Genomic DNA, 50,645 nt, shown 5'->3' with positions numbered 1-50,645 from the left:
GCCCGACGAGCAGGCACAGCTGCGCGTCGTGGCCGCCGCCATCTGGAACCAGCAGCTGGCCGACGGCTGGAACATGAACAGCGACGTGGCCGACGTGCTGTCCCAGGCCACCGGTGCGATCCTCAAGTGCTCCGAGGCGTTCGCGCTCGTCCCGAAGCCACCGGGGGGCGTCGTACCTGGTCAAGTACGCGCTCCAGCTCCGCAATTACTTCCAGGCGGTGCAGGGCAGCCGCACGTATCGCACGTGTGTGGTCGCCGCATCCACCGACTACCGCACCGCGATCGAGCTGGCGTCGTTGGGCGTCTGAGAGTGCCTTCGGGATCACAGCCGGGCAGGGCCGTCGGGACTCAGCCGCCACTCAACGTCAAGGGGCGGCCGTCACACCGGCTGAAGGCTCGGATGCCTACTCGCACGTAGCCGACCCGGGCTCACCACGTCCTGGTTACTGGTAGGCGGTCAGTCGGGGGCTTCAGGGCACCTACTCACGTGAGCAGGTGCCCCACCACCGTGACCAGTGCCCGCCCGGGAGATATCCGTGGGCACCGATGATCAGCACCTACTGGTCAACTAGCAGGTGCTGCCAGGATTACGTGGGTCGGTGCAACCGTGGGCATGGTTGCTCAACTGTTTTGCCGCCGCTGCATGCCAGTGGCGGAGGAAGCAAGGCAGTGAAGCCCTTGCGGCAGCTGGCGGTTGCCGCAAGGTTCCACTGGGCTGGGCGTCTACCGCTGGGCACCGGCCGCCGGACGGCGGGACCCGCCGCGACAGGCGACCCGGCCGACGGTCCGAGGCTGTTTGTCACCTGAACAAGCGGTCACCGCTGGTGGCCATGCGATGGGTGGTGCTGTGGCGGTTCACCCAGTCGCGGACGAGCTTGATGGCGTTGGCGCACTTCCAGTTGTCGTCGTACTCGCGCACTCCGGTGAAGGCGCCGTAGCCCGCGATGATGCCGTCCACGCGCGCATCGCCCAGCAGCTTGTCGACGTACCACGGGTCGTTGTAGGTGGTCGTCCAGGACAGCGTGGCCGCGAGGCGGCCGGCGGCGCGGTCCTTGGCGCCCTTCTTCAGTTCCGTGCACGTGTTGTACGTGGCTTCGGTGCAGTTGCCGAAGCCCTTGGAGATGTCGCTGTCGCCGTAGTCCATCGCCCGATGACCGGTGGGGAGTCCGGAGCCGAACCGGTTGTAGGCGCTCTGGATCTGGTCGCGGGACCCGGTCGTCGTGATGCCCTCCAGGGGGCCGAGCCTGCCCTGCAGGCTCTTCCAGCCCCTGCCGCCGACGTCCGGGGTGCTGCCGCCGTGGTACTCGTAGAAGCCGTAGAGCACCTGGATCCCGGCAGCCGTCAACCGCTGTGCCTTGTCGTGCAGTCCGGCGACGCTGCACGCGCGGTTGGGTGCCTCTCCGCAGTAGTTCGGGTCCTTGATGTCCAGCCAGACGAGCCCCAGCCGGCGTCCTGCCCTGGCGTGGGAGACGATGCGGTCGATCATGCTGTCGAAGCTGGGGCCCCGCCGGTTGTCACCGGCCGAGGAACAGTCGTGATAGGCGCGCCATTCGTTCGGGTTCCACCAGGAACAGACGTCGATCTCGATGCCGTTGGCGCCGTGCTTGAGGGCGGCGTCCACGCCGTCGAGGGTGTCGACCCGGTGCGCGATGGCGTAGATCGCCTGACGGTGATCGGCTGCTGCCGCCGGGGTCGCACCGGCCGCGGTGGCACCGGCGATGCCGCACAGTGCCGCCAGCAGCGCCAGTACCGCTCGGGGGCGGGAGCCGTGGCGAAGGTGAGTGGTCAAGAAACGTACCCCTTCATGTCGGTGTCCGGGTCGTTCGGAACGTGCGGACCACCCGAGCTTGGGGGGCGTGCTTCCCGGCCGCCATGAATGCCGGGCAGTTCGGGATGCGGGAATGCGGACGCGGGCTTCGACCAGGGGAGACGTGACGCACCTGGAACGGCGGACTGGAACGGTCCGGGGCGCGTGGGACGAGGCGCCCCGGAACGTTTCCTCAATAGTCCTTCGGGATCGCCGAGTTGAGCACCGGTCGCAGTTCGGCCAGGTTGTCCGTTCGCAGTTCCGCCGCCGCGTCCGGCGCGTAGTGCGCGGCGATGTCCCGGAATCCCTCCAGCGTTTCCTCGTCCATGATCGCGGCGCCGGGAGCGGCCACCGGCAGGGTCAGGTAGCTGCGGACCCGGCCGAGGTCGTGTGCGTGCCGGCTCATGTCGACGGCGTACCGGTTGACCAGCATGCGCATCTCCGGATCGCGGTGCGAGGTCTCGTTCGCCAGCGCTTCGAATCCCAGGTTCAGGAAATGGTCCGGGTGGTCGAGCAGCGTGCGGTGGGCCGCCGAGCCGCGCCATCCGGGGCGTTTCCAGTTGGAGTTGCCCGGTATCTCGTTCTTCGCCGGGAAGCCGCGGTACTCCGACGACGGGAAGGTCTCCAGCAGCAGACCGCAGAGCGTGCGCGTCTCGACGAGGGTCTCCTCGGTTTCCTCGGGGATGCCGAACACATAGAGGATCTCCGGGACGAGTGCGTGTTCCTCCATGTGCTGGAACGCCGTTATGAGGTCTGAGCGCAGTGTGTCCGCGTGCTTGCGCATGGCCCGCAGGACGGCGACGGACGCCGCGCCGTCGGCGCCGAATCCGAAGCGGTCGAAGCCTGCGCGCAGCACCAGGTCGCGGACCTGCTCCGAGCGCATCGCGGCGTTGTAGGAGTCGGCTCGGGTCAGGGCGTGCAGGCCGATGCGGATCCCCGGGTACCGCTCCTCCACCTCGATGACGGCTTCGAGCTGGGCGGTGAGCAGTCCGAGGTTCCCGCCCGGGAGGCCCTGCTGGAAGAAGTCCAGTGATGTGCAGTACAGATACAGCGACGTCAGGCCGAGGCGCTCCGCGATCCGGCAGGCGTTCTCCAGATGGGCCCGGACGTTGAAGAACGCCTCCCGCTGCTGGATCTGCGCCCCGCAGAAACTGCACCCGAACAGGCATCCCTGGCTGAACGGCAGGGTCAGTTCGTGTGTGAGATACGTGCGCAGGTCGTCCTCGGTCAGGCGGTCGAGCTGGTGGTGCAGGTCGATGTCCATGGCGCCGGGGACGGCGGACAGCCACCGCCGGTCCGTCTGGTGCGCCCCCGGGAAGATCCGCTCGAACTCCTCGGGGGAAAGCCGTTCCACGCCCTGGCCGCCGACATGGACCTTGTCGGCCGGGAGTTCGCGTTCCACCGTGAGGTGGCGGTGGACCTGGGCCGCCGGGCTGATGTTCTGCGCACCCATGACGGCGATGCCGAACGCGTCGTAGTCCTCCAGGTTTTCGGCGGTGCGCAGATCGTGGAGCTGGCAGTCGAACAGGTCGGGTTCGGCGAGGCCCTGCCGTTCCAGCAATTCGGCCGCGTACAGCGGTGCGACGGGCAGGAAGGGCAGCCGGTCCGGGGAGAACGGGGTGCCGGTGCCCAGGTAGTCGTCGTGCACATACGGCGGATGGATCATCAGAATGCGGCCGGTGGGGACGTGCGCGGTGTCCGGTGAAAGGGTCGGTGCAGACAGAAGCAGTGGGGTTGCCGAAGAAGTCATGTGTCTTCCCGAGGGCGGTGCCGATGCCTGAAGAGCCCGAAATGGACGGTGAGTTCTCAATTCCGGGATCGCGTGCTATGTCGCACTCATCGATGGTCCGCACCAAAGAGCAGGTGTGTACAGCAACCTTCCGGCCAAAGAGGGCAATGCGACGTGTCTAGAACTTCGGAACCACCGGCTCCGGCAGCGCATCACTCCAGGCCTTGAGCACCGACACGGCCTCCGCCCGGACCGGGCCGTCCGCGGCGACGCCCTGCAGCGTCCGGTCCGCCTTGTCCAGCCTCAGCTCGCGGTAGAGCCGCAGATCCTCGAAGCCGTGCTCCGCAACGTCGTGGCTGTCCGCCGCGTACACCACCCGCGGAATGTGCGCCCAGTAGCAGGCGGTGAGGCACATCGGGCACGGCTCGCTGCTGGTGTACATCACCCCGTCGGAGAGGATGTGCCGCTCCAGCGCAGCACCCGCCGCCCGCAAGGCCATGACTTCCGCATGCGCGGTGGGGTCGTGCAGCTTGACGACCGAGCTGCTGCCCTCGCCCACGACGGCCCCGTCGACGACGACGAGCGCCCCGAACGGGGTGATGCCGGGTGCCTCCAGCGCGCGCCGCGAGATGGCGACGGCGCGCTGCAGAAAGGCGAGTTCGGCGGTGCTGATGTCGGACAAGGCCGTTCTCCTCACAGTGGTTCTCGGTCCCCCCGGTTCCGGGCCCCCCGATCCTCGTCCCCCCGGTCCTTTTCTCCCCGGCCGTCGAGCTCCCCCCGGCCGTCGAGGCGGCGTGCGACGCAGGCGGCGATGGCGGGGATCACCCCCGTCATCCCCGGGCGCCACCCCGGAACGGCGTTGACCTCGCAGATCGTGTACGTGTCCGCCGGGCCGAACAGCAGGTCCACGCCGGCGACGGCGAGCCCCATGGTGCGGGCGGCCCGCACGGCCAGGGCCTCGGCCTGCGGATAGCGGCCCGGGCAGAGCGTGGCGGAGCCGCCGCGGGCGAGGTTCGAGGCGAGGGAGCCGTCGCAGGAGGTGCGCAACTCGGCCGCCACGGGCTCGCCGTCGACCACGACGACCCGCAGATCGCGGCCGTGCGAGGTCGCCACGTGCTCCTGGAAGAGCAGCGGCACGTCCTGCGCGAGGGCCCCGGCCATCTCGCGCAGCATGTGCGCGTCGGGCGCGAGGAAGACGCTCCGGCCCTGGTAGCCGGTGACGGGCTTGACCACGCACGGCACGTCGAAGCCGGGCGTACGCACCACACCCTCCAGCGGCGCGGTGGCATAGGAGAGGCTGTCGGGCACCGGCAGCCCGGCCAGGGCCAGTTCCTGCAGCTGCCAGAGCTTGTTGCGGCACGCGAGATGCGCCGCGAGCGGGTTGACGAGCGCGGCCCCCATGCGTTCCAGGTGCCGTAGCAGGGAGACCTCGCGGTCGTGATGCATCGACCCGGGCAACTGGCGCACGCACACCACCTTCGGGGCGGCCACCTCGGTGCCGCCCAGCGTCCGCAGCACCAGCCGGCCGCCGCGGACGCCCAGGACGAGCTCGTCGGTGCGCCAGACGGCGAACCGGTCGCCGTACACCGCCCGCAGCGCGCCGGCCAGTTCGCCGGTCGAACGTCTGAGACCGGCGGGGTGTTCTCTCGCCAGCAGCCACACGTCGGCGGATGCCGGCGTCACCGCATGCGTCATGAGTCCTCTTCTCCTGTCCCGGGACCGGGACGGCAGGCAGCCTATCGCCGGTCCTCGTCCCCTACCTGCACGGCGCCCGGTACTCCTGCCGCGGCACGTACAGCTTCCACTGATCCGGTGTCAGGACGTTCCGGGTCGCCGCGCAGATGCGTCGTACGGAGCGGTCCACGTCCAGATTCCACAGCCGTGCCGTGTCGTCCGCGCTGGCCGTCGCCAGGTGACGGCCGTCGGGGGTGAAGGAGACCGACCGCACCGACGACGAATGTCCCGTGGCGAGCTGCCGCGACGGCGCGCCGTCCGAGGGGCGGGACACGTCCCACAGCCGCACCGTGGTGTCGGCGCTGCTGCTCGCGAGCGTCCGCCCGTCGGGGCCGAAGGCCACGGACAGCACGGGTTCGCGGTGACCGGCCAGAGACGCCAGACGTGCGGGATGCTCCGGGTCCCGCAGGTTCCACAGGCGGATCACCTTGTCGTTCCCGGCAGTTGCGAGGACGCGCCCGTCGGGGCTGAAGGCCACCGTGCGGACGTCACTGGTGTGACCGGTCAGCGGGTCGCTCAGGAGCTCCGGGTGAGTGGGGTCGTCGACGTCCCACAGCCGGATGGTGCGGTCGCTGCTCGCGGTGGCCAGCGTGCTCGCATCGGGGCTGAAGGCGACGGCGTTGATGTAGCCGGTGTGACCGGTGAGCGGTGGCCCGACGCGGGTGGGGTGCGCGGGGTCGTCCACGTTCCACAGCTGCACGCTCTGGTCGTCGTTCCCCGTGACGAGCACGTGACCGTTCGGACTGAAGGCGAGCGGACCGGAGTAGCGCGTGTGCAGGGTCAGCGGCTCGCCCAGCGGGGTGGGGGAGGAGGGCCGGGAGACGTCCCACAGCCGTGTCGTGCCGTCGCCGCCCGACGTGGCGAGGACGCGTCCGCCGGGGTGCCAGGCGGCGTGCGTGAGGTAACTGGTGTGTCCGGTGAGGGGACGGCCGACCGGTTCCGGCCGGTCCGGGTTGCTCGTGTCCCAGAGCCGCGCGGTCTTGTCGTCGCTGGCGGTCACGAGCAGACGTCCGTCCGGGCTGAACACGGCACCGGCGACGTTGGCCGTGTGGCCGACGAGGGTGTCGGCGGGGAGGGACCACAGCAGGGCCGTGCCGTCGTCGCTGCCGGTGGCGAGGCTGTGGCCGTCGGGACTGAAGACGGCCGTGAACATGCCGCCTCCGCTGCCGGACAGCGGCTGCCCGAACAGGAGGATCCGCGCCGGGTCGGCCACGTTCCACAGCCGCGTGGCACCGTCGGCGCCGGCCGAGGCCAGCAGCAGGCCGTCCGGGCTGAAGTTGACCGACCAGACAGGGGCGTTGTGGGCGATGAGGGCGGTGCCGAGCGGAGCGATGTGCGCGGGGTCGGCGATGTCCCACAGCCGGATGGACTTGTCGTCGCTTCCCGTGGCGAGGACGTGCCCGTCGGGGCTGAAGGCCACCGAGTGCACGGTCCCGGTGTAGCCGGTGAGAGGCGGGCCCGTGCGCTCGGGGCGGGCCGGGTCGGAGATGTTCCACACGAGGACGGTGTCGTCGTCGCCGCCCGCGGCCAGCAGCCGGCCGTCCCGGCTGATCGCCACCGAACGCACCTGCGCCGTATGGCCGGTGAGGGGCTCGCCCAGCGGCTTCGGACGGAGCCGGTCGCTCACGTCCCACAGCCGCACCGTGTGGTCCTCGTTCGCGGTGGCGAGGACATGCCCGTCGGGGCTGAACGCCACGAGGTAGATGGTGCCGTCGCCGCCCGCGAAGGGGCTGCCGAGCGGAGTCGGGTGCACCGGATCGGCAACGTTCCACAGCCGGACCGAACGGTCGTCCCCGGCGGAGGCCAGGGTCTTGCCGTCGGGGCTGAACACGGCCGAGGTCAGCCAGCTCTCATAACCGGTCAGCGGCGGTCCGAGGGGCTTGGGGGCGGCCGGGTCGCGCAGGTCCCACAGCCGGACCGTGCGGTCGTAGCCGGCCGTGGCGAGGGTGTGCCCGTCCGGGCTGAACGACGTCAGGTACACCGCGCCGCTGTGGCCGCGCAGCGGAGTGGCGAGCGGCATGTTCGCGGTGGAGAGCAGGGTGTCGTCGACGTTCGTGTCCTCCGGACGCATCCGGTGGGCCGCCAGGGCGAGCTGGGCGGACAGCGACGGGTCGGACGTGCGCGTCCGGTCCGCCTCGGCCACCACGGAACGGAACTCCGCGTCCGCGCGCTGCTGTACGGCGTCGCTGCGCTGCCAGATCGCCACGGCGGTGGACAGCAGGGCCAGCACCAGCAGGGTGCTCAGGGCGGCGATGGCCCGGTACGCCCGGCGCACCCGCCGCCGGTCGGCGGCGATGCCGGCCTGGAGGAAGGCGGATTCCAGGTCGTTGAGCGCCCCGGGACTGGTCCGGGCCCAGGCCCGGGCGGTGGCGAGCTGGGTGCCCCGGTACAGCGCACCGGGATCGCGGCCGAGGTCCTCCCAGGTGCGGGCGGCGGTGGTCAGGCGCCGGTGGGTGCGCAGGGCGTCGCGGTCCTCGGCGAGCCAGTGGCGCAGCCGCGGCCAGGCGCGGATGACCGCCTCGTGGGCCACTTCGACGGTGGTGCCGTCCAGGACGATCAGCCGGGCGGCGGCCAGACGGTCCAGCAGGGCGTCGAGGACCTCGGGGGCGGCCAGCCCCTGCAGTTCACTTCGCTCCACCCGGCGCCGGGTGTCCTCGGTTCCCTCGCCCAGGGCGGTCAGCCGCAGGAACAGGGCCTGCAGTACGTCCTGTTGCTCCTCGGGAGCAGTGGTGTAGAGGTGCTCGGCGGTCTGCGCGACGGCCCCCTGCAGGCCGCCGCTGGCCCGGTAGTCCGCCAGCCGCAGCGTTCGCCCGCGGCGGCGCCGCCACACCTCGCGCATCGCATGGGCCACCAGCGGCAGGGCCCCGGGCTGTCCGGCGGCCTCAGCCACCACGGTCTCGGTCAGTCCGGCCTCCGTGCTCACCCCGGCCGCCGCGGCCGGACCGGTGATGATCTCCCGCAACTCGTCCCGGGACGGCGGGCCGACGGGCATCTGCACCCCCGAGCGCAGGGCCGTGACCAGGTCCGCGTGGGCGAAGCAGGGCGCGTAGAAGTCGGCGCGCACCGCCAGGACCGTACGGATCCCCGGGGTGCCGGCATGCGCCGGCGCGGCCAGGGCGCCGAGGAACGCGGCACGTTCGGCCTCGTCCTCGCAGAGGATGAAGACCTCCTCGAACTGGTCGACGACGAGCACCACACGCTCGTCCTCCGGCCGGGACGTCAGCCAGGTGCCCAGTATCAGGCCCAGCGCCGCGGGGTCCTCGGCCAGCCGGCGGCGCAGGGGTTCGGGGTCGCCGCCCACCACGGCGGCCACGGCCGAGGCCAGGGCCGCCAGCGGCCGGGCCCCGGGCACCAGCAGCACCGGATGCCGCTGCGGCCCCAGCCGCGGCAGCAGCCCGGCGCGCAGCAGCGAGGACTTCCCGCAGCCCGACGCCCCGAACACGGCCACCAACGGCGCCTGTTCGACATGCAGCTGCAGCTCCTTGACCAGCTCCGCCCGCCCGAAGAAGAGATCCGCGTCCTGCGGTGCGAAGGCCGCCAGCCCCGGGTACGGGCACCGCGCGGCCGCCTCCTGCGCGCCCTGCCCGTCGCCGCCGTCCTCGGGGAGTGCGGCCGAGGCGGCCCGCCACCGGGCCTCCCACTCCACCGCGTCGCCCCCGCACGCCTGCGCATACGCCAGGACCACCGGCAGCGACGGCAGCTTCTCCCCCTTGGCCGCCTCCGCCAGCGTGCTGACCGAGTAATGGGCCCGCCGCGCCAGCACGCGGTAGCTCGGTTTCCCGGCCCGCTCCCGCAACTGCCGCAACTCCCACGCCAGATGCTCCACCGGTCCCGCGTCCGGGTCGACGGGCCGCTCCGGACGGCCCAGCCGTGACCGGCCCGCCCTGCCCGAGTCCGTCATGTCGCCGCCTCCGCCATGGCCCCGGAGGGGGCCGATCCGTACGACCTGACACTTTGTCCGAGTTGTTTGTCCAGCGTGAACTGGGCTTTCGGACAACTCCCCACTGCCCCATGGTGGAGTGAGCCGGCACCGGAGGGCAAAGGGCATCGGAGGGATGCCGTACGGGGGTTGCCCGGGTGCATCGGAATGCCAGGCGTGCGGCGGGCGGCTGCACAGCACTGGCCGGGGCTCACCCGTGCCGTCGCGGGGGGCGGCATGGGTGAGCCCGCTCCCCAGCGCGGCGGCACGGGTGCCCCGTTTTCCGGCAGGGCCGGAAAACGGGGCGGTCCGGTTCGCGACCGGGATGCCGTACGGGGCAGGATCCTGCGGGTCGTCCGAGAGGCAGGAGCCCCCAATGATCTTCATCGCCGTCAAGTTCACCGTCCGCCCCGACCGCAGCGCCGAGTGGCTGGATCTCGTCGAGGACTTCACCCTCGCCACCCGCAACGAGCCGGGCAACCTCTTCTACGAGTGGTCCCGGAGCGTGGACGACCCCAACCAGTTCGTCCTGCTGGAGGCCTTCGAGAACGCGGAGGCGGGCGAGGTGCACGTCAACTCCGAGCACTTCAGGACCGCGATGGCCTGGATGCCGGACGTGATCGCGAGCACCCCGCAGATCATCAACGTCGAGGTGCCGGGCACGTCCTGGTCGGCGATGGCGGAGCTGTCGCCCCGCGCCTGAGGAGACGGCGCCCCGTAAGGGGCGCCCCGCTACCCGGCCGGGCGCGGCGCCCGCCCCGTCGCCCATGGGCCGCCCGCCAGCAGCAGGTCCAGGCCCAGCCCGGTGAGCGAGTGGTGAACGGAGTTGCCCGACCGCCGGCTGATCACCAGGCCCGCCTGCCGCAGCGCTGTCGCATGCTGGCTGGCCGAGGCATCGGACACCCCGATGCGCCGCGCCAGTTCGCGCGTCCCGCAGCCGTGCGTCAGCTCGTACAGCACCTGCGCACGCGTCCGCCCGAGCAGGGCGACCAGCGGATCCGGCACGGCCGTCCCACGGGCCTCCTCGCCCGTCCAGCCGCTGCGCCGGGCGATGGGATACACCAGCACCGGAGTCGTGCCGGGCTCGCGCAGCGTGATCGGCATGCCCCAGCAGAAGAAGGACGGGACGAGGATCAGCCCCCGCCCCTCCAGGTACAGGTCCTGCGACCGCGGGTACGCCAGCACCAGCACGGGCGGCTCCCACCGCGCCCCCGGATGCAGTCCGGCCAGCAGCCGCTCCGTACCGCCTTCCGCCAGCGCCGCGACGCGTACGGCCCGGTCGGCGGCGATCTGCTCCTGGACGTGGTGCCAGTAGGGGGCGAGCGCGATGCGGTGATAGGAGTGCAGCGCGTGGCCCAGGAACCCCAGCGTCCGCGGATCGCCCTCGGACAGCAGCGCGAGACGGCCGGACAGCGGCCGCCGCACGGCGGCCAGACGGCCGATGTCCCGCTGCAGATGCAGGCGCGGCGTGGACAGGACGGCATCGACGGCCGCCTCCATGTCGCCCGACCCCGCGGTGGGCGTGAGGAAGTCAGCGGAATAGCCGACGGGCGGGGCCAATTCCCCCAGAAGAGGGGCTTGTTCCTGCAACTGTGCGGTGATCCTGGGGCGCACGGCCCGGCGCCACCGCACGAAGTCCGCCGAGGCCGGACTCACTTGCCCCGTACTGCGGTCCTGGACCATGTGGATGCTGAGCAACGCCTCCCACAGCACGTCCGGCCCGCTCGCGATACGGGTCCTGGCCAAATCCTCACCGGTGAAGTGGATCCGCAGCACCGCTCGTCCGTCCTCCCACGTTCCCGCACCGGGAACTTCCTGCTGCTGAGCACTCAGACGCTTCAGCCGCTCACAGGGGTTGCGCGGCACCGGACGGATGACCCTTTCGGGTGGCCGGTACCGTGAACGCCTCTGGGACGAGAGGAAGCTCATGGGCGACAACAAGCAGCGCATGCTGGCCGGTGACTGGTACCTCCCCGACGACCCCGAACTGCGCGCCGACACCGAACGGCGCATCGCACTCTGCGCGGCCTACGACGCGGCCGCCACGGCCGGGCCGGCCGAACGCACGAAAATCCTTGAACAACTGCTCGGATCCGTCGACGCAACGGTACGGATCCGCCCGCCCTTCCACTGCGACTTCGGCTACCACATCAGCATCGGGGCCCGCACATTCGTCAACTTCGGCGCGGTCTTCCTCGACGCGGCACCGATCACCGTCGGCGAGGACGTGCAGATCGGCCCGAACGTCCAGCTGCTGACCCCCACGCACGCACTCGACGCCGCACGCCGCCGGGCCGGCTGGGAGAAGGCCGAGCCGGTGACCGTCGGGCACAACGTCTGGCTCGGCGGCGGTGTCGTCGTCTGCCCCGGCGTCACCATCGGCGCGGACACCGTGGTGGGCGCCGGTGCCGTCGTCACCAAGAACCTGCCGCCCGGCGTCCTGGCCGTCGGCAACCCGGCCCGCGTCGTCCGAGCACTGGACTGAGCAGCCGCACGACATACGTTCGGACCGTTCCCGCTGGTGACCCGCCCGGGGCCGTGATAGGCAACGAGCAGAACGGACGGAAGGCGGCCCACCGGTGGCGATCACAGTGGCATTGGCCGGCGACACCATGCTGGGCCGCAGCGTGGCGGAGCAGCTCGACCTCTCGCCGCGCCCGGAGGCCATCCTGTCCGACGAGGTCAGAGCCGTGCTCGCCGAGGCCGACCTGTGCGTCCTGAACCTGGAGTGCTGCATCTCCGGCCGCGGCGAGCCCTGGCCGGCTCCCGGCAAGCCCTTCTTCTTCCGCGCCCCGCCGGACGCCGCGGACGTCCTCGCGCAGCTCGGCGTCGACTGCGTGACGCTCGCCAACAACCACGCGCTGGACTTCGGCTACGACGCCCTGGCGGACACCACGCAGTTGCTCACCCGGGCCGGCGTCCGCACGGTGGGCGCCGGCCCGGACCTGGCGGCCGCCCGCGCGTACGCCGTACTGGAGACGGGCGGCGTCCGGCTGGCCGTGGTCGGCGTCACCGACCACCCGGACGACTACGCCGCCCAGGACGACCGTGCGGGCGTCTCCTTCGCGGACCTCCGCCGCGGTGTCCCCGGCTGGCTCACCGACCTCGTGCGGCAGGCGTCCACGGAGGCGGACGTCGTACTGGTCACCCCGCACTGGGGCCCCAACATGACCTCCAAACCGCCGCCCCGCGTACGGGACGCGGTACCGGTGCTGCAGCAGGCCGGGGCGACACTGATCGCCGGGCACTCCGCACACGTCTTCCACGGCGTCGCCGACCGCGTGATCTACGACATGGGCGACTTCGTCGACGACTACGCCGTCGACTCCCGGCTGCGCAACGACCTCGGCCTGCTGTTCCTCGTCACCCTGGACGGCCCGGACCCGGCCTCCCACCGGCCGGTGCGCCTGGAGGCGCTGCCGCTGTACCTGGACTACTGCCGCACGGTGCCTGCGAGCGGCGGCGAATGGGAATGGATCAGGGACCGGTTCACCCGCGCCTGTGCCGAGTTCGGCACGGTCGTCACCGTCGAGGGGAAGAGACTGATCGTGGACTGGAGCCGCTGACCGGCACTCCGTTCCCCTACCGCCCCGTACGAGGGACACAGCGCATGCGGGCGGACGGGCGAGGGCAGAGGCAAAGGTGAAGTGTCCAGACCGATCACCGGATAAGAGGTAGTTCATGCACCCCACTGCTGTCATGACCCTCGGTGCCGCCGCACTCCTCGGTCTCCTCCCCGGCTCGTCCCGCGCGGAGAGCGTGGACGCGCCGCGCGCCCGTCCGTTCATGATCGATGACGGGCGCGTGGCGTCACTGCTGTTGAAGGGGAAGCTCGGGCACAAGCCCGATGCCGCGAACTGAACACCCGCCGCACGTCCGTCAGTTCGGCGCCTTGATGCTCGTCGGGGTGACGTTGGTGCAGTCCAGCGCGGTGCGCAGCGCCTTGGCGATCTTCACGGCGTCGTCCACGGCCCACAAGTGGGTGAAGAACAGCCGGGGTTCGTCCGTCAGCCCGTGGTTGTGGAGCTCGACGATCTCGATGCCGCCCTTGCGCAGTGCCTTGAGGACATCGTGGACCTCCTCGGCGATCATTGCGAAGTCGCCGTTGAGCGCGGCCCGTCCGTGGGAGAGGGGCTGGAAGTTGAACGCCGAGGTCGCTCCGGAACCCGCGGGCAGCAGCAGGCCGCCGTCGCTGATCCGCTCGCGGCGGGCGAAGACGCATTTGTAGATGCCCTGGTCGTTGGAGCCCTTGGCGCGGAGCGCCCGGTCGATCCCCGCGGTGTCCAGGTCGACGGGCGGCGGTGTCTTCGACGGGGGCACCCCGGGCGGGGTGCCGGTGCAGTCCAGCGCCTCGCGCAGGCCGGCGGCGAGGGCCGTCGCGTCCTTGCTGTGCCCGTGGACGTGCGTCCACCACATGTCCGGACTGTGGGCGAGCAGGTGCTTGTGGATGGCCGTCTGCCGGATCCCGTGCGCGTGCATGGTGTCGAGCATGCGCTGGAGTTCGTCCTCGGTGGAGACGATGTCGCCCATCATCAGCGTGCTGCCGTCGGAATAACGGATGAAGGCCGCGTGCGAGCCGAGGGCGAGTCCGGCGGTGACCTCGACGTCGCGGGAGACGACATGCAGGTCGGTGCGGGCGAAGCCGGTCCGGAAGACCGTCTTGCGCATCAGGCTGCCGCCGCGGCCCAGTGCCCTGGCGACGCCCTTCCAGTCCGCCTCGGTGGTGCTGACCGGTTCGATCAGCGGCACACCTGCCCGACGCCGGTGAGGGGGCGGCACGGCGTGGGCGGTATGCGCCCCCGCCCCCGCCAGGACGGGTGCCGCCGCGGCGGCGGCCAGGATGTTTCTCCTGGCTATGGACGGTCGGGGGCCGGTCTTCTGCTCGCGCTCTGCGGTCATCAAAGTCCTCCGAGGGAGCCCCGGCGTACAGGCCGGGGAGGGATCGGACTCCTGCGAAGCGGGACAGGGAAGGCCGTTTCGCTGTCGGGGTGGAACGGCGTCCACTTCCAGCAAACCCGCACGGAGTTACAAGTTGCCCTGCTAGGTTGTGAGTTGTGGTCGATCATGTGAAGCGGGCGTTCAAGTACCGCTTCTACCCGACCGATACGCAGGCGGCGGAGCTGCTCCGTACGTTCGGGTGTGTGCGCAAGGTCTACAACATGGCGCTCGCTGCCCGGACCGAGGCGTGGGTGCTGCGCGCCGAGCGGGTGAACTACAACGCCACGTCGACGATGCTGACCGCGTGGAAGAAGACGGAGGAGCTGGCCTACCTCAACGAGGTTTCCTCCGTCCCGCTCCAGCAGGCGCTGCGGCATCTCCAGGCGGCGTTCACCGGCTTTTTCGCCAGACGGGCCGGGTACCCGCGTTTCAAGTCGCGGAAGAAATCGCGCAGGTCCGCCGAGTACACCACGAGTGCGTTCCGGTTCCGGGACGGCCGGCTCACCCTGGCGAAGATGGCCGAGCCGTTGGCGATCATGTGGTCCCGTCCTCTGCCCGGGGGAGTGAAGCCTTCGACGGTGACGGTCTCGCAGGATACGGCTGGGCGCTGGTTCGTCTCCCTGCTGTGCGAGGACCCGGCGGTGAGGCCGCTCCCGGAAACGGGCACGGTGGTCGGCATCGATGCCGGGCTGGAGCACCTGCTCACTTTGTCCACCGGGGAGAAGATCGCCAACCCCCGGCACGAACGGCGTGACCGGGCCCGGCTCGCCAGGGCCCAGCGGGCGCTTGCCCGCAAGGCCAGGGGCAACGGCGCCAACCGGGCCAAGGCCAGGCGCAGGGTGGCCCGTATCCATGCCCGGATCGCCGACCGCAGGCGGGATGTCCTGCACAAGGTCACCACTCGGCTCGTGCGTGAGAACCAAACGCTCGTGATCGAGGACCTGTCCGTCCGCAACATGCTGAAGAACAACACGCTGGCCAGGGCGATATCGGATGCGGCCTGGCGGGAGTTCCGGAGCATGCTGGAGTACAAGGCCCAGTGGTACGGCCGCGAGGTGATCGCGATCGACCGCTGGTTCCCCTCCTCCAGACTGTGCTCCGCCTGCGGCACCCTGAACGGACGGATGCCGCTGAACATCCGCACGTGGACGTGTGGCAGCTGCGCAATGACCCATGACCGGGACGTGAACGCGGCACGCAACCTCAAGGCCGCCGGGCTGGCGGTGTCGGCCTGTGGAGCCGGTGTAAGACCTCAACGGGAGACCTCCCGGACGGGGCAGTCGGCGGCGAAGCAGGAAGCCCCACGGCGCGAGCCGTAGGAATCCCCCTCGGCCACGAGGGGGAGGAAGCCAACGCATGCACCTCCAAGACCAGATCGAAGCACGGCCGGATCGCGGCCCCGGGGTCGAAGGGGGCCATCCGGGCTAGCGGGCAAGGGGCTTGGTGAGCGCGGCGGACACCTGTTTGGGCTAATTCGGGCGCCTGGGTACGTCCCGGGGCGGGGCGCTGGGTATTCATGCGACATCCGGCCTTGGTCTGCCGGAATGTCCTCGCCCCCTCGCCCGGATGCACTGGAACTGGAGTACCTGCAATGGAACCCGGCGCCACCGTTAGGACCTGTCCCTTCGACTTCGCCGACGGCCTCGAATTCGACCCGCAGCTCAAGCAGCTGATGACGGAGGAACCCGTCTCCCGCATCCGCATGCCCTACGGCGAGGGCGAGGCCTGGCTCGTCACCGGCTACGAGGACGTGCGCACGGTCACCACGGACCGCCGCTTCAGCCGCAGCGCCGTCGTCGGCCTGGACTATCCGCGCATGACGCCCGAGCCGATCATCCAGCCCGAGGCGATCAATGTGATGGACCCGCCGGCCAGCAGCCGCCTGCGCAGCCTGATCGCCAAGGGCTTCGCGCCGCAGCACGTGGACCGCATGCGGGAGCGCACCCAGCACGTCGTCGACGACCTGCTCGACGGCCTGGAGGCGAGCGGCTCCCCGGCCGATCTCGTCCAGCACATGACGTCGCCGCTGCCCATGACGACGATCTGCGAGGTCCTGGACATCCCCGAGGCGGAGCGGACGCAACTGCGCTCCCACGCCTGGACGATGATGCGCATCGGGGCCAGCGGTCGCGAGGACGCCAAGCGTTCCAAGGCCGAACTGCGCGCCTACTTCGCCGAGTTGACGGCCGAGCGGCGGGCCAATCCAGGCGACGACCTGATCAGCACCCTGGCCCAGGCGCGGGACGGGGACGATCTCCTCGACGACCAGGAACTGACCGTCATGGCCATGGTCCTGCTCATCACGGGCCAGGACACCACCTCCTACGAGCTGGGCAACATCTCCTACACCCTGCTCAGCCGCCCCGAGCTCTTCGCGCGGCTGCGCGAGCATCCGGACACGCTGCCGCAGGCGATCGAGGAACTGCTGCGCTTCATCCCGTTCCGCAAGGGCGTCGGGATTCCGCGGGTGGCCACGGAGGACGTGGAGCTGAGCGGGGTGAAGATCAAGGCGGGCGACATCGTGCACGTCTCCTACCTGACGGCCAACCGTGACGCCGAGAAGTTCGACCGGCCCCATGAGCTGGACCTCGACCGGCCGAAGCCGGCGCACATGACCTTCGGCTGGGGCTCGCACCACTGCCTCGGCGCCCCGCTCGCCGCCATGGAGCTCCAGGTGGCGTTCAGCACGCTGATCAAGCGTTTCCCCGGGCTGAAGCTGGCCGTGCCGGCCTCGGAGGTGCGGTGGAACACGAACTCGATCTGGCGCTATCCCCTGGAGCTGCCGGTCACCTGGTGACGGCGCCGCGGGCTCAGCCGGCGCCGTCGCCGAAGGCTCTGCGTGCCGCGCGCCGCCAGCGGTTGGCGGGCAGGGCGGGGCGCAGGGCCGCCAGGGCTCCGCAGTATTTGGTGAAGACCGCCGGCCGCACGCCGTAGGAGTGCAACAGCAGGTCGGCCTCGGTGAGGTGGCCGGCGGTCTTCGTCTCGACGAGGACCAGGCCCGCGTCGCAGCGCACGGTCCGCTGTGCGCGCAGGTCGTGGCAGACGAGCCCGGCGTCGCAGGTGATGCGTTCGCCGTCGGCCACCAGGGTCGCGCGCAGGTAGTCGGTGCTGAGCGAAGGGGCCAGTGCCGTGGGGGAGTCGATGCCGTAGGCGTGGTGCAGGGTGTCGGCGAGGAAGGAGCGGTGGCCGGCGTCGAGCGGGGTGGAGGTGCCGGTGAGGGGGCGGCGGTGTTTGACGGTGTCGCCGCGGCGTCCCTTGAGCTTGATCTCGAACTGCCGCTCCCCGGAGTCCTCGTACACCCGCTCGCGGATCTTGAACCGCAGGCGGCGGCCCTGTCGGTGGTCGTGGAAGGAGCGGAGTCCGGGGGTGTCGTAGTAGACGGAGTGGTAGCGGAAGGCGCGTCGGCCGTCGATCGTCAGGGCGCGGAAGGGGCCGCCGGGGCGCCGGGGGTCCGTCAGCCGCTGGGCCAGCCGCAGGAAGATCTCCGTGGGGACGAGGTAGCTGTTGTCGAAGCGGGCCAGGAGTTCGGCCCGTTCGTTGAGTTCGGCGAGGGTGATGGGGTCGGCGGCGTGTGCGGCGGTCCGGATGCCGTGGACGGCGGCCGGTTCGGGACGGGTCTGCGCGACGGTGGTCACACGGTCTCCCAGGCGGGCGTCGAACGGCGCGCGGGCTCGGCGGTGCTGCGGGTGCCGGGGGTGTCCTGCTGCGGGAGGGGTTCGCGGTAGCGGACGTCGACGACGGTCAGGTCGCGGACGAAGTCGACTTCCATGACCGTCCAGTGCAGCGGCTCGCCCAGCCGCCGGGCGAGGTCGGCGCGCAGCGCGGCGGGGTCGTCGTGGACGGTGTCCAGGGTGACCAGGCTGCGGCGGGAGCGGGCCAGGAGGCGGGGGTGGTCGGCTGTGTAGACCACCAGCAGCAGGACGGCGGTGAGTCCGGCGGTCAGGCCGAACTCCAGGTGCGGCAGCCCGCAGAGGAGGCCGAGTACGAGCGTGGTGAAGTAGTACGCGACCTCCTCGTGCTGTACGGCGTCGGAGCGGAGCCGGACGATCGAGAGCACGCCGAACAGGCCGAGGCCCAGCGCCGTGCCGCCGCGGCCGCCGACGGCGGCGAACGCGGAGACGACGGTGAACAGGCCGATGTTCAGGGCGAGATAGGCCGGGACGAGGTCGCGGCGGCGGTGGCGCGGATAGTAGATGCCGAAGGTCAGCAGGCAGACGGCCGCGAGATCGAGTCCCAGGTGGGCGGCGAGGTGCCGCAGAGCGTCCATGGAAGTGAGCCCCCTCTTGTGCGTTCGCTGAGTGACGGAACGAGCACAGACGATAGGGAAACTTCTGATGAACATGTGTTTGCTTGTGGAGAAACGATGCGCCTCCTTGATGCAATCGGAGGCCGAGTGTCCGGAACGCTGCACCACCTGTCGCGCGAGGCACTCTTGCTGCCGTGCGTCACATGACGGTATCGGCCTCCGCTCCTGATGGGACGGGCCGGGAACGCCCGTCCGCGTAGAGGACGGCCGCTGCGACGGTCGCCGCGACGAGGAGCCCGGCCGCGAGCAGGAAGGCGTGCCGGGCCCCCACGAGCGAAGCGGCCCCCGGTGCGCCGGTGGACAGCGCGCGGAAGAAGACCGAGCCGAGAAGGGCGATGCCGAGGGTGCCGCCGAACTGCTGGACGGCGTTGAGCAGTCCGGCCGCCGAGCCCGTCTCGTGCGGGCGGACCCGCGACAGGGCGGCCGTGAAGAACGGGACGGTGAAGAGCCCGTTCCCTGCCCCGCCCACGGCCAGCGCGACGAGCAGCGGCCACGGGTAACCGCCCGGCCGGGCGGCGTGATAGGCGGCGAGCGCGCCCAACAGCCCGGCCAGCAGCACCGCGAGACCGGCGAACATCACCCGGGCGCCGTGCCGCGGCACCAGGTGCGCCCCCGCCGCCCAGGAGGCGGCGGCCAGCGCGCAGGACCACGGCAGCAGGCTCAGCCCGGCGGCCAGCACGCCGCTGCCCAGGCCCAGTTGCAGCTGCAGGACCACGACCGACGTCAGGCCGTTGACCACGGCGAAGAACAGCGCCGAGAGCACCAGCGCGGCGGGAAAGCCCCGGCCGCGGAACAACGACGGCTCGACCAGCGGACTGCGGCCCCTCCGGGCACCGCGCCGCTGCTGCAGTGCGAACACCACGAGCACCAGCGCGCCGGAGAACAGCTCGGCCGCACCCCGGGCCGGCAGGCCGGCCGCACCGCAGGCGATGAGCGGATGCACGACGAGCGCCGTGCCCAGGACCGCAAGTCCCGTGCCCGGCAGGTCCGGACGCGGCCGCTGCGCCGCCCGGTCCTCGCGCAGCAGCGGCGCCGCGGCCAGCACGGCCGCGGCCAATGGCACGTTGACGAGGAACGCCGCCCGCCACGAGGAGCCGCACAGGTCGGCGTGCGTGAGCACGGAGCCGAGGACGGGGCCGCACACCGCGGCCAGGCCCATGACCGGCCCGATCGAGCCCAGCGCACGGGCCAGTTCGGGCCCCGCGAACATCGCCTTGATCAGCCCGAAGGTCTGCGGGATCACCAGCGCGGCCGCCGTGCCCTGGACGGCCCGTGCGGCGAGCAGCACCCCTGTCGACGGCGCGAGGGCGCAGGCCACCGATGCGAGGGCGAAGACGGCCGTCCCCGCCACGAACACCCGCCTGCGGCCGAGCGCGTCACCGAGCCGGCCGCCCGTGATCAGCAGCGCGGCGAACGGCAGGGTGTAGGCGGCACTGACCCACTGGACGACGGAGTCGGCCCCGCCGAGGTCGGCGCGGATCACGGGCGCCGCGACCTGGACGACCGTGGCGTCCAGCAGATTCATCGCCTCGGCGGTCAACAGCGCGGCCAGCGCGGCCCATCGCCACCGCCAGACCGCCACCGTGGGTGCTGCATGGTCCTTCACCTGCATTGCTCACGTGCCCTTCCCGGTCGTCCGTGCGCCCTGCGGCGCGCGAAACCCAGCCTGCGCGGCCGGTATTTCGGTTTCCAGCCGGACCGGGATCCTGGATGATTTCTTCCACCCATGACGATGTGACGAGGAAAAGTGCTCATGCTCGACGACCTGGACCGCGCTCTGGTCCACGCCCTGCACATCGACGGCCGGGCGCCCTTCAGCCGCATCGCGGAGGTGCTCGGCGTCTCCACGCAGACCGTGGCGCGCCGCTACCGGAGGCTGCGCACCGAGGCGGGGCTGCGCGTGGTCGGGCTGCCCGATCCGCACCGGGCCGGGCAGGCCCAGTGGACTCTCCGGCTCACCACGGCTCCGGCGGCCACCGAGCACCTGGCCCATGCGCTGGCCCGGCGGCCCGACACCTCGTGGGTCAAGCTGACGTCGGGCGGCACGGAGGTCTTCGCCGTCGTCCATGCCCCGCACGACACGGAGTTCTCCCGCGCGCTGCTGCTGCGCGACATACCCCGCAAGGCGGGCATCACCGCGGTCTCGGCCCACTGCATGCTCCACACCTACCTCGGCGGCCCCACCGCATGGCGAGGGCGCCTGCAAGCCCTCACCGGCGAGCAGCAGGCGCGCCTCGCACCGGAGCGCGCAGCCCAGGGCGGCGACGGGTCGCCGCTGACGCAGGCCGACCGTGACCTGATCGGTGCCCTGCGCCACGACGGCCGGGCCGGACACGCCGAACTCGCCGCCGCCACCGGCCGGTCCCAGGCCACGGTGGCGCGCCGGCTGGCCGAACTGCGCGCCCACGGCGCGCTGTTCCTCGACGTGGAGATCGAGCCGCGCGCCCTCGGGGCCGGCACCCAGGCCCTGCTGTGGATGTCCGTCCCGCCCGCCCACCTCGATGCCGTCGCCGGCGTCCTCGCCTCGCACCCCGAACTCGCCGTCGTCGCCGCCACCACCGGCCCCACCAACCTCCTGGCCCACGCCCTGTGTTCGGACCCGGCCGACCTGCACCGCTACCTCACCCGGCGCCTCGGCGCGCTCGAGGAGATCCGCACCCTGGAGACCGCCCCCGTCGTCCACACGCTCAAGGCGGCGGGCTCCCTCGTCCCCGCGGCCCGCGGCCCCCGCGCACACGGTCGGTGACGGGCCGGTCATGAGAGTCGACGGGAAATGGTGGACTCCGCTTCCTCATTCCGGATAACGGACACTTTCTCGCTCTGATCGGTCAACTCACGACCAAGTTTTTCCTCGTGGACCTGTCAACAACACCTGTTCGATGGCAAGCTCACCCCACTCGCACCGCAGACCCCGGACGCCCCTTGGGGCCGCCCGGTGGCGAACGTGCGCGAGTACCCCACCGAACGCAGGACAGGCACCACCCCGCCGGCATCCCGTCGCCGGGTCAGAGCAGGCCGTCAACAGGCGGCCGGGTCAGAGGAGTTCGTGTGAGATCCACCCCCCACGTCGCAAGCACGTCCCGCCGTACGCGCATGAGCGCCGCCTTCGTCGCCACGGCTGCCATGGTGGCGCTGGGCGCCCAGGCCGGGATCGCCGACGCCGATCCGAGCATCGCGCGGCACGCTGCGACCGCCCAGCCGTCCCCCGCCCAGCACGCCGCGCTGATATCGGCGGCCAAGGACGGTGCGGCAACCACCGCCCGCTCGCTGGGACTGGGGTCGCAGGAGCGCCTGGTGGTCAAGGACGTCGTCAAGGACACCGACGGCACCGTGCACACCCGCTACGAGCGCACGTACGCCGGGCTGCCCGTCCTCGGCGGCGACCTCGTCGTGCACGCCAAGGGCACGAAGCACAGCGTCACCAAGGCGACCTCGCACAAGATCGCCGTCCCCAGCACCACCCCGAAGGTCTCCGCCTCCGTCGCGGAGAACAAGGCGATGGCGCACGCCTCGGACGAGAAGCTCGCCGCCCCGGTGAAGAACAATGTGCGCAAGGTCGTCTGGGCCGCCTCCGGCACGCCGGTCCTGGCCTGGGAGTCCGTGGTCACGGGCGTCCAGAAGGACGGCACCCCCAGCCAGTTGCACGTGATCACCGACGCCACCACCGGGAAGAAGCTGTACTCCTTCGACGGCATCGAGACCGGCACCGGCACCGGTGTCTACAGCGGCAAGGTGAACATCACCACGACGCAGAGCGGCAGCTCCTTCCAGCTGTACGACACCACCCGCGGCGGCCACAAGACCACGAACCTGCGCGGCGGCACCTCCGGCAGCGGCACGCTGTTCACCAACTCCTCCGACGTCTGGGGCAACGGCAGCGCGAGCAACAGCCAGAGCGCCGCCGTGGACGCGCACTACGGTGCGCAGGAGACCTGGGACTTCTACAAGCAGACCTTCGGGCGCAGCGGCATCCGCAACGACGGCGTCGCCTCCTACTCCCGCGTCCACTACGGCCAGAACTATGTGAACGCGTTCTGGGACGACTCCTGCTTCTGCATGACCTACGGCGACGGCCAGAGCAACACCCACCCGCTCACCTCGCTCGACGTGGTCGGGCACGAGATGACGCACGGCGTGACCTCGGCCACGGCGGGCCTGACCTACAGCGGTGAGTCCGGCGGCCTGAACGAGGCGACCAGCGACATCATGGGCACCGGCGTCGAGTTCTTCGCCCACAACGCCAACAACCCCGGCAACTACCTCATCGGCGAGCAGATCAACATCAACGGCGACGGCAGCCCGCTGCGCTACATGGACCAGCCCAGCAAGGACGGCTCCTCGCTGGACTACTGGAGCGCGGACGCCGGCAACGTGGACGTGCACTACTCGTCCGGCATCGCCAACCACTTCTTCTACCTGCTCGCCGAGGGCAGCGGCGCGAAGACGATCAACGGGGTGAGCTACAACAGCCCCACCGCCGACGGCTCCACCGTCACCGGCATCGGCCGGGACAAGGCGCTGGCCATCTGGTACAAGGCGCTGACCACGTACTTCACCTCCAGCACGGACTACGCGGCCGCCCGCCAGGCGACCCTGCAGGCCGCGGGAGACCTGTACGGCACCGACAGCACCGAGTACCAGACCGTCGGTGCCGCCTGGACGGCCGTCAACGTCTCCTGACCCCGTCGCACCGAGCTGCCGCCGCACGTTCCCCGTGCGGCGGCACTGTGTTTTTCCGCTCCATTGCTGGTGAGAAGGGGTGCGGGGCACACGGCGGCGCAGTAGTTTGCTAAGTTGCGCAAGTATGCAATCGAAGTGTGCCGCACCAAGTCTCGCAGACGACCGTCTTAGTCGTCGCCGGGCGATCCCGGCCTGAGCGTGGGGGTGTGACCGTGACCAATCCCAGGGTGACCTCGGCCGATCCGGGAACGATCCCGGCGCCGCGGTCCGGCGGACCGCCCGCCGGACCGCGGGGACGGGGGGCGCACCGCGCCTGCAAGGGCGCGCGGCCCGTCCGCCGCGCGCTGCTGATCGCCCCCCTGCTGCCGGTGCTGGGCGCCTGCGCGGACCGGGCCGCCGGGCCGCACGTGGGCTGGGGCTTCGCCGCAGGGCTGGTGCTGGCCGCCGTCTGGGCGGCGTCGGCCGTCCGCCCGGCCCAGCTGTGGTGGGTGGTCCCCGCGCCGCCCCCGGTGGCCGCCGCGGTGACGATGGCTGTGGCGCTCGTCACGGGCACGTCCACCGGCAAGGGCGCGGCGCTGCCGGCCGAAGCGGTGCGCTGGGCCGTGGACGCGTTTCCGGCGATGGCGGCCGCGGAGATTGCCGTGCTGATCGTTGTGGGGGTGCGCTCCGTCCGCTCCCGCCGTCGTGGGAGGAGCGGCGATGTCCGAGCACAAGGGTGAGCAGGGGCGGGGCGCCCGGAGTACGAAACGGAAGACGTCCCGGTCCGTCGTGGCCGCCCGCTTCGTGGTGTGCGCCGTCTCCTCGGCCGTGCTCGCGGTCAGCGGCGTCGGCTGGTTCGCACACCATTCGCTGACCAACGGGCTGAAGACGTCCGACGCGCTGGACGCCGTCCGCAAGCGTGCGCCCAAGCATCTGGACAACTCGGTCAACCTGCTGCTGATCGGCCTGGACTCCCGCAAGGACATGGACGGCAACGACCTGCCGAAGGAGTTCGTCCAGGACGAACTGCACGCAGGATCGAGCGAGATCGGCTACTACAACACCAACACCCTGATCCTGATGCACATACCCGCGGACGGCGGCCGGGCCACCGCCTTCTCCGTCCCGCGGGACGACTATGTGCAGACCCTCAACGGGGACGGCTCCGCCCAGGGGCACTTCAAGATCAAGGAGGCCTACTCCATCGCCTACACGAAGGAGCGGGAGAAACTCGACGCGGAGGGCGTCAAGGGCGCCGACCTGGAACACCGCAGCCGCGAGGCGGGCCGCGAGGCCACGCTGGCGACCGTGCAGAACTTCCTCGGCGTCCCGATCGACCACTTCGCCGAGGTCAACCTGCTGGGCTTCTACGACATCGCCAAGGTGCTCCAGCCCATCCAGGTCTGCCTCAACCACCCGGTGAAGGACAAGTACTCCGGCGCCGACTTCCCCGCCGGCCTGCAGGAGCTCAACCCCCGGCAGGCACTGGCCTTCGTCCGCCAGCGGCACGGCCTCGACAACGGCGACCTGGACCGCACCCACCGCCAGCAGGCATTTCTGTCGTCCGTCACCCACAAGCTGAAGTCGCAGGGCGTCTGGAGCGATCTCGGCAAGCTCCAGGGCCTGTTCAACACCGTCAAGAAGGACGTCGTGCTCGACAGCTCCTGGGACGTCCTGGACTTCATGCAGCAGGTCCCCAGCCTCACCGGCGGCAAGGTGGACTTCCACACGCTGCCCATCACCGGGTTCGCCACGCGCGCGGGGGAGGACGTGAACCTCGTCGACCCCGATAAGGTCAAGGAGATCGTGCAGGCGGCCACCGGCCAGGCCCCGTCCCCCTCTCCCACGCCGTCCGACGGCAGCGCCGACGCCAGGTCCGGCGGGACGCCGTCGCCGTCGCCGAGCCCGTCCGCCGGACAGTCCACCGCCCCTGCGGGGGACTCCTCGCCGGACCCGAGCCCGTCCCCGTCCGCATCGGACGACAATCAGGCGGGACCGACCGTGAAAATGGGGGGAATTCCCTGTGTTGACTGACCTCAGGCCGGGCCGGGGCCTGCCCGGAGCACGACGGGTGCCCACGGGCGCCGGGGCCGGCGGGGCGCGGCGCCGCCGGAACACCGAGCTGGTGCTGGTGCTCTTCGCCGTGCTGACCGCCGCGTTCGCGGACGCCGACGCGGAATGCGCCCTGCACGGGGGACTGCCCGGCGCGTTCGCCCTGCAGGTGTGCGGGCTCGGCGCGGTCGCCGTGCTGGCCCACCTCGCCGTGCGGCGCTTCGCCCCCTACGCGGACCCCCTCATCCTGCCCCTGGCGGTGTTCCTCAGCGGGCTCGGCCTGGTGCTGCTGCACCGGCTGGACATCTCGTACGCCGCCAAGTACAAGTCCGTACCCGTCGCCGGCGGCCAGGTGATGTGGCTGTGCATCGGCGTCGCGGCCTTCATCGCCGTGACGGTCGGGCTCAAGCACCACCGCATCCTGCAGCGCTACACCTATGTGCTCATGGCGGGCGCACTGGTGCTGCTGGCGGCCCCGGCGTTCTTCCCCGGCGACACCTACGGGGCCAAGCGCTGGATCCGGCTGGGCGGATTCTCCTTCGAGCCGGACGAGTTCACCAAGCTCGTCATCACGATCTTCTTCGCCGGCTATCTGACGGTCCAGCGCGATGCGCTCGCCCTCGCCAGCCGCCGGGTGCTGGGGATGTACCTGCCGCGCGGCCGCAACCTCGGCCCGGTCGTGGCCATCTGGGCCGCCAGCCTGCTGGTGCTGATCTTCGAGCGCGACCTGGGCACCTCGCTGATCTTCTTCGGGATCTTCGTGGTGATGCTCTACGTGGCCACCGAACGCACCAGTTGGGTGGTCATCGGCCTGCTGCTGGCGACCGTCGGCGCCGGGGTCGTCGGCTCGATGGAACCGCATGTGCACGGCCGGGTGGTCGCCTGGCTGCACCCGATGGACATCTACCTGCCCCATCCGCCGCCCGGCCTGATCTCCGAGCAGGGCGCCCAGGCGATGTTCAGCTTCGGCAGCGGCGGCGTCCTCGGTTCCGGCCTCGGCCAGGGCTACCCGTGGCTGATCGGTTTCGCGGGCCGCAGCGACTTCATCCTCACCACCGTCGGCGAGGAGCTGGGCGCGGCAGGCGTGCTGGCGCTCCTGCTGGTGTACGCCCTGCTCGCCGAACGCGGGCTGCGCACCGCCCTGGTGCTCACCGACCCCTTCGGCAAGCTGCTGGCGGCGGGCCTGTCGGCCGCGCTCGTGCTGCAGGTCTTCGTGGTGGCCGGAGGCGCCAGCGGCCTCATCCCGCTCACGGGCAAGGCCCTGCCGTTCCTCGCGCAGGGCGGTTCGTCGATGCTCGCCAACTGGCTGCTGGTCGCCCTGCTGCTGAAGCTGAGCGACGCGGCGGGACGCACCCAGCTGGAACCGGGACCGGACCCCGACGGGACGGTCACGCTGTCCGCCGAGGAGATCCGGGCGGGCCGGGCACTGCAGCAGGGCATCGCCCTCGGGTAGGGCGGTCGAGTGAAAGGGCCAGGGCCCTCCAGGACGCAACTCCCCGTCCCGGAGGGCCCTTTCCGTCACTCTTCCGTCACTCCAGACCGAGGTTCGCCAGGGCCGTCGTCCAGTCGGTGACGATGGCGTTGCGGGCGGCGTCGAGGGTGACGCTGCCGTCGCAGACGGCCTTCTTGAGCTTGTTCTCCACCTGGTCCTTGTCACCGGCCTGCACGTCGCCGTAACGGGGCTCGGGCCACAGGTTCTTGGGGTCCCTGGGCGCACCGCCCAGCTCCAGCGGGACGAAGTGGTCCTCTTCGTAGTCGGAGAGGTCGGTGTCGTTGTACCCGTACTCCGTGATCTGCCGCGCCTTGAGCGCGTTGGTGTACGAGGCCGGCGGGCGGACGGTCTTCGTCCAGCCCGAGACGCAGATCGTCGAGTTGATCGTGTCCTGGGTGACGTCCGGGTTGAAGGCACCCGGCTGGCAGGACGGGTCGGGCAGCGGCAGTCGCGACTGGCTGCACGTGGAGGCACCGGCGGCGTGGGCCGTGCCACTGGTGAGGATCAGGCCGGCGGCCGGGAGAAGCAGGCATGCTGCCGAGGCCGAGAAACGGCGCAGGGAGTTCATGGGGGGGCTCCGCACGATGAAGACCCGGAGGTTTCCGGGGTGTTGCGTTCATGACAGCTCATGAACTGGCCTGTGAACAGGGCCTGAAGGGTGAATTCCTGGTCAATGATCATGTACGCGGCCCGGCCAGGAAGCGCCGGAGCCGCTGCAGGGGCCAGGTGTTGATCACATCGTCCTTCGTCAGCCAGCCCCGCTGCGCCGTGCCCACCCCATAGCGCATATAGGGCAGATGCGTCACCGAATGGGCATCCGTGCTCACGGCGAACTTCACGCCGTACCGCTTGGCGCGCAGGATGTCCTCGTCGCACAGGTCCAGCCGCTGGGGATGGGAGTTGATCTCCAGTGCCGTGCCGGTGCGGGCGCAGGCCGCGAAGACCTCGTCGAAGTCGGCGTCGATGCCGGGGCGTTTGCCGATCTGCCGGGCCGTGGGGTGGCCGATGATCGCCACGTGGGGGTTCTCGCAGGCACGGATCAGCCGACGGGTCAGTTCGTCCCGGGTCTGGTTGAAGTGGGAGTGGACGGAGGCCACGCACAGGTCGAAGCCGGCCAGGAAGTCGTCCGGCCAGTCCAGGTCGCCCTCCGGCCCGATGTTGAGTTCCGTGCCGTGCAGCAGCCGCATCTTCCGGTGCTTGCCGTCCAGTGCCCGCACCTGTTCCCGCTGGGCCAGGATCTTCTGGTCCGTCATGCGTTGCATGTACAGGTTCGGCGCGTGGTCGGTGACGGCGTAGTACGCGTACCCGCGGGCGGCGGCCGCCGTGATCATGTCCTCCAGGGGCGCGAGCCCGTCGGTGAGGTCGGTGTGCGTGTGGAGGTCCCCCCGGACGTCCTCCTCCTGGATCACCTCGGGCAGCTCGCCCTTCAGGGCTGCGGCGATCTCGCCGCGGTCCTCCCTCAGCGTCGGCGGAATCCACGGGAGACCCAGCTTCGCGTAGATCTCCTCCTCGGTCGCGGACACCGCCTTCCGGCCGCTCTTGGCATGGAAGAGCCCGTACTCGGAGAGCTTGTAGCCCTGCCGGATAGCCATCTCCCGGATGCGGATGTTGTGGGCCTTCGAGCCCGTGAAATACAGCAGACCGCCGCCCCAGGCGTCCGGCGGCAGCACCCGCAGGTCGACCTGGAGGCCCTTGGTGGTGCGGATGGACGTCTTCTTCCGGCCGCTCGCGACGACCTCCGCGGCGTACGGGAGACTGCTGAACGCCTCCATGAAGGGGCCGGACGCATCGGCGGCCACCAGCACGTCGATGTCCCCGATGGTCTCCTGCATCCGCCGCAGCGACCCCGCGTACGCGCACCCCTCGCACCCCTCCACCTGCGACAGGTCCGCGACCACCTGGTCCGCGACGTCCATGGCGGCGCTGATCAGGATCCGCTTGCCGGCCTTCTGCATCAGCGCGATGCCGTGCAGGATGTTCGCCTCGGTCTTCTCCCCGAACCCCTTCAGATCGCGCAGCCGTTGCTCGTGGACGGCGTCGAGCAGCTGCTCCACGGAGGAGACCTGGAGCTCCTCGTAGAGGGTCATCGCCTTCCTGGGCCCGAGCGTCGGGATGGTGAGCAGCGCCCGGACCCCGGCCGGAATCGACGCCCGGGTCTCCTCCAGGGCCGTGACCCGGCCCGTGCTCAGGTACTCCACGACCTTCTCGGCGATCGACTTGCCGACGTTGGGGATCTCCTGCAGGCCCTTGACGTCGAGCGTGGAGACGTCCGTCGGGTGGCCACCGATGGACCGGGCGGCCTTCTCGTAGGCGCGCGCCTTGAAGGCGTCGCCGCCGGAGATCGCGACGAGATCCGCGTACTCCTGCAGCAGCGCCTCGACCTCCTCGTTGGGCCGGCCCATACGTTCAGCGTGCCACCGGCCCCCGGGTCCGGCTACTCCTGACCGGCGAGGACGACCAGCTGGTCGTGCTCGTGCAGGGTGAGCGGCGCGGCCTTCGGCGGGTTGAGGCGGATGCCGTAGGAGGGCGGTACGTCGCGGTCGCGGCCGAGCCGGTAGCCGATGGCGGTCTCCCCGCGCCGCCGGGCCGCCTCGACGGCGGTGGCGAAGGTGGCCGGGGCACCCGGCCGGAGATAGTCGCCGGCCGGCTTGAGGTAGATCTCCGCCCCCTCGGGGTCGAAGAGCGCACTGATGAGGGCGTACACGTCGACGTCCTCGGAGAGCTGGGTCAGCAGCAGGCTGACCAGCTTGGTGCTGACGATGAAGTCGTCGGCCTTGGTGACCTGGGCCACCTCGCGGTTGTTGTCGTGGTTCATCTCCGAGACGATCGAGTACGGGTCGCCCAGGCCGACTTCGATGTCCCGCAGGTGGAGCAGCGTCACCAGGGTGCGGTTGTCGGCGTGTTCGGGGTCGGTGGCATCGTCCGAGAGCACGATGATGTGCTGGTAGCCGCCGGGGCCCAGGTCCTCCAGCGGCTGCCGGCCGGTGGGTTGGCAGGGCTTGTGTCCGACGGTGAGGTTCACGGTCGCGATGTCCCCGAGCCCGGCGGGGCGGGCGGGCGAGGCGACGTCGAGGACGGAACCGGGCAGGGCGAAGCGGTCCAGCATTTCGATGACCTTCGCGGCGCGGGCGTTCCAGCCGATCAGCAGCGTCCGGCCGGGCTTCGGCGGCCGCCTGGAGGGCTCGACGACGGCCGGCTCGACGACCGGGGGAGCGGAGTGGGCGAGCTTGATGAGCGCGTCGTCCTCGGCCACCACGACGACCCTGTCGTCCGCGGCGATGACCGTGTCCATCGGCGGGTTGACCAGTATCCGGCCGTCGCCGCGGTGCAGGCCCACGGGGACGCCCAGTTGGTAGCGGTTCAGTGCGTCGCCGTAGGTCGTGCCGGTGAGCGTGGGAGCGCGGTGGATGTAGAACTCGTTGCCGTAGAAGCTCAGCAGCTCGTTCCACACCGTCGACAGCCCCGTCTGCCGGTGCGACTGCACCACCAGGCGCACGGCGAGGTCGTCGGCGTCGATGACCAGGCCGCTCGGACCCGCGGCGAGCCGGGCGGCCGCCAGGTTCCCCGAGTCCTGCACCGCGGCCACCACGGGCGGACGGGCCTTGGCCCAGGGCCTGTTGTTGAGCACCAGCAGTATCTTGATGACCGTCGTGTCGCTGTCCGGCCCGAAAGCAGGCAGGACCATGACGGACTTGGCGGTGTCCGGACTGACCAGCTCCAGGTCGTCCTGCTTGAGCGGATTGCCGGACCGGCAGATCACCTTGGTGCGGCCCGTGTCGGGGACGCGCATCCGGATCTGCTCCTCCATGTCGACCTTGTCGCGGTCCGCCAGGACGGCCACGCACGAGCGGCGCTCGCTCTGGTTGGCCTCGACGAGTTCCTCGACCACCGTGAAGATCTGCTCCGACCAGCCCAGCACGACCGTGTGCCCGCGCTCCAGAAGCCGTGAACGGCCCTTGCGCAGCTGCTGGATCCGATGGTCCAGGCCCGTGGTCAGCACACCGATGAGGGCACTGACGATGAAGATGCCGCCCACCGTCACCAGCAGCATCAGCCCCAGGAACACCGGGGTTCCGGTGTCGCTGCCCATGGTGCCGGGGTCCAGGGCGCGCAGCAGGCTCATCCAGGCCACGCCCAGCCAGCCGCCGTTGCGCTCGGTGTCCGTGTCGGTGAACAGCACGACGAGCGTGGCGGTGACGGCGATCAGCACCACGGAGGCGAGCGCCAGCCAGCCGATCAGGGCCGGTGTGCCGCGGTCCATCGTGCTGTCGAACCAGTACCGCAGCCGGTCCCGCCGTTTCACATGCATCTCCCCCTGTCGTCCGGTGCAAGGGGGGAGATCTACCCGTGCCGGACCGCGCAGTTGCACACGGCTTTCGTGGATTCGGTAAAGCATGCATGCAACTGTGGGCAGTGGATCATGGACGTCGGGCGAATGGGCGGGGTGTTGTGCAATCGGTCATATCGGGTTTCATACCCATCTGGGCCGTGACGGCGGCGGGTTGGGGAGCAGGACGCACCGGAGTCCTCGGCCCCCGGGCCCAGCCCGTGCTCGCCCGCTTCGCCTTCACCTGCGCGATGCCGGCGCTGCTGTTCCTCACCCTCTCGCAGGCACCTCTGCACAAGGTCGCGGACCCCGGGGTCGCCGTCTTCGCGCTCAGCCTGCTGCTGGTGTTCGCGGCAGCACTGCTGCTCTGCCGGCTGCTCTGGCCGATGCGCCCGGCCGACCGGGCCGTGAACGCCATGGCCGCGTCCTACGTCAACTCGGCCAACCTCGGTATCCCCGTGGCGCTCGGAGTGCTGGGGGACACCTCGTTCATCGCCGCCGCGGCCGTCTTCCAGATGCTGGTCGTCACACCACTGATCATGGTGATCATCGAACTCGACGCCCATCGGAGCGCACCGGGCCGCCGGCGGCGCCTGCTCCAACTGCCGCTGCGCAACCCGGTCATCGGGTCCGCCGCGGCAGGCGTGGCCGTCTCCGCGGCGGGCTGGCGGCTGCCCGGAGTCGTCGTCCAGCCGCTGCACATGATCGGCGGCGCCGGAGTGCCCACTGCACTGTTCGCACTCGGCATGTCCCTCAACACCCGGCTGGTGCCGGACATCAAGGGTCTCGCCGAGCGCCTCGTCCTCGTCGCCCTGAAGGTCGCCGTACAGCCCGCAGCCGCCTACGCACTCGGCCGCTGGGCCTTCGGCCTGGACCGGCACGCACTGCTGGCCGTCACCCTGTGCGCCGGCCTGCCGACGGCGCAGAACGCGTTCGTCTACGCCGCCGAGTACCGGCTGCGCACCGACGTGGCCAGGGACGCCGTCGTGTGGTCGACACTGCTGTCGTTCGGCACGCTGTCGCTCATCACGTGGCTGCTCGCCTGAAGCGGGGCCGTGCACGCACGAGGAAGGCCAGCCACAGCCAGTACTTGGCAAGGGTGGGTGAAGCGAAGGCCAGCAGAACCGATGTGGCGAACACGGTGGCCAGCGTGGCGCTGACGAACACGGTCTGCTTCACCTGCTGTTGCGTCACTGCGGGTGCGCGCAGCGGCCCCGGGGCCAGCAGGCGCAGGGACATGACGGTCAACAGGGTGGAGGCCGTCGCGAGGGTGCCGCTGTAGACGGCTGTGGCGGCGACAGTTTGGCCGTACTCGCTGATCAGCCGGGTCGGGAACGGCAGCGCGGCGATGACGGCCAGCAGGCCGAGCTCCAGGTGCACCATGGTGCGGTCGAGCGCGGCGACCATGCCGAACAGCCTGTGGTGCGCGAGCCACAGCAGGCTGATCACGATGAACGTGAGCAGATAGGCATACACCTTTGTCAGCAGTTCGTGCAGGGCGTGACCGAGCTCCACCGCAGGGAGGCCGTCGGGCACATGGAGTTCGAGTGCCAGCAGGGTGATGGCGATGGCGATCACCGCGTCGGCGAACGCCAGTAGCCGGTCCACGTCGATCGCGTACTCTTCGCGCGCCACGCCCCCCAGGCTGGGGGACGCCGGGTGTGTTTTGCGTATGATCCGCCCGAAACCACGCGATCGGGTGAAGTGTGCGCGAACCGGGGGTCGCTCAGTCCCGTGAGTTCCCGAAGAGGAGCCGGTAGCCGATCAGCAGCACCAGCGAGCCGACGATCGCCGCACCCCAGGTGGGCGCGTCGAAGAAGTGCTTGGCGATGGGCTTGTGGAGGAACTTGGCGGACAGCCAGCCGCCGACGAACGCTCCCGCGATGCCGATGAGCGTGGTGCCGATGAAGCCGCCCGGGTCGCGGCCGGGAAGCAGGATCTTTGCGATCGCGCCTGCCAGCAGCCCCAGAATGATCCAGCCGAGGATGCCCATGGTGATGGTCCTGCCTTCTGTCGGTGCTACGTCTGTACTGTTCACGGACGCATGCCCGGCCCCTGGGGTTGCATGTACGGCGATTGCTCACTTGCGTAAGTGCTGAAGTACGGTGTCGATCATGACTCAGGACGGTGTGACGGTGTGGGAGACGGCGGTCCTCGACGGCGGGCCCGCCGACGGCCTGCGGATCCGGGTGGCGGACCGGCCCGGTGTCGTCCAGGTCACCCGGCCGTGCGCCGTCGAGAACCCGCCGGCCACCGGCCCCGCCGTGCAGGTCGCGGCGCTGTACGTCTACCGCCGCGACCTGCGGGTCACCGCCGAGCCGCTGCGCTACGGCTTCGACGCGGTCAGCCCCTGACCGCCCCGGCCGTGCGGACCGGCAGCGTGCGGTGGCCGTTGGAGATGAACGACTCCAGCGGCCGCAGCTCCTCCGCCGGCACCGCGAGCGCCAGGTCCGGGAACCGCTCGAAGAGCGCCGGCAGGGCGATCCGGGCCTCCAGCCGGGCCAGTTCCGCGCCCAGGCAGTAGTGCGTGCCGTGGCCGAAGGACAGGTGCTCGCGGCGGCCCGGCCGGACGATGTCGAAGCGGTCGGCGTCCGCGCCGTGCACGCCCGGGTCCCGCCCGATGGCGGCGAAGTTCACGACGATCATCTCGCCCCGGCGGATGGTCACGCCGGACTCCGGGAGGGGGATGTCCTCGACCGCGAAGCGCGGCAGGATGGTCGCCACCGGCGCCTGGTGCCGCAGCGTCTCCTCGATGACATCCGCCCAGCCGGCCCGCCCCTCGCGGACCAGGGCCAGCTGGCCGGGGTGGGTGAGCAGGTTGACGACCGCGTGGTCGAGGAGGTTGACGGTCGTCTCGTGCCCGGCACCGATGAGCAGCAACAGGCTGTCGAGAAGCTCCTGTTCGCTCAGCCGGGTGCCGGTCTCGTCGTCGCGCGCCTCGATGAGCACGCTCGTCACGTCGTCGCCCGGGGTCTCCCGCTTGACGGCGACGAGCTCGGTCAGCAGCCCGTACACCGCCTGCGCGTTGGCCACCGCCTCCTCCTCGGAGGCGCCGGTGTCGAAGAGGCTGCCGACCGCTGCACGGAAGGCGTCGTGCATCACATCGGGCACGCCGAGCAGGGTGTTGACGACGCGCAGCGGCAGCAGCCAGGCGAACCCGGCGCGCAGGTCGGTCACGCCCTCCTCGTCCGGGGCGAGCGCGTCCAGGAGTTCGGCGGTGATCTCCTCGATGGCCGGGGCGAGGGCCCGTACGCGGCGCGGTCCGAAAGCGGTGCCGATCAGGCGGCGCAACCGGGTGTGCTCGTCGCCGTAGGCGGTGAGCGCGTTGCGCACGTCCACCCAGATGCGCAGTGGCCACGTCTCGGGGATCTCGCCGTCGATGTAGGCGGGCCAGTGCCGGTGGGCGTCCTTGGAGACGCGGGCGTCGGTGAGCAGCTGCTTGGCGAGGGCGGGGTCGGTCACCGACCAGGCCTGTACACCACCGGGCAGCTCGACGCGCGCCGCGGGCCCGAGGGCGCGCAGCCGGGCCGCCTCGCCGTGGATGTCGGACGCGGCCGGGTCGAGGGCGAACGGGCAGGCGGTTGCGGTGTGCTGAGTGTTCATGTGCTCTCTTGCTGCGGGGGCGGGGACGGCGCCCCGGTCCGGCCGCGGTCGTGCCGGACGGCACTGCACTGCTGACGTACCGTCGATCTCCCTGGCCGGTCCGGCGCGACGGTCCCTTTTCTATCACCGGGGTGCGGCGGGGCGGTGTGAGCGAGATCTCCGGAAGATCATCTCCGTGGGGGTGGCGCTAGGGCGTGTCCGATGGGACGCGGATGGCATAGAAGCCGCGCCCGAAGGTGGCGGCCACCAGCCGGTGGGCGGCGTGGTCGTACGCGAGGCCCGACACGGGGACCAGCGGGAGGCCGGAGCCGAGGCGGTGCCAGCCGCGGACCGTGCGCATGAACACCCCTTGGTCGGTGGCCGCGTAGAGCCTGCCGTCGTCCCCGCTCAGCACGTCGTCGACCGGGGCCTGGGGCAGGTTCCCGGACAGGTCGGTCCAGGTGCGGCCGGCATCGGCGGTGTGCAGCAGGTGGGGCAGGGGCGAGCCGGAGCGGTAGCCGGAGAGTGCGACCCAGGCCCCTGCGGGGTTGCGGGGGTCGGCGGTCACGCGGGTCACCCACGGCTGCCCGTCGAGGACGTTGGACCAGTGCCGGCCCAGGTCGCGGGTCACCCAGAGGCGTCCGTCGTCGGTGCCCGCCCACACGGTGGCGCCGTCGCGTGCCGCCGCGACCGTGGTGATCGTGCCGTACGGGTAGGTGTCGCGGCCGGGGCCGCCGGTCAGGTCCGGGCTGATCGGCTCCCAGGTCGCCCCGCCGTCGGCCGAGCGGTTGAGTCGGTTGCCGCCGTAGTACAGGACGCGCGGGTCGACCGGGTCGAACTGCACCGGTGTGAACCAGTTGCGGCGGTCCGCGGTGGTGGCGGAGTCGAAGGACGTCATCGTCGCGCCGCCGTCGGTGGACCGGGCACAACTGCCGTACTGATAGCAGGCGTAGACGCGGTTCTTGTCGGTCGGGTCGATGAGGTTCTGCAGACCGTCGCCGCCGAAGTAGGTGTTGAACCGTGTGCCGCCCCAGGACCGCACCGAGCCGTTGTCCTGGGCACCGCCCGAGATCCTGCCGGGGTCCTGCGGCGTCGTGGCCACGCTGTAGAACTGCGTCCACGGCTCGTACACGGCCTTGCTCCAGCCGCCGTCCCCGCCGCCGTCCGAGCGGTAGACCCCGCCGTCGTTGCCGAGATAGACGCGGCCGGGGCGGCGCGGGTCCCAGACCATGGCGTGCTGGTCGGAGTGGACGGCGTCGTGGTCGTCCGTCCACGTGGCACCGCCGTCGGCCGAGGTCATCAGGCCGACCCCGGCCGCGTGCAGGTGCCGGGCGTCCCGCGGGTCGGCCCAGACCTTGCCGAACCACCACGAATAGCTGCTCTGCGACTGTTTGAGCCGTGCGTCGTCGGGCAGCCTCGACCAGCTGTCACCGGCGTCGGCGGAGGTGTAGAACCCGGCGAAGCCGCCCGCCGCGCCGCCCACGAGCGCGTACAGCCGGCCCGGCTCCGAGGCGGCGACGCCGAGCCCGATGCGGCCGGTGTCCGGGCCGGGCGCGGGCAGCCCGCCGCCCAGCCGCCTCCAGTGGGCCCCGGCGTCGTCGGAGCGGTAGACCCCCGAACCGGCACCGCCGTAGGTGCGTTTGTCGGGTTCGCGGCGGTGGTCCCACAGCACCGCGTAGACGCGCTGCGGTACGGCCGGGTCGAACTGCACGTCGACGGCGCCGGTGAACGGGCCCGGCACGTCGAGCACGCGCCGCCAGGAGGAGCCGGAGTCGGCGGACAGATACACGCCGCGGTCGCCGCCGGGGGAGTAGAGCGAGCCGGTTGCCGCGGCCAGGATCCGGTGCGGGGAGCGGGGGTCCACGGCGAGGGCACCGATCGTCCCGGAGTCGCGCAGGCCCGCCGGCCGCCAGGTGCGGCCGCGGTCGGCCGACCGGTAGACCCCGGTGCCCTCGTAAGTGACGCTCCCACCGCCCGGGTTGGGCTCTCCGGTGCCCGCGTACAGCATGCCGTCGGGGGAGGCCGCGACCGCGCCCATGGCCTGCGTGGCGCTGTCCGGCCAGGCGGGGCGGAAGGTGCGGCCCGCGTCGTCCGAGCGCCACAGCCCGCCGCTGGCGGCCGCTGCGTACAGGGTGTCCGCGCGCTGCGGGTCGAGGGCGAGGGAGACGACCCGCCCGCCGATGTTCGTCGGACCGAGCGGCTGCCAGCGGCCGGGGACGGCCGGCAGCGCGGCGGCCTCCGCCGCGGCCCGCTCGAAGGCGTGGCGGGGCAACGGCCTGCCGGGCAGCGCCTTCTGCAGGTAGCTGAACTCGGCGGGAGCGGCGGGGCCGCGCAGCGGTCCGCGGGCGGGGCCCGCGGCGACCGGGGCGGCGGGGGCCAGGAAGGCGGTGAGGGCCGCGAGCGTGACGGCGGCCGCGCGTGCTGTGGTCGACCTCGACAGGCGTATCACGAGGGGGCAGTGTGCAGCAACGGCCCTCGAATGACCAGTGGTTGAGGAAGATGAGCCAGTGGGCCCGGCTCACGGCCGGGGCACGTTGCGCAGGTTGGAGCGGGCCATCTGGAGCATGCGGCCGACCCCGCCGTCCAGGACGATCTTCCCCGCGGACACCGCGAACCCGCCCACCATCTCCGCCGTGATCTTCGGGGGGATGGACAGGGCGTTGGGATCCGTGACGACGTCCACGAGCGCCGGGCCCTTGTGCCGGAAGGCGTCACGGAGTGCGCTGCGCACCTGCTTGGGCTTCTCCACCCGCACGCCGAACGCGCCCGCCGCCCGGGCGATGGCGGCGAAGTCCGGGTTGTGGTTGGCGGTTCCGTGGGAGGGGAGGCCGCTCACCAGCATCTCCAGTTCGACCATGCCCAGCGAGGAGTTGTTGAACAGCACCACTTTGACCGGCAGGTCGTACTGGACGAGGGTGAGGAAGTCGCCCATCAGCATCGTGAACCCGCCGTCGCCGGACATCGAGACGACCTGGCGGCGGCGGTCGAGCAGCTGGGCGCCGATGGCCTGCGGGAGGGCGTTGGCCATCGAACCGTGCGTGAAGGAACCGATCACGCGGCGGCGGCCGTTGGGGGTGAGATAGCGGGCGGCCCATACGTTGTTCATGCCGGTGTCGACGGTGAACACGGCGTCGTCGTCGGCCTCTTCGTCCAGCACGGAGGCCACGTACTCGGGGTGGACCGGCGTGTGTTTCTCGACCTTGCGCGTGTAGGCCTTCATGACGCCTTCGAGGGCGTCGGCATGCTTCCTGAGCATCCGGTCGAGGAACTTCCGGTCCGTCTTGGGCCGGACCTGCGGCGTCAGGCAGCGCAGCGTCTCGCGCACGTCGCCCCACACGGCGAGGTCGAGCTTGACGCGCCGGCCCAGGTGCTCGGGCCGCACGTCGACCTGTGCGATCCGCACGTCGTGGGGGAGGAAGGCGTTGTACGGGAAGTCGGTGCCCAGCAGGAGCAGCAGGTCGCACTCGTGGGTGGCCTCGTAGGCCGCGCCGTATCCGAGCAGGCCGCTCATGCCCACGTCGTAGGGGTTGTCGTACTGGATCCACTCCTTGCCGCGCAGGGCGTGCCCGACGGGGGACTTCACGCGTTCCGCGAAGGCCATCACCTCGTCGTGGGCGCCCGCGGTGCCGCTGCCGCAGAAGAGGGTCACCTTGTCCGCCTCGTCGACCATGCGGGCCAGGGCGGCGATCTCCGCGTCGCCGGGCCGTACCGAGGGGCGGCTGGTGACCAGCGCGTGCTCGGCGGTGCGTTCGGGGGCCTGCTCGGCGGCGATGTCGCCGGGCAGCGCGATGACGCTCACGCCGCCCTGACCGACCGCGTGCTGGATGCCGGTCTGCAGCACCCGGGGCATCTGGCGCGGGCTGGAGACGAGTTCGCTGTAGTGGCTGCACTCCTGGAAGAGCCGGTCGGGGTGCGTCTCCTGGAAGAACCCGGTGCCGATCTCGCTGCTGGGGATGTGCGAGGCGAGCGCGAGGACCGGGGCCATCGAACGGTGCGCGTCGTACAGCCCGTTGATCAGATGCAGGTTGCCCGGGCCGCACGAGCCCGCGCACGCGGCGAGCGTGCCGGTCAGCTGGGCCTCGGCGCCCGCGGCGAAGGCGGCGGTCTCCTCGTGGCGGACCTGGACCCACTCGATGCCGCGGTGCCGGCGCACGGCGTCGACGACGGGGTTGAGGCTGTCGCCGACCACCCCGTAGAGCCGCTGCACCCCGGCGCGTACCAGGATGTCCACGAACTGTTCGGCGACCGTCTGCTTCGCCATGTGCGCACCTGCCCTCCGTGGCCGTCTCCTTCCCCCATCAACCCATGGAACGCGCTGCCGTGCCATCGGCCCGCGGGGCGTCCGGCCGTCACCCGGACGGCCCATCCCCCTGCGCATCGCAGGGGGCCGGAGGCGAGAATTCCCTTGGAGATTGCGATGTCCTATTCACCCGGCAGCACTCACCGATCGAAGGCGCGTGATCGAATATCACGCGTCAAGAAGTGGTGCGTGGTGCTGGCCTCCCTGGTGGTTCTCGGGCTCATAGCCTGGCCGGTGCTCGACCACTTCGGTGTGTTCTCGGACAAGGGCGAATCCATCCGGTTCAACAGGAAGCCCGGCGGCGGGCAGGCCACGCAGGCCGGTGACACCCGGACGCTGATGCCCACCGGGCCCGAGGCGGACTTCCGGGTCGAGAGCACTCTGGACGACGGCACGAAGATCGCCGTGACGACCCTGCACGGCGCCAAGTCGGGCTTCACCGGCCCGGTGTGGGTGTGGGCCCCCAAGCAGTACGACGACCCGGCGTACGCGAAGAGCGGCTTCCCCGTGATGATCGCCCTGCCCGGGGGCGCGGGGTTCCCGAAGAACTACTGGATGGGCACCGATCTGCATCTGCAGTCGTCCATCACCGCCTGGGCGGAGGAAGGCAAGAGCCTTCCGTTCCTCGTGGTCATGCCCGTGCTGAACCCGGTCCCCGAGAGCAAGGGCGTGTACTACGACGCCAGCGACATCCCCGGCCAGCCGAAAATGGGCACCTGGCTCACCGAGGACGTCCCCGACCTGGTCAAGGCCAACTTCCGTACGCTGAAGGCCCGTGACGGCTGGTGCTTCATGGGCTCGTCCACCGGCGGTTTCGCGGGGCTGAAGTCCGTGCTGCAGAAGCCGGACAAGTTCAAGGCCGTCATCGCCTCCGGCCCGGACATCGTGCCCGACTCCCGGCTGTGGGCCGGCCACGAGCAGGAGCGGCAGCAGAACAATCCGCAGGTGCTGGCGCAGGACCTGATCGCCCGCGGCGGGCCGGACGTCTACATCGCCTTCCAGGTCGGTACGAAGGAGAAGAAGGCGATGGCGGACGTGAAGCAGTTCATCGCCACCTACGGCAACAGGGGCCCCGTCCACACCATGCTGCGCGAGATACCCAACGGCTCGCACAACGCGCGGACATACGTGCCCAGCATGGGGGAGGGGCCCATCCAGTGGATCAGCGCGCACATGGAGGGACCGGTCCCACACGGGTGAGGGGCTCACCGGACCGGCGCCCGCCGGGTCGCCGTGCGCCCCCGGCGCCGCCATGATGGGCCTCATGGCCAACGATGCGGCACCCGTCCCGATCCGGGTCCTGGTCCTGAGCGCCTCCCTGCGCGCCGATTCCCTCAACACCCGCCTCGCCGCGCTCCTCGCGCGCCTCGTCGAGAACACGGGCGCCGTGGCCGATGCGGCCCGGCTGGCGGACTTCCCCATGCCGCTCTACGACGGCGACGTGGAGACGGCCGAGGGCATCCCGCCGGGGGCCAGGGCGCTGTGCGAACGGCTGGAAGCCTGCGACGCGTTCGTCATCTCCTCGCCGGAGTACAACGCCTCGGTGCCCGGGGTGCTGAAGAACGCCGTCGACTGGGTCTCCCGGGTCCGGCCGCAGCCGTTCAAGGACAAGCAGGCCCTGCTGGCCTCGGCCTCCCCGTCCATGGTCGGCGGCAACCGCGGGCTGTGGGCGCTGCGGGTCCCGCTGGAGCATCTCGGCACGCGGGTGTACCCCGACATGTTCAGCCTGGCCAAGGCGCACGAGACGCTCCAGGACGGGCAGTTGTCCGACAGCGGGCTGCAGGACCGGCTCGGCGAGACCGTGGCCTCGTTCCTGAGCCTGGTCGAGGCGGACACCCGGTATGTGTGCCTGCAGCGGCGCTGGTACGAGTTCCTCGGTGACCGGACGGATGCGCCGCTGACGCAGCGGGCCCAGGATTAGGGCGCCCTGCCCCTTGCGGTGCGCGTGGACGTCATACCGGGGGCGGATCACCAGCATCGCCAGCATCGCCTGCACCGAGTCAGTGGACGACCAGGGTCGCCCGCCACGTCTCGCCGCTCTCGCGGTGGCTGGTCAGCTGGACCTCCCCGGGTGTCTCCGGGGTGAACAGGCCGACGGTCGTGCTGACCGTGGGGGTCACCATCCCATTGTCGTGACGGGTGACGGCCGAACCGGGCTGCAGCGTGATCGGCTGCCAGTGTCGGTGCGCGTCCTTGGTGTGCGCGTCGAGGAACACGGCGATTTCCTGGCCGTGCGCCACGCAGATGCGCCCGCCGTTGTCCGCCTCGGTGATCGTTCCCGCGGTGCGGGGCAGCACGGCCTTGTCGGGGTTGTGGCACGGGGGCGTGGGGCTCGGCCGGGCGGTCTGCGTGGTGTGGCTGCCGCAGCCGGCGAGAAGGAGCAGGGCGAGGGCGGTGGCGGAAGCTCGAAGATGCATGCGGCGGCCCTTTCTGCGGTGGCTGCCGGTCGGCGGGCATGCGCCGGGTGGGCGGGCCATGTGGCCCGCCCACCCGGGTACCGGATCAGCCTTGATCGGTGGGCGAGTTGTAGTAGATGGCGCAACCGCCCTTGCCGTTGTTGAAGTTGTTGCTCCACAGCGGTTGGACGGCGAAGTTCGTGCCGCCGATGGACTTGATGGCGGAAACGCCGTTGTTCCAGATGCACTTGTCGCCGATCTCACCGCCGGTGGTGTCGTTGTCGGTGCTCCAGCCGCTCATGGGTTCCGGGTCGGTGAGTGTTTCGGCGTACTCGTGACCCCCGACGATGGTCACTCCCTCGGTGTCCCCGGCCACGCCGGTGGTTCCGGGATCGATCCAATTGGCGCCGCATTGGGCACCGGCGTCCGGCATGTAGGGGAAGTTGGTGTAGACGACGAGGGTGTTGCCGTCCGCCGACTCCTGCGACGAGTGCCATGAGCAGTACTTGTTCGGGAAATCCTGGGGTGTGACGCCGGTGGGTGTGTCGATGATGAACTGGTTGCCGTCGCCGCTCACACCGAAGTGCGCCGCCGCGTTGAAGGCTTCGTTCGCAATGTCATCGCTCGTCGGATTCGCCGGTACGGCCGCGCTGGTATCGGTCCAGGTTCCGGCGAGCAGTCCGCTGTCGAGGTGCTCGATATGCGTGGCGGAGTCGGGGCAGGAGGTCGCTCCGGTCGTGACCGGGGGTCCCCAGCAGTACTGCGTGTTCGTGGTGCTCCAGTTGTCGCCGGACCCCACGAGGTTGGTGAAGAACTTCTTCTGCAGGGCGACTTCGCCCTTGGGGTCGTTGAGAGACCCGTCCGCATTGGTCCACTGGGAGCCCCAGTACACGATGTACACCGCGGGTACGGCCTCCACCGGACCGCCGTGGTAGGTCATGAGGTCGGTATTCGCCGGAGCCTTCTTGCCCGCCCTGTTGCCGGTCTTGGACCGGGGCTTGGCGACGTGAGGCGTGGCTTTCTCGGGCGCGGGCGACGGATGCGATGCCGCGAATCCCGATGGTGGTGCCACGGCGAGACCGAGGATCACGACGAGGGCCGTGATGAGGGCCCTCAGGGAGAAATGCCGTGAGCGGCAGGCCGGAGGGTGGGTGGGGGACATGGTTTCCTCGCTTTTCCGGGCACGCCCGTTCTGCGCATGCACAGGACGGGGGTCCCAGGAATGGTGGATGCGGCAACGGGTCGCTGTTCGCGGGGCACCGGGGAATGGTTCACCCGGGGATCGGCGGCGACGCGGCCGTCAGGAGACGACGTTCCAGCGTTGAGTCGTCGAGTTCGCGTCGGGGGTGGTCTCCAGCACGCTGGACCCCGCCGAGGTACCGGCGCTGTCCAGTGCCTTGCCGTAGGCGGCGTCGGTGATGGTCAGCACCCCGGATGCCTCGCTCACCTTCCACTTCTGCCCGGCGAGACCGGAGGCGGGCGCCCGCAGGTCGACCGTTCCACCGTCGTGGCCGGTCAGTACGGCGGACGGCCTGCCGTTGCCGTAGACGCAGCGGTCGGAGACGGTCACGGTCCCGTCGGGGTTCTGGGTGAACATCCACAGTTGCTGGTTCTGGTAGTAGGGGTTGTTGGACCGCTTGTCGATGTCGAGGGTCGACACGCTGTCCGTGCAGGAACCCTCGGCCTGCAGCACCAGAGACGCCGAATTGTTGCTGAGGACATGGTACTTGCCGTCACCAATGACCGACGAAGGAGCCTTGGTGTTCGGATAGCCTTGCTTTCCTTGTGTGGTTGTCGCGGATGCCGATGCCGTGCCCTGGGAACACATCAGCGCCATTACGCAGAGGCTTGCGGCGATGGCAATCCCCAACTCTCCGGCGATTTTCCTGAGGTTCATGGCCGACCTCTTCTCTACGAACCCCCCTGTCGTTGCGGGGGTAAGCCCAGGAGAGCCGACAGCGTCAACCTCAAACAGAGGGCGTGCATGCAATTCACTCAAATGGGTGTGTCATAAATGAGATGACGCCTTAGTCGGTCGCACCCACGCGGCGGAGCCGCACAAGGTCACCGCCCCGCGCCCCTCAGGGACACCGCCGACCGTACGTCTGTGCCCGTATCACCCGATCCGCGTCTTTTGCCTGCGCCGTAGGCGCGCCACCATCAGGGGATCCACTGTCTGCCAGGGCGGCCGTGCCGCCGCCCGGAGGTTTCCCCTATGGCCGCCGCCGCGCCCGCCGTCCTTCCCCTCCGCCCCGTCGCCGGCCCGCGCGGACTGCCGCTGCTCGGCAACCTCCCCGCCTTCGGCCGGGACCCGCTGACCTTCCTCACCCGGCTGCGCGACGAATACGGCGACGGCGTGACCTGGTCGCTGGGGCCCCTGCGCAGCCTGTTCGTCTCGCACCCCGAGCACATCGGCGAACTGCTGGGAGCGGTGGAGCAGACCTTCGACATCCTCGACGTGGGCTGGGCGTTCCGGCGCGTCGCCGGACAGAGCGTCATCCTCAGCAAGGGCGCCGAGTGGCGCCGCAAACGCTCCCTGGTCCAGCCGACCGTCCGCCCCCGCCAGGTGCGCCTCTACGCGTCCACCATGGTCGACTGCGCACAGGCCGCCGCCGACCGCTGGCGCGACGGCCAACGCATCGATGTGCTCCGGGAGATGGCGCTGCTCACGCAACGCGTGGTGGTCCGGACCCTGTTCGGCAACGACATCGGCGACCAGAGCAGCGCGCTCGGCGACGCCATGATCGTGGCCCAGCACGAGGTCGGCGCCGAACTGCGCAGCATCAGCCTCTTCCTGCCCGGTTGGGTGCGCACCCGCGCGCGGCGCCGGGTGGACGCCGCCGTGACGACCATCGACGCGGAGGTCCACCGGCTGATCAGCGAGCGCCGGGCCGCCGGAGCGGCGGCCGAGGACCGCGACGACCTGCTGAGCCGGCTGCTGGCGGCACGGGACGAGGACGGGCGGCCGCTCTCCGCCCAGGAGGTGCGGGACGAGGCGGTCACGCTCTGGGCGGCCGGCCACGAGACCACGTCCACGGCCCTGACCTGGACCTGGTACCTGCTGGCCGGTGCCCCGCAGGTGCGGGCCCGGCTGGACGACGAACTGCGGCAGGCGCTCGGCGGGCGGCCGCCGGGCATCGACGACTACGAACGCCTGCCGTGGACCCAGCAGATCGTCAAGGAGTCGCTGCGGCTCTACCCGCCCGTCTGGCTGCACTCCGTCGTCGCCCGCAAGGGCGCCACCCTCGGCGGCCTGCCCGTCGCGGCCGGCACGAAGGTGTGGTGCAGCCAGTGGACCGCGCACCGCGACCCGCGCTGGTTCGCCGACTCCGGGGCCTTCCGCCCCGAGCGCTGGGACCCCGGCGCCTCCGAAGCGGTGCCCGCCCACGCCTGGTTCCCCTTCGGCGGAGGGCAGCGCACCTGCCTCGGGGCCCGGTTCGCCCAGGTCGAGGCCGCGTTGCTGCTCGCCACGCTCGCCCAGCGCTTCCACGTGGACGTCGACCCGGGCCCGGTACGGCCGAAGGCCGCCCTGCTGATCCAGCCGGACGGCCCCCTGCGGGCCACGCTGCGCGCGGTCACGTCACCGTTGGGCTAGGGGAGGTCGACGGCTTTCGGCGGCGTCGGGTTGTCCGCGTTGTCGTACCCGATGGCGCAGTACGTCCACGGTCCCTCGGAGACCTTCAACGAGGCGGGTACGCCCAGGAAGTAGCGGTAGGCGTCGGGGTCGGCACAGTGTGTCGTCGCCTTCGGGCCGTACTTGACCTTGTACGAGGTGATCTCGAACGGGGCGTAGACGGGGCGCACCCAGTACGTGCTGCTGCCCGATTCGTCGTCGAAGCGCTGGACGTCCACCTGGGGGGCCGCGGTCGGGGGCGTGTTGTCCACGCGCGCGTACGCGTACGACGGGTACGCGAAGGACTTCGCCCAGGCGGCGCCCTGCGCAGTGGCGTCCGGGCCGCCGGCGGCGCACAGCACGTACAAGTTGTCCTGCTTGGGCAGGAGTTCGGTGAAGTCGAGCCCCTTCGACGGCAGCTTCTGCGGGCGCGAGTAGCCCTCGCGCCGGGTGCAGTCGGTGACGCCGAACGGGCCGCTCTTGAAGGCGACGTACGCATGCCGCCTGCCGTCGAGCGGGGTGACGTGCGCGTCCCAGCGGGCCGGGCCCTGCGGCGTGGTGCTCTGCGTCTGCTGCCCGGACGAGGTCACCTCGGCCTGCTCGCCCCGGTCCAGCCGACAGCCCGGCCGGCCGAGTTGCAGGCGGGCCCCGTCCAGGCAGGAGGCGACGGCGTCGACCGGGGTGACGTAGACGGTGTCGTCCGCGGGCACGACCAGCCCCGAGGCGCTGCCCTCGCAGGGGCGGCCCAGGCCGCATCCGAGGTAGCCGGGGGTGGACACGGTGTTGAGCATGCCGACGATCTCCGTGCCGTCGGCGGTGGTGACGGCGCCGCCCGAGGAGCCGCCGCTGATGCCGCGGCAGTCGGTGCGCACGAAGTCCCGCCACAGCCAGGTGTATTCGTGCAGGGCCACCCCGGTGCCCGTGACCGCGCATTCGGACAGCCGCAGGAAGCGCTTCCCCTCCTCGACGCCGTCGCTGGGCGCGTGGGCGGCCTGCAGCCGCGCGCCCGGCGCGGGGCGGTGTGCGGCGGGCGTGCGGGGTGTCACGCCCAGCTTCGCCAGGTCGCCGTAGGTGGCGGAGAGGCGGAGCACCGAGACGTCGATGCCCTTCATCGTCGCGTAGACGACGCGGTCCACGGAGAACGTCTTCTGTTCCGCGGTGTTGTCGTGGAAGTACGCGGGCGTGAAGGTCCAGCCCTCGGGGGCGGCCCGGTCGGCGACGACCTCGTTGGTCTTCATGGTGTCGCTGACGCAGTGCCCATTGCTCAGGATCAGCGCCTGCTGTGCGGGGTCGGGCCGTGCGGAGGAGTGGATGACGGTGGCGGTACAGGTCGTGCCGTCGCCCCCGACGAGGCGTCCGGTGGACCGGAACTTCTTTCCGGCGGCGGAGCCGGAGTCCAGCAACGGGGCCTCCTGCACAGCCCGTTCGCGTCCAGGCTCGGCGGCGTGGGCCGGACTTCCCGCTGCGAGCCCGGCGACCACGATCCCGGCCGCGCCCGCGGCAAGGGCGCTGCGCACGCCTCTGCGTATGCCACTTCGTATGCCTGTCCGGTGGGGCACGGCGTCCCTCACGGCACTCTCCTTGATCGTCTGCGGATGGACGGGCCGACTGTGGCAGAGCCGTGTGGTCGGTTTCGACCGGTGGTGTCCGTTTTTGGTCAGCCGGGGGAGTGGAGTGACCGACGGGGTCGGCTCAAAAGCACCGCAGGCGTGCCGAGTAGGGTCCGTGATGACACGGTGTTGCTTGTGTGAAGGGGGAGATGGAATGCGTTATGCCGATGGCCCGCGTGCCGAGTGCGAGGTCCTCGTGGCGGCGGCCCCGCGCGTGGTGTGGGAGCTGGTGAGCGACATCGGCCTGCCGGCCCGGACGAGCCCCGAGCTGCAGCGGGTCGAATGGCTCGACGGGGCCTCGGGGCCCGTGGTGGGGGCGCGGTTCGCGGGGTTCAACAACCACCCGAAGATCGGTGACTGGCGGACCGTTTCACAGGTCGTGGAGTGCGACGAGGAGCGTGCCTTCGCCTGGGCGGTGATCGACGTCGACGGCCGGTTCGGTCATGCCGTCGACGATCCCGCGCAGGCGCTGGCCACGTGGCGGTTCACGCTGGAGCCGGAGGGTAACGGGACGCGGCTGCGGCACTCCGTGCGCGTCGGGCCGGGGTCGTCCGGGCTCAGCTCGATCATCGCGCGGATGCCGGAGAAGGAGGAGCAGTTGATCGCCGCCCGGCTGGCCGAACTGCGGACGGGGATCGAGGCCACGCTGAACGGTGTCAAGTCCCTGGCAGAGACGGGCCGTTGACGCCGGTCCGGCGCACCCGTGGCCGGAAGTGGCAGCGCGCGGGGTGCGGGCGGGCGCCGGTCGCCCGCACCCCGCGCCGCTGAATCACCTGCGTATGTGATTCCGGTGCATTGACAATTCCCTTGCTTTCACCGCGGATTGCTGCTGGAGCCGCCGCAAGGGAATGTCTATTCGATAAATCCCGTACTGTGCCGGTGAATTCGGATTCCCGTGTAAGCGGCGCCTTGCATGCGCTGCTGCGTATTCTTATACTCTCAGCTGTTCGCATGGTGGCCCCCTGTCACCGGGCGGTAATCAGCCGTTTTCGTCCCGACCGGTTCCCCGGTGATTTCCCGTACCGGCCCCGCCCTCCCTTGCCCTCCCTTTCCCGTCATGGACCGTCCCGCTCACCGTGTCCGTCCCCGATCTGCCGTCCGGAGGCCATTGCCGCACGGGCAGAAAGGACAGTGGAAGATGACCTGGGAATACTGGCGCAGGAGCAGGCCGGAATCCTCCGGCACGCCCCTGCCCGCGCCGTCGCCGGAGGCGGGCGGCGGAAGCCTGTGGAGCTATCTCGTCCGCAGCCACAGCAGTCCCCGCGCCGGCATGTTCGGCGACCAGATGCACAACCGGCTGACCAAGGGGCATCCGGTGGTCTCCCTCGCCGACCACGGCGCGACCGCCGGCACCCTGCGCGTGAACCTCACCTGGCAGACGCCGTCTGCCGACTTCCGCCCGGGGCGGGACAGTCTGCTGCCGCGCTGGTCCAAGCGCACCGGCCGGTGGGAGCAGCGGCAGGGCCCCGCCATGGTGACCGTCGACCTGGACCTGGCCTGCATGTACGAACTGGCCGACGGGCGGCGGGGCGTGGTGCAGCCGCTCGGCGACCTGTGCGGCGACCTGCACCACCCCCCGTACATCACGCTCGGCGACGACAACCGCTTCGGCGCCGCATCGGGGGAGACCCTCTACATCAACCTCGACAAGGCCGCCCACTTCCGACGCTTGCTGATCTTCGCCTACATCTACAGCGGTGCCCCCGCCTTCAGCCGCGTACACGCCGCCGTCAGCTTCCATCCCCCCAGCGGGCAGCGCCTCGTCGTCGAACTCCGCGAACAGGCCCAGCATGCCCGCTCCTGCGCCGTGGCGCTGATCGAGAACCGCAACGGGCAGCTGACCATGCGCCGCGAGGCCCGGTACGTCTACGGATACCAGGCCGACCTCGACCGGCTCTACGGATGGGGACTGCAGTGGTCCCGCGGGCGTAAAGCCGCGCAGTAGGACGCCGTAGAACGCAGCAGGACAAAGCCAACAGGCCCTCGTTTCCTCGCGGTTGGGAGAGAGCAGCCGATGTCGACCACGCCCGGATCGAGGACCAAGGCATCCTCCTTCCTGTCCGGCATACAGAACCGGAGTCCGCGCGCCCAGAAGAGCCGGGCCTGGCCCATCACCTGGCGCACCTATCTGCGCGCCGTCGGGCCCGGCCTGATAGCCGGCGCCTCCGACACCGACCCCACCACCGTCGCCACCCTCGCCGTCATCGGCGCCGGAACCGTCTACGGCATGGGCTGGTGCGTCCTGCTGCTCTTCCCGCTCATCGGCGTCATCCAGTCGATCGCCACCCGCGTCGGCGTGGCCGGGCGGCTCGACCTCCAGGAAGCCGTGTCGATGATGTACCGGCCGGCCGTCGGCCGGCTGCTCCTCGGGTCGATCCTGGCGGTCAACATCGTCACCATCGCCGCGGACCTGGAGGCCGGCTCCACCGCCCTGGGCCTGCTCACCGGCCAGGACTGGCGCTGGTTCGCCGCCCCGCTGTCCCTCGTGCTGCTCGCGGCGGTGATGCTGCTCGGCTACCACGTCCTCCAACGCGCCCTGAAATACCTGCTGCTCATCCTCCTCGCCTACGCCGCCGCCGCGGTCCTGGCACACCCCGACTGGGCCGCGGTGGCCCGCGGCAGCCTGATACCGCACGTGCACTGGAACAAGACCTTCCTCTTCGATCTGCTGTCCCTCATCGGCACCACCGCCACCAGCTACGTCTACGTGTGGCAGACCATCTCCCAGTCCGAGGAGAAGGTCCCCTGGCACTGGCACCGCGTGCGGCAGTTCGACGCCCTGGCCGGAAGCCTCTTCGCCACCGTGGTCTTCTGGTTCATCCTGATCGCCACCGGGGCCACCCTGGGCGTCCACGGCCTGAACGCCGACACCGCCCAGGAAGCGGCCCAGTCCCTGCGCCCGGTGGCCGGGGCCTGGGCCGGCGAGCTCTTCGGCCTCGGCCTGCTGGCCTCCGCCCTGGTCGCCCTGCCCGTCATCACGGCCACCACCGCCTACGTGACCGGCGCGCACCTCAACTGGCGGCGCGGGCTGTCCCTGCGCCCGCGCGAGGCCCCCAAGTTCTTCGCCGCGATGGCCGCGTCCGTCCTCGTCGGCCTCGCGGCCACCTATGCGGAGATCCCGCCCATCCGGCTCCTGTACTGGGCCGGTGTGGTCGGAGCCATCGGCACCCCCGTCGGCCTGGTCTTCCTGCTGCGGACCGCCTCGCACCGCGAGCTGATGGACGGGCACGCCATCGGCCCCCGGACGAAGGCCGCGGGCTGGGCCATCACCGTCCTGATCACCGCCGTCAGTGCGCTGGGCCTGTACCAGCTCGTCCTCACCGGCCCCTGACCACCGGCCGGCACCGTCAACAGGCCGCTCCGGCAGGCCGGATGCGAAAGGGGCACCACCCGTGCCGCAGGAAGAGACACCACCGGGGACGGACACCCCGCCGACGGGCATCGGCGCCGCCGTGTCCGACATCGTGGGCCTGTACGCCGCCCTCAGCGTGAGCGGGCACGGCGCCCGCAGGACACGGCTCCTCGCCGAACTCGCCCGCGCCGGACGGCGCCTGGCGGGCCTGGCGCTCGTCTGCTCGGACGGCGAGAAGGCCGCCCGGCGCAGCTCGCGCTGGCAGCGCAGGCGCGTCCTGGCGGCGCGCGGAGCCGCCTGGATCATCTCCTCCACCAACCGTGCGCGCCCCCACCCGGAAGAAGAATCCGCAGGTGAATGAGGTGGGCCCGGGACACACCGGGCCCACCCCACCGACGAGTTGCCCGTAGCCGCGCCATAGAGTCCTCCGACACGGAACACTTGGCATGGGAACAGCAGCGGGAAGAACACGCCGTCGGAGGGGGACCACATGCAGGGCTCGTTGACCGCGGTGCGAACGGACCACCGCAGGGACGTCGAGGAGCTGCTGGAGCGCGCCGTCGAGGAGGAGGTGCGCCGCTCGGGCGGCCGCACCGACGGCGAGGCGCTGCTGCGCCGGGGCCGCGCCGAGCTGGACTCCCTGGCCGCCGCGGCCGCGGAGGAGTACGCCGCCTACACCCGCGCCCTGGACGAGGAGGCCACCTCCGTGCGGCCGTTGGGCTCCCGCCTCTCGCGCGCCTCGCTCGGCACCCCGGCCCTGGCCACCGCCGCGGCGGCGATCGCCGCCTGCGCGGCGGACCTCGGCCTCGGGACCTCCGGCGGCACCGCG

General features: G+C 70.9%; 43 protein-coding genes and 1 pseudogene. 22 read left to right on the top strand and 22 right to left on the bottom strand.

From position 1 onward, the window contains the following. Positions 1–113: 113 nt before the first annotated feature. Entirely contained in the window at positions 114–308 is a 195-nt protein-coding gene (locus HG542_RS29025; protein ID WP_171086591.1) for a hypothetical protein, read from the top strand. Between the two features lie 491 nt (positions 309–799). Here the strand turns inward: HG542_RS29025 and HG542_RS29020 are convergent, their stop codons facing one another. From HG542_RS29020 to HG542_RS29000, 5 genes are all read right to left on the bottom strand, one after another. Continuing rightward, positions 800–1,789 carry a PI-PLC domain-containing protein gene (locus HG542_RS29020; RefSeq protein WP_171086589.1) on the bottom strand — a complete coding sequence of 330 codons (990 nt, stop codon included), beginning with the start codon at positions 1,787–1,789 and terminating at the stop codon, positions 800–802. A 211-nt stretch (positions 1,790–2,000) separates the two neighbouring features. Then, positions 2,001–3,557 carry a radical SAM protein gene (locus tag HG542_RS29015; protein WP_171086587.1) on the bottom strand — a complete coding sequence of 519 codons (1,557 nt, stop codon included), beginning with the start codon at positions 3,555–3,557 and terminating at the stop codon, positions 2,001–2,003. Positions 3,558–3,714: 157 nt separating this feature from the next. Continuing rightward, positions 3,715–4,218 (bottom strand): nucleoside deaminase, encoded by a 504-nt coding sequence (locus tag HG542_RS29010; protein ID WP_176607103.1) that lies wholly within the window; start codon positions 4,216–4,218, stop codon positions 3,715–3,717. 11 nt (positions 4,219–4,229) lie between these two features. Next, a complete protein-coding gene (locus tag HG542_RS29005; RefSeq protein WP_171086585.1) occupies positions 4,230–5,231 on the bottom strand; it encodes a RimK family alpha-L-glutamate ligase in 1,002 nt (333 codons plus the stop codon). Positions 5,232–5,292: 61 nt separating this feature from the next. Continuing rightward, positions 5,293–9,171 (bottom strand): nSTAND1 domain-containing NTPase, encoded by a 3,879-nt coding sequence (locus HG542_RS29000; RefSeq protein WP_171086583.1) that lies wholly within the window; start codon positions 9,169–9,171, stop codon positions 5,293–5,295. A 394-nt stretch (positions 9,172–9,565) separates the two neighbouring features. Here HG542_RS29000 and HG542_RS28995 point away from each other — a divergent pair, with 394 nt between their 5' ends. Next, positions 9,566–9,892, top strand: coding sequence for a putative quinol monooxygenase (locus tag HG542_RS28995; RefSeq protein WP_171086582.1), 327 nt, complete (start codon positions 9,566–9,568; stop codon positions 9,890–9,892). Positions 9,893–9,921: 29 nt separating this feature from the next. Here HG542_RS28995 and HG542_RS28990 read toward each other — a convergent pair whose 3' ends face one another. Further along, positions 9,922–10,965, bottom strand: coding sequence for an ArsR/SmtB family transcription factor (locus HG542_RS28990; protein WP_176607102.1), 1,044 nt, complete (start codon positions 10,963–10,965; stop codon positions 9,922–9,924). A gap of 151 nt (positions 10,966–11,116) precedes the next feature. On the opposite strand from HG542_RS28990, the gene HG542_RS28985 reads away from it, so the two are divergent. From HG542_RS28985 to HG542_RS28975, 3 genes are all read left to right on the top strand, one after another. Then, complete coding sequence (locus HG542_RS28985; RefSeq protein ID WP_171086581.1) at positions 11,117–11,674, top strand: sugar O-acetyltransferase; 558 nt, start codon at positions 11,117–11,119, stop codon at positions 11,672–11,674. A 94-nt stretch (positions 11,675–11,768) separates the two neighbouring features. Then, complete coding sequence (locus tag HG542_RS28980) at positions 11,769–12,755, top strand: CapA family protein (protein WP_171086580.1); 987 nt, start codon at positions 11,769–11,771, stop codon at positions 12,753–12,755. Between the two features lie 115 nt (positions 12,756–12,870). Next, positions 12,871–13,050: a hypothetical protein gene (locus tag HG542_RS28975; RefSeq protein WP_171086579.1), complete on the top strand. Its 180-nt coding sequence runs from the start codon at positions 12,871–12,873 to the stop codon at positions 13,048–13,050. 18 nt (positions 13,051–13,068) lie between these two features. Here the strand turns inward: HG542_RS28975 and HG542_RS28970 are convergent, their stop codons facing one another. Next, positions 13,069–14,088, bottom strand: a complete 1,020-nt coding sequence (locus HG542_RS28970) for a DUF1259 domain-containing protein (protein ID WP_171086578.1) — start codon at positions 14,086–14,088, stop codon at positions 13,069–13,071. A gap of 155 nt (positions 14,089–14,243) precedes the next feature. On the opposite strand from HG542_RS28970, the gene HG542_RS28965 reads away from it, so the two are divergent. Then, the gene (locus HG542_RS28965; RefSeq protein WP_171086577.1) at positions 14,244–15,446 is read left to right on the top strand and encodes an RNA-guided endonuclease InsQ/TnpB family protein; all 1,203 of its coding nucleotides are present in this window, start codon (positions 14,244–14,246) and stop codon (positions 15,444–15,446) included. Positions 15,447–15,718: 272 nt separating this feature from the next. Beyond that, positions 15,719–16,924 (top strand): cytochrome P450, encoded by a 1,206-nt coding sequence (locus HG542_RS28960; RefSeq protein WP_171086575.1) that lies wholly within the window; start codon positions 15,719–15,721, stop codon positions 16,922–16,924. A 13-nt stretch (positions 16,925–16,937) separates the two neighbouring features. Here HG542_RS28960 and HG542_RS28955 read toward each other — a convergent pair whose 3' ends face one another. From HG542_RS28955 to HG542_RS28945, 3 genes are all read right to left on the bottom strand, one after another. Further along, positions 16,938–17,762 (bottom strand): polyphosphate polymerase domain-containing protein, encoded by an 825-nt coding sequence (locus HG542_RS28955; protein WP_229922473.1) that lies wholly within the window; start codon positions 17,760–17,762, stop codon positions 16,938–16,940. Then, on the bottom strand, positions 17,759–18,394 hold the full coding sequence (locus HG542_RS28950; protein ID WP_171086573.1) for a DUF4956 domain-containing protein: 636 nt from the start codon (positions 18,392–18,394) through the stop codon (positions 17,759–17,761). The genes HG542_RS28955 and HG542_RS28950 overlap by 4 nt, the downstream gene beginning before the upstream one ends. A 178-nt stretch (positions 18,395–18,572) precedes the next feature. After that, on the bottom strand, positions 18,573–20,039 hold the full coding sequence (locus HG542_RS28945; RefSeq protein ID WP_229922474.1) for an MFS transporter: 1,467 nt from the start codon (positions 20,037–20,039) through the stop codon (positions 18,573–18,575). Positions 20,040–20,186: 147 nt separating this feature from the next. Here HG542_RS28945 and HG542_RS28940 point away from each other — a divergent pair, with 147 nt between their 5' ends. From HG542_RS28940 to HG542_RS28920, 5 genes are all read left to right on the top strand, one after another. After that, positions 20,187–21,179 carry an Lrp/AsnC family transcriptional regulator gene (locus tag HG542_RS28940; protein WP_171086567.1) on the top strand — a complete coding sequence of 331 codons (993 nt, stop codon included), beginning with the start codon at positions 20,187–20,189 and terminating at the stop codon, positions 21,177–21,179. Positions 21,180–21,526: 347 nt separating this feature from the next. After that, on the top strand, positions 21,527–23,113 hold the full coding sequence (locus HG542_RS28935) for a M4 family metallopeptidase (RefSeq protein ID WP_171086596.1): 1,587 nt from the start codon (positions 21,527–21,529) through the stop codon (positions 23,111–23,113). Positions 23,114–23,325: 212 nt separating this feature from the next. Continuing rightward, positions 23,326–23,832 (top strand): DUF6542 domain-containing protein, encoded by a 507-nt coding sequence (locus HG542_RS28930; RefSeq protein WP_171086566.1) that lies wholly within the window; start codon positions 23,326–23,328, stop codon positions 23,830–23,832. Further along, entirely contained in the window at positions 23,813–25,126 is a 1,314-nt protein-coding gene (locus HG542_RS28925; RefSeq protein WP_171086564.1) for an LCP family protein, read from the top strand. The genes HG542_RS28930 and HG542_RS28925 overlap by 20 nt, the downstream gene beginning before the upstream one ends. A gap of 37 nt (positions 25,127–25,163) precedes the next feature. Next, a complete protein-coding gene (locus tag HG542_RS28920) occupies positions 25,164–26,597 on the top strand; it encodes an FtsW/RodA/SpoVE family cell cycle protein (protein ID WP_171086562.1) in 1,434 nt (477 codons plus the stop codon). Positions 26,598–26,673: 76 nt separating this feature from the next. On the opposite strand, the gene HG542_RS28915 is transcribed toward HG542_RS28920, so the two are convergent. The 3 genes from HG542_RS28915 to HG542_RS28905 all read right to left on the bottom strand — a co-directional run bounded on the left by HG542_RS28915 (position 26,674) and on the right by HG542_RS28905 (position 30,939). Next, on the bottom strand, positions 26,674–27,204 hold the full coding sequence (locus tag HG542_RS28915) for a hypothetical protein (RefSeq protein WP_171086561.1): 531 nt from the start codon (positions 27,202–27,204) through the stop codon (positions 26,674–26,676). Between the two features lie 109 nt (positions 27,205–27,313). Further along, the gene (polX, locus tag HG542_RS28910) at positions 27,314–29,038 is read right to left on the bottom strand and encodes a DNA polymerase/3'-5' exonuclease PolX (RefSeq protein ID WP_171086559.1); all 1,725 of its coding nucleotides are present in this window, start codon (positions 29,036–29,038) and stop codon (positions 27,314–27,316) included. 32 nt (positions 29,039–29,070) lie between these two features. After that, positions 29,071–30,939, bottom strand: coding sequence for a CASTOR/POLLUX-related putative ion channel (locus tag HG542_RS28905; protein WP_229922475.1), 1,869 nt, complete (start codon positions 30,937–30,939; stop codon positions 29,071–29,073). A 95-nt stretch (positions 30,940–31,034) separates the two neighbouring features. Here HG542_RS28905 and HG542_RS28900 point away from each other — a divergent pair, with 95 nt between their 5' ends. Continuing rightward, the gene (locus HG542_RS28900) at positions 31,035–32,009 is read left to right on the top strand and encodes an AEC family transporter (protein WP_171086554.1); all 975 of its coding nucleotides are present in this window, start codon (positions 31,035–31,037) and stop codon (positions 32,007–32,009) included. Here the strand turns inward: HG542_RS28900 and HG542_RS28895 are convergent. Both HG542_RS28895 and HG542_RS28890 read right to left on the bottom strand, forming a co-directional pair. Then, positions 31,990–32,598 (bottom strand): TMEM175 family protein, encoded by a 609-nt coding sequence (locus tag HG542_RS28895; protein ID WP_171086552.1) that lies wholly within the window; start codon positions 32,596–32,598, stop codon positions 31,990–31,992. The two genes, HG542_RS28900 and HG542_RS28895, sit on opposite strands and share 20 nt — an antisense overlap. A 91-nt stretch (positions 32,599–32,689) precedes the next feature. Beyond that, positions 32,690–32,956, bottom strand: coding sequence for a GlsB/YeaQ/YmgE family stress response membrane protein (locus tag HG542_RS28890; RefSeq protein ID WP_171086550.1), 267 nt, complete (start codon positions 32,954–32,956; stop codon positions 32,690–32,692). 121 nt (positions 32,957–33,077) lie between these two features. Between HG542_RS28890 and HG542_RS28885 the strand changes: the two genes are divergently transcribed. Next, positions 33,078–33,317, top strand: a complete 240-nt coding sequence (locus tag HG542_RS28885; protein WP_171086548.1) for a hypothetical protein — start codon at positions 33,078–33,080, stop codon at positions 33,315–33,317. Here the strand turns inward: HG542_RS28885 and HG542_RS28880 are convergent. The 3 genes from HG542_RS28880 to HG542_RS28870 all read right to left on the bottom strand — a co-directional run bounded on the left by HG542_RS28880 (position 33,307) and on the right by HG542_RS28870 (position 38,806). Next, positions 33,307–34,566: a cytochrome P450 family protein gene (locus HG542_RS28880; protein WP_171086546.1), complete on the bottom strand. Its 1,260-nt coding sequence runs from the start codon at positions 34,564–34,566 to the stop codon at positions 33,307–33,309. The genes HG542_RS28885 and HG542_RS28880 overlap by 11 nt on opposite strands. Positions 34,567–34,753: 187 nt before the next feature. Further along, the gene (locus HG542_RS28875) at positions 34,754–36,994 is read right to left on the bottom strand and encodes a glycosyl hydrolase (RefSeq protein WP_218039087.1); all 2,241 of its coding nucleotides are present in this window, start codon (positions 36,992–36,994) and stop codon (positions 34,754–34,756) included. Between the two features lie 69 nt (positions 36,995–37,063). Next, positions 37,064–38,806, bottom strand: a complete 1,743-nt coding sequence (locus tag HG542_RS28870; protein WP_171086544.1) for a pyruvate dehydrogenase — start codon at positions 38,804–38,806, stop codon at positions 37,064–37,066. Between the two features lie 228 nt (positions 38,807–39,034). Between HG542_RS28870 and HG542_RS28865 the strand changes: the two genes are divergently transcribed. Then, positions 39,035–40,045, top strand: coding sequence for an alpha/beta hydrolase (locus HG542_RS28865; protein ID WP_227722610.1), 1,011 nt, complete (start codon positions 39,035–39,037; stop codon positions 40,043–40,045). Positions 40,046–40,109: 64 nt separating this feature from the next. After that, a complete protein-coding gene (locus HG542_RS28860; protein ID WP_171086541.1) occupies positions 40,110–40,766 on the top strand; it encodes an NADPH-dependent FMN reductase in 657 nt (218 codons plus the stop codon). Positions 40,767–40,845: 79 nt separating this feature from the next. On the opposite strand, the gene HG542_RS28855 is transcribed toward HG542_RS28860, so the two are convergent. From HG542_RS28855 to HG542_RS28845, 3 genes are all read right to left on the bottom strand, one after another. Then, positions 40,846–41,262 carry a hypothetical protein gene (locus HG542_RS28855; RefSeq protein WP_171086538.1) on the bottom strand — a complete coding sequence of 139 codons (417 nt, stop codon included), beginning with the start codon at positions 41,260–41,262 and terminating at the stop codon, positions 40,846–40,848. Between the two features lie 85 nt (positions 41,263–41,347). Continuing rightward, positions 41,348–42,403 carry a hypothetical protein gene (locus HG542_RS28850; RefSeq protein ID WP_171086536.1) on the bottom strand — a complete coding sequence of 352 codons (1,056 nt, stop codon included), beginning with the start codon at positions 42,401–42,403 and terminating at the stop codon, positions 41,348–41,350. Between the two features lie 138 nt (positions 42,404–42,541). Then, entirely contained in the window at positions 42,542–43,138 is a 597-nt protein-coding gene (locus HG542_RS28845) for an RICIN domain-containing protein (RefSeq protein ID WP_171086535.1), read from the bottom strand. Positions 43,139–43,456: 318 nt separating this feature from the next. Here HG542_RS28845 and HG542_RS28840 point away from each other — a divergent pair, with 318 nt between their 5' ends. Further along, the gene (locus HG542_RS28840) at positions 43,457–44,836 is read left to right on the top strand and encodes a cytochrome P450 (protein WP_171086532.1); all 1,380 of its coding nucleotides are present in this window, start codon (positions 43,457–43,459) and stop codon (positions 44,834–44,836) included. Here the strand turns inward: HG542_RS28840 and HG542_RS28835 are convergent. Further along, positions 44,833–46,371: a trypsin-like peptidase domain-containing protein gene (locus HG542_RS28835; RefSeq protein WP_171086526.1), complete on the bottom strand. Its 1,539-nt coding sequence runs from the start codon at positions 46,369–46,371 to the stop codon at positions 44,833–44,835. The two genes, HG542_RS28840 and HG542_RS28835, sit on opposite strands and share 4 nt — an antisense overlap. A 247-nt stretch (positions 46,372–46,618) precedes the next feature. Here HG542_RS28835 and HG542_RS28830 point away from each other — a divergent pair, with 247 nt between their 5' ends. From HG542_RS28830 to HG542_RS28810, 5 genes and pseudogenes are all read left to right on the top strand, one after another. After that, on the top strand, positions 46,619–47,149 hold the full coding sequence (locus tag HG542_RS28830) for an SRPBCC family protein (protein ID WP_171086524.1): 531 nt from the start codon (positions 46,619–46,621) through the stop codon (positions 47,147–47,149). Between the two features lie 585 nt (positions 47,150–47,734). After that, the gene (locus tag HG542_RS28825; RefSeq protein WP_435861222.1) at positions 47,735–48,409 is read left to right on the top strand and encodes a Tellurium resistance; all 675 of its coding nucleotides are present in this window, start codon (positions 47,735–47,737) and stop codon (positions 48,407–48,409) included. 69 nt (positions 48,410–48,478) lie between these two features. After that, positions 48,479–49,795: an NRAMP family divalent metal transporter gene (locus HG542_RS28820; RefSeq protein WP_171086520.1), complete on the top strand. Its 1,317-nt coding sequence runs from the start codon at positions 48,479–48,481 to the stop codon at positions 49,793–49,795. 61 nt (positions 49,796–49,856) lie between these two features. Beyond that, positions 49,857–50,177, top strand: coding sequence for a hypothetical protein (locus HG542_RS28815; protein ID WP_171086518.1), 321 nt, complete (start codon positions 49,857–49,859; stop codon positions 50,175–50,177). A 129-nt stretch (positions 50,178–50,306) separates the two neighbouring features. After that, positions 50,307–50,645 (top strand): annotated as a pseudogene (locus HG542_RS28810) (hypothetical protein); the annotation flags it as partial.

This window comes from Streptomyces morookaense (assembly GCF_013030945.1).
In the GTDB taxonomy this organism is placed as follows: Bacteria; Actinomycetota; Actinomycetes; order Streptomycetales; family Streptomycetaceae; genus Streptomyces; species Streptomyces morookaensis.
This window is presented reverse-complemented; position numbering and strand designations above follow the sequence as displayed.

What these genes read in the sequence shown, in the direction of transcription:
- HG542_RS29015 (WP_171086587.1), bottom strand. Translation starts at nt 3,557, where the DNA reads ATGACTTCTTCGGCAACCCCACTGCTTCTGTCTGCACCGACCCTTTCA.
- HG542_RS29005 (WP_171086585.1), bottom strand. Translation starts at nt 5,231, where the DNA reads ATGACGCATGCGGTGACGCCGGCATCCGCCGACGTGTGGCTGCTGGCG.
- HG542_RS29000 (WP_171086583.1), bottom strand. Translation starts at nt 9,171, where the DNA reads ATGACGGACTCGGGCAGGGCGGGCCGGTCACGGCTGGGCCGTCCGGAG.
- HG542_RS28995 (WP_171086582.1), top strand. Translation starts at nt 9,566, where the DNA reads ATGATCTTCATCGCCGTCAAGTTCACCGTCCGCCCCGACCGCAGCGCC.
- HG542_RS28985 (WP_171086581.1), top strand. Translation starts at nt 11,117, where the DNA reads ATGGGCGACAACAAGCAGCGCATGCTGGCCGGTGACTGGTACCTCCCC.
- HG542_RS28975 (WP_171086579.1), top strand. Translation starts at nt 12,871, where the DNA reads ATGCACCCCACTGCTGTCATGACCCTCGGTGCCGCCGCACTCCTCGGT.
- HG542_RS28970 (WP_171086578.1), bottom strand. Translation starts at nt 14,088, where the DNA reads ATGACCGCAGAGCGCGAGCAGAAGACCGGCCCCCGACCGTCCATAGCC.
- HG542_RS28960 (WP_171086575.1), top strand. Translation starts at nt 15,719, where the DNA reads ATGGAACCCGGCGCCACCGTTAGGACCTGTCCCTTCGACTTCGCCGAC.
- HG542_RS28950 (WP_171086573.1), bottom strand. Translation starts at nt 18,394, where the DNA reads ATGGACGCTCTGCGGCACCTCGCCGCCCACCTGGGACTCGATCTCGCG.
- HG542_RS28940 (WP_171086567.1), top strand. Translation starts at nt 20,187, where the DNA reads ATGCTCGACGACCTGGACCGCGCTCTGGTCCACGCCCTGCACATCGAC.
- HG542_RS28935 (WP_171086596.1), top strand. Translation starts at nt 21,527, where the DNA reads ATGAGCGCCGCCTTCGTCGCCACGGCTGCCATGGTGGCGCTGGGCGCC.
- HG542_RS28925 (WP_171086564.1), top strand. Translation starts at nt 23,813, where the DNA reads ATGTCCGAGCACAAGGGTGAGCAGGGGCGGGGCGCCCGGAGTACGAAA.
- HG542_RS28915 (WP_171086561.1), bottom strand. Translation starts at nt 27,204, where the DNA reads ATGAACTCCCTGCGCCGTTTCTCGGCCTCGGCAGCATGCCTGCTTCTC.
- polX (WP_171086559.1), bottom strand. Translation starts at nt 29,038, where the DNA reads ATGGGCCGGCCCAACGAGGAGGTCGAGGCGCTGCTGCAGGAGTACGCG.
- HG542_RS28900 (WP_171086554.1), top strand. Translation starts at nt 31,035, where the DNA reads ATGCAACTGTGGGCAGTGGATCATGGACGTCGGGCGAATGGGCGGGGT.
- HG542_RS28890 (WP_171086550.1), bottom strand. Translation starts at nt 32,956, where the DNA reads ATGGGCATCCTCGGCTGGATCATTCTGGGGCTGCTGGCAGGCGCGATC.
- HG542_RS28885 (WP_171086548.1), top strand. Translation starts at nt 33,078, where the DNA reads ATGACTCAGGACGGTGTGACGGTGTGGGAGACGGCGGTCCTCGACGGC.
- HG542_RS28880 (WP_171086546.1), bottom strand. Translation starts at nt 34,566, where the DNA reads ATGAACACTCAGCACACCGCAACCGCCTGCCCGTTCGCCCTCGACCCG.
- HG542_RS28870 (WP_171086544.1), bottom strand. Translation starts at nt 38,806, where the DNA reads ATGGCGAAGCAGACGGTCGCCGAACAGTTCGTGGACATCCTGGTACGC.
- HG542_RS28860 (WP_171086541.1), top strand. Translation starts at nt 40,110, where the DNA reads ATGGCCAACGATGCGGCACCCGTCCCGATCCGGGTCCTGGTCCTGAGC.
- HG542_RS28855 (WP_171086538.1), bottom strand. Translation starts at nt 41,262, where the DNA reads ATGCATCTTCGAGCTTCCGCCACCGCCCTCGCCCTGCTCCTTCTCGCC.
- HG542_RS28850 (WP_171086536.1), bottom strand. Translation starts at nt 42,403, where the DNA reads ATGTCCCCCACCCACCCTCCGGCCTGCCGCTCACGGCATTTCTCCCTG.
- HG542_RS28845 (WP_171086535.1), bottom strand. Translation starts at nt 43,138, where the DNA reads ATGAACCTCAGGAAAATCGCCGGAGAGTTGGGGATTGCCATCGCCGCA.
- HG542_RS28840 (WP_171086532.1), top strand. Translation starts at nt 43,457, where the DNA reads ATGGCCGCCGCCGCGCCCGCCGTCCTTCCCCTCCGCCCCGTCGCCGGC.
- HG542_RS28830 (WP_171086524.1), top strand. Translation starts at nt 46,619, where the DNA reads ATGCGTTATGCCGATGGCCCGCGTGCCGAGTGCGAGGTCCTCGTGGCG.
- HG542_RS28825 (WP_435861222.1), top strand. Translation starts at nt 47,735, where the DNA reads ATGTTCGGCGACCAGATGCACAACCGGCTGACCAAGGGGCATCCGGTG.
- HG542_RS28820 (WP_171086520.1), top strand. Translation starts at nt 48,479, where the DNA reads ATGTCGACCACGCCCGGATCGAGGACCAAGGCATCCTCCTTCCTGTCC.